This window comes from Streptomyces sp. G7(2002) (assembly GCF_028870195.1).
GTDB classification, from domain to species: Bacteria; Actinomycetota; Actinomycetes; order Streptomycetales; family Streptomycetaceae; genus Streptomyces; species Streptomyces nigrescens.
In genome coordinates this window covers 8,015,904-8,073,574 of the sequence record NZ_CP102609.1, presented here as the reverse complement: position 1 = coordinate 8,073,574, position 57,671 = coordinate 8,015,904, and the positions used below count along the sequence as shown (strand labels likewise).

47 protein-coding genes and 1 tRNA gene (2 of these 48 cut by a window edge) are annotated in these 57,671 nt (G+C 71.1%); 14 read left to right on the top strand and 34 right to left on the bottom strand.

Annotated elements, in window-relative coordinates:
• The 17 genes from NUT86_RS34620 to NUT86_RS34540 form a co-directional block, all read right to left on the bottom strand.
• Window positions 1–231 carry the 5' portion of a serpin family protein gene (locus NUT86_RS34620; RefSeq protein WP_266443906.1) on the bottom strand. Its footprint begins 939 nt before the window's first position, so only the first 231 of its 1,170 coding nucleotides appear in the window; it begins with the start codon at window positions 229–231; its stop codon lies off the left edge, out of view.
• Window positions 232–250: 19 nt separating this feature from the next.
• The gene (locus tag NUT86_RS34615) at window positions 251–1,633 is read right to left on the bottom strand and encodes an aspartate aminotransferase family protein (protein ID WP_274739278.1); all 1,383 of its coding nucleotides are present in this window, start codon (window positions 1,631–1,633) and stop codon (window positions 251–253) included.
• Window positions 1,630–3,537: a 1-deoxy-D-xylulose-5-phosphate synthase gene (gene dxs / locus NUT86_RS34610; RefSeq protein ID WP_274739276.1), complete on the bottom strand. Its 1,908-nt coding sequence runs from the start codon at window positions 3,535–3,537 to the stop codon at window positions 1,630–1,632. The genes NUT86_RS34615 and dxs overlap by 4 nt, the downstream gene beginning before the upstream one ends.
• A gap of 130 nt (window positions 3,538–3,667) precedes the next feature.
• Window positions 3,668–4,693 carry an adenosyl-hopene transferase HpnH gene (hpnH, locus tag NUT86_RS34605; RefSeq protein ID WP_018088379.1) on the bottom strand — a complete coding sequence of 342 codons (1,026 nt, stop codon included), beginning with the start codon at window positions 4,691–4,693 and terminating at the stop codon, window positions 3,668–3,670.
• Between the two features lie 5 nt (window positions 4,694–4,698).
• Window positions 4,699–5,370, bottom strand: coding sequence for a phosphorylase family protein (locus NUT86_RS34600; protein WP_274739274.1), 672 nt, complete (start codon window positions 5,368–5,370; stop codon window positions 4,699–4,701).
• Window positions 5,370–7,421, bottom strand: a complete 2,052-nt coding sequence (shc, locus tag NUT86_RS34595; protein WP_274739272.1) for a squalene--hopene cyclase — start codon at window positions 7,419–7,421, stop codon at window positions 5,370–5,372. The genes NUT86_RS34600 and shc overlap by 1 nt, the downstream gene beginning before the upstream one ends.
• A gap of 107 nt (window positions 7,422–7,528) precedes the next feature.
• The gene (locus NUT86_RS34590) at window positions 7,529–8,650 is read right to left on the bottom strand and encodes a polyprenyl synthetase family protein (RefSeq protein WP_051104050.1); all 1,122 of its coding nucleotides are present in this window, start codon (window positions 8,648–8,650) and stop codon (window positions 7,529–7,531) included.
• Complete coding sequence (gene hpnE / locus NUT86_RS34585) at window positions 8,647–10,104, bottom strand: hydroxysqualene dehydroxylase HpnE (RefSeq protein WP_274739271.1); 1,458 nt, start codon at window positions 10,102–10,104, stop codon at window positions 8,647–8,649. Before hpnE ends, NUT86_RS34590 begins: the two co-directional genes overlap by 4 nt.
• A 100-nt stretch (window positions 10,105–10,204) precedes the next feature.
• Complete coding sequence (hpnD, locus tag NUT86_RS34580; protein WP_371874784.1) at window positions 10,205–11,158, bottom strand: presqualene diphosphate synthase HpnD; 954 nt, start codon at window positions 11,156–11,158, stop codon at window positions 10,205–10,207.
• Entirely contained in the window at window positions 11,155–12,021 is an 867-nt protein-coding gene (hpnC, locus tag NUT86_RS34575) for a squalene synthase HpnC (RefSeq protein WP_159488870.1), read from the bottom strand. Before hpnC ends, hpnD begins: the two co-directional genes overlap by 4 nt.
• Before the next feature lie 449 nt (window positions 12,022–12,470).
• Window positions 12,471–13,274 (bottom strand): ABC transporter ATP-binding protein, encoded by an 804-nt coding sequence (locus NUT86_RS34570; RefSeq protein ID WP_093645507.1) that lies wholly within the window; start codon window positions 13,272–13,274, stop codon window positions 12,471–12,473.
• Window positions 13,267–14,196, bottom strand: a complete 930-nt coding sequence (locus tag NUT86_RS34565; RefSeq protein ID WP_159485014.1) for an ABC transporter permease — start codon at window positions 14,194–14,196, stop codon at window positions 13,267–13,269. Before NUT86_RS34565 ends, NUT86_RS34570 begins: the two co-directional genes overlap by 8 nt.
• A gap of 78 nt (window positions 14,197–14,274) precedes the next feature.
• Window positions 14,275–15,147: a glycosyltransferase family 2 protein gene (locus tag NUT86_RS34560; protein WP_018090625.1), complete on the bottom strand. Its 873-nt coding sequence runs from the start codon at window positions 15,145–15,147 to the stop codon at window positions 14,275–14,277.
• A gap of 14 nt (window positions 15,148–15,161) precedes the next feature.
• The gene (locus NUT86_RS34555; protein ID WP_051104169.1) at window positions 15,162–15,941 is read right to left on the bottom strand and encodes a CDP-alcohol phosphatidyltransferase family protein; all 780 of its coding nucleotides are present in this window, start codon (window positions 15,939–15,941) and stop codon (window positions 15,162–15,164) included.
• Complete coding sequence (locus tag NUT86_RS34550; protein WP_018090623.1) at window positions 15,919–16,980, bottom strand: iron-containing alcohol dehydrogenase family protein; 1,062 nt, start codon at window positions 16,978–16,980, stop codon at window positions 15,919–15,921. Before NUT86_RS34550 ends, NUT86_RS34555 begins: the two co-directional genes overlap by 23 nt.
• Window positions 16,968–17,705, bottom strand: a complete 738-nt coding sequence (locus NUT86_RS34545; protein ID WP_018090622.1) for a phosphocholine cytidylyltransferase family protein — start codon at window positions 17,703–17,705, stop codon at window positions 16,968–16,970. The genes NUT86_RS34550 and NUT86_RS34545 overlap by 13 nt, the downstream gene beginning before the upstream one ends.
• The gene (locus NUT86_RS34540) at window positions 17,702–19,507 is read right to left on the bottom strand and encodes a DUF5941 domain-containing protein (RefSeq protein WP_159488872.1); all 1,806 of its coding nucleotides are present in this window, start codon (window positions 19,505–19,507) and stop codon (window positions 17,702–17,704) included. The genes NUT86_RS34545 and NUT86_RS34540 overlap by 4 nt, the downstream gene beginning before the upstream one ends.
• 547 nt (window positions 19,508–20,054) lie before the next feature.
• Between NUT86_RS34540 and idi the strand changes: the two genes are divergently transcribed.
• Window positions 20,055–20,666: an isopentenyl-diphosphate Delta-isomerase gene (idi, locus tag NUT86_RS34535; RefSeq protein ID WP_018090620.1), complete on the top strand. Its 612-nt coding sequence runs from the start codon at window positions 20,055–20,057 to the stop codon at window positions 20,664–20,666.
• Here idi and NUT86_RS34530 read toward each other — a convergent pair.
• The 3 genes from NUT86_RS34530 to NUT86_RS34520 all read right to left on the bottom strand — a co-directional run bounded on the left by NUT86_RS34530 (window position 20,641) and on the right by NUT86_RS34520 (window position 23,170).
• Window positions 20,641–21,132: an ATP-binding protein gene (locus NUT86_RS34530; RefSeq protein ID WP_274739266.1), complete on the bottom strand. Its 492-nt coding sequence runs from the start codon at window positions 21,130–21,132 to the stop codon at window positions 20,641–20,643. The two genes, idi and NUT86_RS34530, sit on opposite strands and share 26 nt — an antisense overlap.
• Window positions 21,133–21,366: 234 nt before the next feature.
• Window positions 21,367–21,440, bottom strand: a tRNA-Met gene (locus NUT86_RS34525).
• Window positions 21,441–21,526: 86 nt separating this feature from the next.
• Window positions 21,527–23,170 (bottom strand): ABC-F family ATP-binding cassette domain-containing protein, encoded by a 1,644-nt coding sequence (locus NUT86_RS34520; RefSeq protein ID WP_109894468.1) that lies wholly within the window; start codon window positions 23,168–23,170, stop codon window positions 21,527–21,529.
• A gap of 54 nt (window positions 23,171–23,224) precedes the next feature.
• On the opposite strand from NUT86_RS34520, the gene NUT86_RS34515 reads away from it, so the two are divergent.
• Window positions 23,225–23,995, top strand: a complete 771-nt coding sequence (locus tag NUT86_RS34515) for an enoyl-CoA hydratase/isomerase family protein (protein ID WP_018090617.1) — start codon at window positions 23,225–23,227, stop codon at window positions 23,993–23,995.
• Between the two features lie 36 nt (window positions 23,996–24,031).
• On the opposite strand, the gene NUT86_RS34510 is transcribed toward NUT86_RS34515, so the two are convergent.
• A complete protein-coding gene (locus tag NUT86_RS34510) occupies window positions 24,032–24,676 on the bottom strand; it encodes a DJ-1/PfpI family protein (RefSeq protein ID WP_018090616.1) in 645 nt (214 codons plus the stop codon).
• 62 nt (window positions 24,677–24,738) lie between these two features.
• Complete coding sequence (locus tag NUT86_RS34505; protein WP_274739263.1) at window positions 24,739–25,710, bottom strand: GlxA family transcriptional regulator; 972 nt, start codon at window positions 25,708–25,710, stop codon at window positions 24,739–24,741.
• Window positions 25,711–25,853: 143 nt separating this feature from the next.
• Between NUT86_RS34505 and NUT86_RS34500 the strand changes: the two genes are divergently transcribed.
• From NUT86_RS34500 to NUT86_RS34480, 5 genes are all read left to right on the top strand, one after another.
• Window positions 25,854–26,723: an SCO6745 family protein gene (locus NUT86_RS34500; protein WP_274739261.1), complete on the top strand. Its 870-nt coding sequence runs from the start codon at window positions 25,854–25,856 to the stop codon at window positions 26,721–26,723.
• A gap of 244 nt (window positions 26,724–26,967) precedes the next feature.
• Complete coding sequence (locus NUT86_RS34495) at window positions 26,968–29,409, top strand: Tex family protein (protein ID WP_274739260.1); 2,442 nt, start codon at window positions 26,968–26,970, stop codon at window positions 29,407–29,409.
• A gap of 144 nt (window positions 29,410–29,553) precedes the next feature.
• Entirely contained in the window at window positions 29,554–30,960 is a 1,407-nt protein-coding gene (locus NUT86_RS34490) for a vWA domain-containing protein (protein WP_274739258.1), read from the top strand.
• Window positions 30,957–32,855 (top strand): ATP-binding protein, encoded by a 1,899-nt coding sequence (locus NUT86_RS34485; protein WP_274739256.1) that lies wholly within the window; start codon window positions 30,957–30,959, stop codon window positions 32,853–32,855. Before NUT86_RS34490 ends, NUT86_RS34485 begins: the two co-directional genes overlap by 4 nt.
• A gap of 387 nt (window positions 32,856–33,242) precedes the next feature.
• Window positions 33,243–34,499 (top strand): Cmx/CmrA family chloramphenicol efflux MFS transporter, encoded by a 1,257-nt coding sequence (locus tag NUT86_RS34480; RefSeq protein WP_274739255.1) that lies wholly within the window; start codon window positions 33,243–33,245, stop codon window positions 34,497–34,499.
• A gap of 104 nt (window positions 34,500–34,603) precedes the next feature.
• Here NUT86_RS34480 and NUT86_RS34475 read toward each other — a convergent pair whose 3' ends face one another.
• Together NUT86_RS34475 and NUT86_RS34470 are read right to left on the bottom strand one after the other, a co-directional pair.
• Window positions 34,604–34,993 (bottom strand): DUF2267 domain-containing protein, encoded by a 390-nt coding sequence (locus NUT86_RS34475; protein WP_018090609.1) that lies wholly within the window; start codon window positions 34,991–34,993, stop codon window positions 34,604–34,606.
• Between the two features lie 86 nt (window positions 34,994–35,079).
• Complete coding sequence (locus tag NUT86_RS34470) at window positions 35,080–35,514, bottom strand: Hsp20/alpha crystallin family protein (RefSeq protein WP_159485031.1); 435 nt, start codon at window positions 35,512–35,514, stop codon at window positions 35,080–35,082.
• Window positions 35,515–35,686: 172 nt separating this feature from the next.
• Between NUT86_RS34470 and NUT86_RS34465 the strand changes: the two genes are divergently transcribed.
• Entirely contained in the window at window positions 35,687–36,355 is a 669-nt protein-coding gene (locus tag NUT86_RS34465) for a type III effector protein (RefSeq protein ID WP_159485033.1), read from the top strand.
• Between the two features lie 101 nt (window positions 36,356–36,456).
• Here NUT86_RS34465 and NUT86_RS34460 read toward each other — a convergent pair whose 3' ends face one another.
• Together NUT86_RS34460 and NUT86_RS34455 are read right to left on the bottom strand one after the other, a co-directional pair.
• Window positions 36,457–38,460, bottom strand: a complete 2,004-nt coding sequence (locus tag NUT86_RS34460; RefSeq protein WP_159485035.1) for an FUSC family protein — start codon at window positions 38,458–38,460, stop codon at window positions 36,457–36,459.
• Window positions 38,461–38,707: 247 nt separating this feature from the next.
• A complete protein-coding gene (locus NUT86_RS34455) occupies window positions 38,708–39,271 on the bottom strand; it encodes a TrmH family RNA methyltransferase (protein WP_274739253.1) in 564 nt (187 codons plus the stop codon).
• 233 nt (window positions 39,272–39,504) lie between these two features.
• Between NUT86_RS34455 and NUT86_RS34450 the strand changes: the two genes are divergently transcribed.
• Together NUT86_RS34450 and NUT86_RS34445 are read left to right on the top strand one after the other, a co-directional pair.
• On the top strand, window positions 39,505–40,545 hold the full coding sequence (locus NUT86_RS34450) for an FAD-dependent oxidoreductase (RefSeq protein ID WP_274739251.1): 1,041 nt from the start codon (window positions 39,505–39,507) through the stop codon (window positions 40,543–40,545).
• Window positions 40,546–40,827: 282 nt separating this feature from the next.
• Window positions 40,828–41,721: a D-alanyl-D-alanine carboxypeptidase family protein gene (locus NUT86_RS34445; RefSeq protein ID WP_159485039.1), complete on the top strand. Its 894-nt coding sequence runs from the start codon at window positions 40,828–40,830 to the stop codon at window positions 41,719–41,721.
• 122 nt (window positions 41,722–41,843) lie between these two features.
• Here NUT86_RS34445 and NUT86_RS34440 read toward each other — a convergent pair whose 3' ends face one another.
• From NUT86_RS34440 to NUT86_RS34430, 3 genes are all read right to left on the bottom strand, one after another.
• A complete protein-coding gene (locus tag NUT86_RS34440) occupies window positions 41,844–43,547 on the bottom strand; it encodes a BCCT family transporter (RefSeq protein WP_274739249.1) in 1,704 nt (567 codons plus the stop codon).
• A 78-nt stretch (window positions 43,548–43,625) separates the two neighbouring features.
• Window positions 43,626–44,969: a M14 family metallopeptidase gene (locus NUT86_RS34435; RefSeq protein ID WP_274739247.1), complete on the bottom strand. Its 1,344-nt coding sequence runs from the start codon at window positions 44,967–44,969 to the stop codon at window positions 43,626–43,628.
• 91 nt (window positions 44,970–45,060) lie between these two features.
• Complete coding sequence (locus tag NUT86_RS34430; RefSeq protein WP_274740724.1) at window positions 45,061–46,977, bottom strand: Xaa-Pro dipeptidyl-peptidase; 1,917 nt, start codon at window positions 46,975–46,977, stop codon at window positions 45,061–45,063.
• Window positions 46,978–47,331: 354 nt separating this feature from the next.
• Here NUT86_RS34430 and NUT86_RS34425 point away from each other — a divergent pair, with 354 nt between their 5' ends.
• Window positions 47,332–48,819, top strand: a complete 1,488-nt coding sequence (locus NUT86_RS34425; protein ID WP_148590030.1) for a M1 family metallopeptidase — start codon at window positions 47,332–47,334, stop codon at window positions 48,817–48,819.
• Between the two features lie 66 nt (window positions 48,820–48,885).
• Here the strand turns inward: NUT86_RS34425 and NUT86_RS34420 are convergent, their stop codons facing one another.
• Entirely contained in the window at window positions 48,886–49,737 is an 852-nt protein-coding gene (locus tag NUT86_RS34420) for an oxygenase MpaB family protein (protein ID WP_266443966.1), read from the bottom strand.
• A 536-nt stretch (window positions 49,738–50,273) separates the two neighbouring features.
• Here NUT86_RS34420 and NUT86_RS34415 point away from each other — a divergent pair.
• Entirely contained in the window at window positions 50,274–50,492 is a 219-nt protein-coding gene (locus NUT86_RS34415; protein WP_109894438.1) for a hypothetical protein, read from the top strand.
• A gap of 34 nt (window positions 50,493–50,526) precedes the next feature.
• Window positions 50,527–52,203, top strand: coding sequence for a DUF6895 family protein (locus NUT86_RS34410; RefSeq protein WP_274739245.1), 1,677 nt, complete (start codon window positions 50,527–50,529; stop codon window positions 52,201–52,203).
• Window positions 52,204–52,375: 172 nt separating this feature from the next.
• Here NUT86_RS34410 and NUT86_RS34405 read toward each other — a convergent pair whose 3' ends face one another.
• From NUT86_RS34405 to NUT86_RS34390, 4 genes are all read right to left on the bottom strand, one after another.
• Window positions 52,376–53,026 carry a response regulator transcription factor gene (locus NUT86_RS34405; RefSeq protein WP_159485047.1) on the bottom strand — a complete coding sequence of 217 codons (651 nt, stop codon included), beginning with the start codon at window positions 53,024–53,026 and terminating at the stop codon, window positions 52,376–52,378.
• Window positions 52,990–54,264 carry a sensor histidine kinase gene (locus NUT86_RS34400; protein WP_274739243.1) on the bottom strand — a complete coding sequence of 425 codons (1,275 nt, stop codon included), beginning with the start codon at window positions 54,262–54,264 and terminating at the stop codon, window positions 52,990–52,992. The genes NUT86_RS34405 and NUT86_RS34400 overlap by 37 nt, the downstream gene beginning before the upstream one ends.
• Window positions 54,254–55,045 carry a CPBP family intramembrane glutamic endopeptidase gene (locus NUT86_RS34395; protein ID WP_274739241.1) on the bottom strand — a complete coding sequence of 264 codons (792 nt, stop codon included), beginning with the start codon at window positions 55,043–55,045 and terminating at the stop codon, window positions 54,254–54,256. Before NUT86_RS34395 ends, NUT86_RS34400 begins: the two co-directional genes overlap by 11 nt.
• Before the next feature lie 330 nt (window positions 55,046–55,375).
• Entirely contained in the window at window positions 55,376–56,836 is a 1,461-nt protein-coding gene (locus tag NUT86_RS34390; RefSeq protein WP_051104164.1) for an amino acid permease, read from the bottom strand.
• A gap of 568 nt (window positions 56,837–57,404) precedes the next feature.
• Between NUT86_RS34390 and NUT86_RS34385 the strand changes: the two genes are divergently transcribed.
• Window positions 57,405–57,671 carry the 5' portion of a MerR family transcriptional regulator gene (locus NUT86_RS34385; RefSeq protein ID WP_078518671.1) on the top strand. It continues 492 nt past the right edge of the window, so the window shows 267 of its 759 coding nt (coding positions 1–267); its start codon is at window positions 57,405–57,407; its stop codon lies beyond the right edge, outside the window.

Below are 57,671 nucleotides of genomic sequence, written 5' to 3'. Positions count from 1 at the left end.
CGCCGCCAGCGCGGCCAGCAGCTCACGGCCTTCGCGTACGGCGTGCGCGGCGTCGGTGCCGAGCGCTTCGGCCAGCTCCTTGCGGGCAGGGCCGTCGGCCGGACCGGCGAGCAGGGCCAGCAGCGGCCAGACACCGGCCGCCGTCAGGACGGAGTTCCGCTCCGCCACCGCCTCGCGCGCCCAGCGCGCTGTCATGTCGTTGACGGCCCGCGCCGTCGCCTCGGCCACCATGGCCTTCCCCCCAGCGTCATCAGCGGTTGGCGACCGCCTGCTTGACCAGCGTCCGCCCGAAGTCCCACATCAGGCCGCCGCCCCCGTGGGCGTCGTCCATGACGGCCGTGAACGCCTCGACGAAACGGTCCACTTCCCGCTCGCCGATGATCAGCGGCGGAATCAGCTTAATGACCTCCAGATGGTCACCGGAAACCTGGGTCAGGATGCGGTGGCGCTGCAGCAGCGGCACCACGACCATCTGCGCGAACAGCCCCTTGCGGGCCGTCTGCAGCATCGTCCAACGGCTCCGCAGACCGAGGGACTTGGGGCGGCCGAACTCGATGCCGATCATCAGGCCGCGGCCCCGTACGTCGTGCAGCAGCTCGTACCTGGGGATGAGCTCCGCCAGCCGGGAGCGCAGCAGCTCACCGGTGCGCCGGGCGCCGGCCACGAGCTGCTCGTCCTCCAGCACCGAGAGCACCGCCAGACCGGCGGCCATCGCCTGGGCGTTGGCGCCGAAACTGGCGGAGTGCACCAGCACCCGGTCCATGGACGAGTAGACCTTCTTGAAGATCCAGTCCTTGCCGAGGGTCGCCCCGACCGGCACATATCCGCCGGACAGCGCCTTGGCCACACACACCAGATCCGGTTCGACACCGTCCTCGTGCTGATAGGCGAAGAAGTCGCCGGTACGGCCGAGGCCGGTCTGCACCTCATCGGCGATCAGCAGGGCCTTGTGCCGGTGCAGCAGCTCCTGGGCGGCGCGCAGAAAACCGGGCGGTGCCGGGTGTACGCCCTTGCCCTGGATGGGCTCGACCACGAATCCGGCCACATCGCCGCACTTCAACTCCCGTTCCAATGCGGCCAGATCACCGAGTTCGATGGCCGTGTCCGGGAGCAGCGGGGCGAAGCCGTCCCGGAAGCCGTCCTCGCCGTTGACGGAGAGCGAGCCGGTGGTCAGGCCGTGGAAAGCATGGGTGCAGTAGAGGATGCGGGGCCGGCCGGTGGCGTAGCGGGCGAACTTCAGGGCGGTCTCGACGGCCTCGGTGCCGCTGTTGCCGAAGAAGACCCGGTCGAGATGGGGCGTGTGGGACAGCAGCTTCTCGGCGAGCAGACCGGGCAGCGGCTGGCAGTCGAAGCGGGTGAGATCGGCCAGTTGGGCGTCCAGGACGTCGTGCAGCGCCTGCCGGACGACGGGGTGGTGCCGGCCGAGGCCCATCACCCCGAAGCCCGCGAGCATGTCCAGGTAGTCCTGGCCGTCGGCGTCCCAGAAGTAGGCGCCCTCGGCCCGCTCGTAGACCTTGTCGAAGCCAATGGTGTGCAGCATCCGCGGCAGTTGGTGGTTGAGATGGCGGGTGTGCAGGGCGTAGCGCTCGCCACCGCGTTCGGCGAGCAGCTCGGTCAGGTCAAATCCGGTCACGTCTGCTTCTCCTTACGGGCCATCGCACCGCTGATCCGGCCGGCGATCCCGGCCGGGGTGAGGCCGAGGTCGGCCAGCAGCTCACCACGCCTGGCGTGTGCCGGAAACTGCTCGGGGATGCCGAAGGTGCGCAGCGGCACGTCCACATCGGCGTCCCGCAGCGCCTGGCCGACCGCCCAGCCGATGCCCCCGTTGACGCTGTTGTCCTCGACGACGGCCACCATGGCGTGCTCGGCGGCGAGTTGCGGGATGACGGCGTCGACCGGCTTGACCCACCGCGGGTCGACGACGGTGGTGTGCACCCCGCGCGCCGTGAGCAGCCCGGCGGCCCGCAGACAGACCGGGGCCATCACCCCGACGGCGACCAGCAGGACGTCAGGGCGCGGCGCCCGGTGGAGCACATCGACACCACCGATCCGGTCCACGGCAGGGACCGGGCCGGCCACCGGCTCCTCCGGGAAGCGGAGGACGGTCGGTGCGTCGGCGATGTCCAGCGCCTCGCGCAGCTGGGCGCGGAGCTGGCCGGTGTCGCGCGGGGCGGCGATCCGCAGGCCCGGTACGACGCCGAGCACCGACAGATCCCACATGCCGTGGTGCGAGGCCCCGTCGGCGCCGGTGATACCGGCCCGGTCCAGGACGAAGGTCACCCCGCACCGGTGCAGCGCGACATCCATCAGGACCTGGTCGAAGGCGCGGTTGAGGAGGGTGGCGCGGACGGCGACGACCGGGTGCAGACCCCCGGTGGCCAGTCCCGCCGCCGACACGGCGGCATGCTGTTCGGCGCTGCCCACGTCCCACACCCGGTCGGGATACGCCTCGGCGAACTTTCCGAGCCCGACCGGCTCCGGCATCGCCGCAGTGAGCGCGACGACGTCCTCCCGCTCGGCACCGATGCGCACCATCTCGTCGCCGAAGACCGACGTCCAGGAGGGGGCACCGGGCGGGGGAACCGGCGCGCAGACCTGGGGGCTCCTCCCGGCGCCGGCCGGGGAAGGGTCCATCACACCGACGGTGTGGAGGTGGTCCGCCTCGCCCTCCGGGGCGGGCTGCCGGCCGCGGCCCTTCTCGGTGAGGCAGTGCACCAGCACCGGCCCGTGGAAGCCCGCCGCGCTGCGCAGCGCGGACTGGACGGCCGCGAGGTCATGGCCGTCGACCGGTCCGACGTACTTCAGCCCCAGGTCCTCGAACATGCCCTGGGGCGCGAAGGTTTCCTTGAAGCCCTTCTTCGCACCGTGCAGCGACTCGTAGAGCGGCTGTCCGACGACCGGGGTGCGCTGCAGCACGTCCTTGCCCCAGGCCAGGAACTTCTCGTAGCCGTCGGTGGTGCGCAGGGTGGCGAGGTGGGTGGCGAGCCCGCCGAGGGCGGGGGCGTCGGAGCGTTCGTTGTCGTTGACGACGATGATCAGTGGGCGGTCCTTGGCGGCGGCGATGTTGTTGAGCGCCTCCCAGGCCATCCCGCCGGTCAGCGCGCCGTCACCGATGACGGCCACCACATGGCCGTCCTGGCCGCGCAGCTGATGGGCCTTGGCCAGGCCGTCGGCCCAGCCCAGCACCGTCGAGGCATGGCTGTTCTCGATGACGTCGTGCACGGACTCGGCGCGCGACGGATAGCCGGACAGCCCGCCCCTGGCCCGGAGCTTGGAGAAGTCCTGACGTCCGGTCAGCAGTTTGTGCACATACGACTGGTGGCCGGTGTCCCACAGGATGCGGTCGGCGGGCGAGTCGAAGACGCGGTGCAGGGCGATGGTCAGCTCGACCACGCCCAGGTTGGGCTCCAGGTGACCGCCGGTGCGGGGCACGGCCCGTACGAGGAAGTGCCGGATCTCCGCGGCGAGTTCGGCCAGCTGCTCCTCGGGGAGCGCCTTGAGGTCCTGTGGCTCCCGGATGTGCTCCAGCATCGTCATGTCCGGTCCCCCTCTCCTGGTTCAGCGGACGGTGACCGGTCCGGTCCGGCTCCTGCGTCGTAGGACACAGGAGCCGGGCCGGACCGGGGCGCCGGGGAGCCGTGGCGACGGGCTCCCCTTGCTCAACGGGTCATCCGCGGTTTCCCGCGACGGTGTCCCTCGCCGCCCTGAGGGACTCCTTCAGCGAGCCCATGGTGGCGAGGACGGCGGTCGGCTCGTAGCCGCAGTGCGCCATGCAGTTGGCGCAGCGCGGGTCCTTGCCGCGGCCGTACTTCTCCCAGTCGGTCTCGTCGATGAGCTCCCGGTACGTCGGGACGTACCCGTCGCTCATCAGGTAGCAGGGGCGCTGCCAGCCGAAGAGCGAGTAGTTGGGGATCGCCCAGGCCGTGCACGGGAAGTCCGCCTTGCCCTCCAGGAAGTCCAGGAAGAGCGGGCTGTGGTTGAGCCGCCAGCGACGCCGGTTGCCGCCGGCGAAGGCCTTCTTGAACAGTTCCCGGGTCTGTTCGACGCCGAGGAAATGCTCCTGGTCGGGGGCCTTCTCGTAGGCGTAGGCGGGCGACAGCATCATCTCGTCGACCTGCAGATCGTCATTGAGGAAATTGAGGACCTCGATGATGGTCTGCGGGGTGTCGGTGTTGAAGAAGGTGGAGTTGGTGGTGACCCGGAATCCGCGCCGCTTGGCTTCCTTGATCGCCTCCACCGCCTCGTCGAAAACACCTTCCTTGGCGACGGATTCATCATGGCGTTCCCGCATGCCGTCGATGTGCACCGCGAAGGCGAAATACCGGGAGGGGGTGAACTTCTCCAGCTTCTTGCGCAACAGCATCGCGTTGGTGCACAGGAAGACATACTTCCGCTTCGCCACCAACTGCCGCACGATCTCGTCGATCTGCGGGTGCATCAAGGGCTCGCCACCGGCGATGGAGACCATCGGAGCGCCCGACTCCAGCACCGCCCCGACCGCCTGCGCCACCGGCATGCGCTGCTTGAGCACACCCGCCGGATGCTGGATCTTCCCGCAGCCCTCGCATTTCAGATTGCAGGCGAAGAGCGGTTCCAGCTCGACAATGAGCGGGAACTTCTCCCGCCGCCGGATCACCTTCTGTTCAAAGAGATAGGTACCGACCCGGATGGACTGACGGAGCGGCATGGCCATCTGGCTCACCTCCAGGGGAGCAGCAAAGAACGGTGCCATTCGTGGAAAACGGGTACCACGGAGCGCAGCACCCGGAAGGCCGATATTCCACCGCGGACGGTGCCGATGCGTACGAGCTCATGTTCTGGAGCGTCCACGACCACCCGGACGGCCGCAACCGGACGGCCGCCGGCGCGCTGCGCGGCACGGAGAGTGGCGGCGGACTCCATGTCCACCGCGACCGCACCGGCGGCATGCAGCTCGGCCCGCTCCGCACCGCGTACGACATGGTCGGAGCCGCACAGCAGTCCGCTGTGCACGGTCAGACCGCGCTCCCGCAGGGCCCGGAGCAGCGGGCCGTTGTCACGGCAGGGCGTTTCCGGCGCGGCGGCCTGGTGGCCGCGGGTGGCCTCGGCGACGACCACGTCCCCCGGGCGCATCCCGGGGGCGAGGCCGGCACAGAAGCCACTGGCGACCACCGGGGAACGTTCGGTGACCGACCCCTCACTCAGCGCTTCGGTGAGGGCGCGTTCGGCCGCATGGGGGCCCATGCCGGTGCGGAGCGTGACCACCCGCGGGCCGGTTCCGCCCGCCGCCGCTCCCCCGCGTCCCCGGCCGCGCAGCGCGAACCGCTCGATGCCGAGCGCACAGGCGATCAGCAGCGGCGGTTCCGCATCCGTCGGGGGCCGTCCCGGCATCAGGCCCCCACCGGGGCCCCGGCCGGTCCCCCGTTGAGGTAGCGGCCCAGGGCCGTCAGCGGGAAGACCTGGCGGTACAGGTGATAGTTGATGGAGAAGTCCCAGGGGAAGCCCGTGCCGGTGAAGTACGGCTCATCCCAGGACCCGTCCTCGCGCTGGGTCGCGGTCAGCCAGTGCACACCGCGCCGCACCGCCTCGCTGCCCCGCTCCCCGGCCGCGAGCAGCGCCATCAGTGCCCAGGCGGTCTGCGAGGCGGTCGAGGCGCCGCGCCCCGCCCACTTCTCCTTGTCCTGGTAGGACCGCTGGTCCTCGCCCCAGCCGCCGTCGTCGTTCTGCACCCGCTCCAGCCAGCGCACGGCCCTGCGGACCGCGGGGTGCGAGGCGGGGACACCGGCCGCGGCGAGCGCGGGGAGCACCGAGCCCGTGCCGTAGAGGTAGTTGGTGCCCCAGCGGCCGAACCAGGCGCCGCCGGCCTCCTGCTCGGCCAACAGCCAGGCGATACCGCGGCGGGTACGCGGGTCATGGGTGCGGCCGACGTCGGCCAGCATCTCGACGACATGGGCGGTGACATCGGCCGACGGCGGGTCGATGACCTCCCCGAAGTCACAGAACGGCAGCCGGTTGGGGAACGGGCTGGTGTTGTCGACGTCGAAGGCGCCCCAGGCCCCGTTCTTGGACTGCATCCCGAGGTTCCACCGCACCGCGCGGCGTACCGCGGCCTCGACCCGCAGCGGATCGGGGTGCCGGACCCGGCGCAGCGCCAGCACCACCTCCGCGGTGTCGTCGATGTCCGGGTAGTTGTCGTTCTCGAACTCGAAACCCCAGCCCCCGGACGGGAGTTGGGGCCTTTTGACGCTCCAGTCGCCGGGCCGGTCGATCTGCTCGGCGAGCATCCACTCGGCGGCCTTGACCAGCTGCGGGTGGTCGGCGGGCAGTCCGGCGTCGGCCAGCGCGATGGTCGCCAGACAGGTGTCCCAGACCGGGGACTGGCAGGCCTCGATCATCCGTGTGGGGGCACCTCCCGGGCCGTCAGGCCCAGGGGGGCCGTCCTCGCGCCAGACGGCGAACCGGTCGAGGGAGGCCAGACCGGTGCGCAGCACGGGGTGGTCGAGGTCGTAGCCGCAGAGGTGCAGGGCGATGATGGAGTAGACTGCGGGGGGCTGGATACCGCCCCAACAGCCGTCGTTCTCCTGCCGTTCGATGATCCAGCGGGCGGCGGAGCGCATCGCGGCGGCGCGCAGCTTGCGGAAGGCGACCTTGTGGTAGAGGTGCAGCGCCTTGTCGAGACGCTGGAACACCCCGTCCCAGCTGGTGGCGGGGGCGAGCGGCCGCGGCGGGTTGGGGCGGCGCGGATCGGTGTGCAGCTCGTCGAGGGCGAACGGCGCCGGGCGGACCGGGCGCTTGGCCGAGACGATGGTCAGCGGCACGATGGTCTGCCGCGCCCAGCACCCGAAGTCGTAGATGTTGAGCGGGAACCACTTGGGGAAGTAGAGGAGTTCCGGCGGCAGTTCGGGCAGGTCGTCCCACTTCCACCAGCCGAAGAGCGCCAGCCAGATGCGGGTGAAGACCCGGGCCGCGGCGATCCCGCCCTGCCCGCGGACCCAGGCGGCGGCCTGGACCATGTGCGGTGCGTCCGGGGCGTCACCGGCGAGCCGCAGGGCGACATAGGCCTCGATGGTGGCGGAGAGTTCGCCGGGCCCGCCGTAGAAGGTGGCCCAGGTGCCGTCCGCGCACTGCTCCTTGCGGATGTGGCGGGCGGCGGCCTCGGTGAGCTCCGGGTCCTGGATACCGAGGAATTGACGGAGCAGCAGGTCTTCGGCGTCCATCGTGACGTTGGTCTCGAGGTCGCCCTTCCACCAACCGGCGGGGTCCTGGACGGACAGCAGATAGTCGGTGGCGCGTGCGGTCGCGCGGCGGGCGGCGTCCACCGTGTCCTGCCGTACGGCGGTTCGCGTGGCCGCGGGTGGTGCGGTGTTCTCAGCGGTGGCATCGCTGGCCGAGGGGGCCCGGGGCGGCAGCGCCCCGGTGCTTCCGTCGGTCGTCGCTGTCATGGCTTCCCCTTCTGCAGTGAACTGTGAAAAGCGTGCTCAGGGATTCCGTCGGCCGGCGCCCGGCTGGCACCGGCCGGCGACTGCGAACTATTCGGTGTCGATACTGCTCATCTCTGTCGTACGACGACGAAGTCCGCGAGCGCGACGAGCTGTGCGCGGACCTGCTCCGGCATGTGGATCTCGTCCAGTGCGGCGATGGCGGTGGCGTGCTGGCGGCGGGCCTCCTGAGAGGTCCACTCGCGGCCGCCGGCCTCCTCGATGAGGGCCGCGCGGGAGGCGAACTCTTCCTCGGTGAAGTCGGCAATCTCGGTCTCGCTCTTCTTCGCGTCGGCCGCCAGGATCTGGGCGAGACGCTCGGAGGCCGGACCACCGGCCGCCAGCGCGGCGACGACCGGGAGCGACTTCTTGCGCTGACGCAGATCGCTCCAGGTCTTCTTGCCGGTGGCCTCCGGGTCGCCCCAGATGCCGAGCAGGTCGTCCACGGCCTGGAAGGCGAGGCCGAGGTGGTAGCCGTACTTCTCCAGGGTGTCCGCGGTGCGGTCGTCGGCGCCGCCCAGGACCGCGCCGATGGAGACGGCACAGGCCAGCAGCGCGCCGGTCTTGTTGCCCTCCATCTCCAGGCACTCCTCGACGGTGACCCGCTCGCGGTGCTCGTAGGAGATGTCCTGGGCCTGACCGTCGATCAGCTTACGGGTGGCCAGGGTGAGCCGGCGGGTGGCGCGGCCGGCGTCGACCGTACCGAGCTCCAGCAGTATTTCGTTGGCGAGGGCGAACAGCGCGTCGCCGACGAGGATGGCCTGCGCGGGGCCGTGCACCTTCCAGACGGTGTCGCGGTGCCTGCGCTGCTCGTCGCCGTCCATGAGGTCGTCGTGCAGCAGCGAGAAGTTGTGCACCAGCTCGACGGCGACCGCGCCGGGGATACCGACCTCGGGGGCCGCGCCGGCGGCCTCGGCCGACAGCAGCGCGAGCGCCGGCCGTACCGCCTTGCCGCTGTCCCCCGTGGTGGGGTGGCCCTCGGCGTCGATCCAGCCGAAGTGGTAGGCGGCGACGGTGTCCATGGGAGGAGCGAGCCGGTCCACGGCGGCACGCAGCACGGGGGTGGCGAGTGTCCGCCCGCGCTCCAGCAGCGCGGTGACGCCCTCGGTGTCGATAGCTGGGGAAGCCGGATTCACGGTTTCTCCTCTGTTTCCGACGCTCGTGCTCGTGCGAGCGCTCGTACTCGTAGTCATGCCGCCTCCTGAGGCAACTGGCCCTGGGGGAAGCCGAGTTCGTTGAGTGCCTCGCGAGCGGCGGCAGTGCCGCTGCGAACAGCGCTTTCCATGGTCGCGGGCCACCCGGTGGCGGTCCACGCACCGGCCAGGAACAGGCCGGGAGCTTGGGTGCGGGCGGCGGGGCGGAGCCTGCCGACGCCCGGGGCGGGCGCAAAGGTCGCGGTGCGCTCGCGGGTGACGAAGAAGTCGCGGATCCTGGCGCCGCGGGCGGCGGGCAGCAGCCGCTCCAGCTCGGGCAGGTAGCGGGCGCGGAGCTTGGCGACCGGCTGGTCGATCTCCTCCTGCGCGGCGGACTGCGAGACCGCCAGATACTGGCAGCGCTCGTTCCCGGCCACGCGGGTCAGCCCGGAGGCCTCGGTGCGGTCGAAGACCCACTGGACCGGCGAGCCGACCGCGGCGAAGAAGGGGCGGCGCAGCACCTTGCGGTCGTAGACGACATGGAGGTTGAGGATCGGGGCGGTGCCGATGTCCAGCAGCCGGTCCTTGCCGTCCAGCGCCCCGTCGGGCAGCAGGCCGTGCGCCTCGCGCTGCGGTACGGCGAGGACGACGGTGTCCGCGGTGAGCTGCTCGGTGCCGTGCGGGCCGTTCTCCACCGACACCTGCCAGCCGTCGTCCCGGCGGGTGACCGATCCGGCGCGGGTGCGCAGGGCGATGCGCACACCGGCCTTCTCCAGGGCCGTGCGGGCGAGGGTGTCGTGGACGTCGCCGAGCGGGACGCGGGACCAGCCGATGTCGGCGGCGCCGGGGGCGGACAGCAGCCCGGTCTTGAAGACCTTGGCGGCCAGGCCCATCGAGGCGTCACCGGCACGGGCGTTGAGGGTCGCGATGCCGACCAGGTCCCACAGCGCCTCGATCGCGCGGGCCGACTGGCCGTACCGGCGCAGCCAGCTGCCGAAGTCCAGACCGTCCAGCGCGGGGTCGGCCGGGTCGAGGCCCTTGAGCGCGAGGGTGGCCCGCACGACCCCGGCCCGCTCGGCGGGGGAGAGATGCGGGTACCCGGCGAGGCTCCGGGCGAGGTGCAGCGGGACGGGCAGCGCGGTGCGGCGCAGCCGGCCGAGCCGCATCCGGTCGGCGTCCAGGACCGGGACGTCCATCCGCTCCTGGAGGGGCACCAGATCCGTGGCGCCGATCCGCTCCAGCAGCCCGCTGTAGGCGGTGCAGCAGCGCAGGAAGACATGCTGGCCGTTGTCGACGCTCAGCTCACCGGCGGCGCTGTCGCGGCGGAACGAGAAGACCAGTCCGCCGAGGCGGGGCCGGCCCTCGACCAGGGTGACCCGCAGCCCCGCGTCGGCCAGTGCGAGCGCCGCGGTCGTGCCCGCGAGACCGCCCCCGATGACCACCGCAGCCGCCCCTTCGGGACGGCCGGGCGGCAGGTCACGGCGCCGGCCTGGCCGGGTGACTCCCGATGTCATGTGATCTCCCCCTGTACTCCTGTTACGGACGCAGCCGCCCGGGGGAGGGTTGCCCGCCGCGCTGACGCGGGATCACCGCTGTCGTTCGCCGCCCGGCACATCATCCGCGCCTCCGGACGGCCTGCCGGCGGCCGATCGCCCGCGCGTCGAGCCCGGACAGTCCGCGCACCGCGACAAAGGCCTTCTCCCGGCCGGGCAGGGAGACCCGGCCGCGCAGCACCGCCTCGGGGTCGGCGGCGATCCGCGTCAGCAGCCGGTGGTAGATGCCGGCCATCGCGGCCACACAGGCGCCGCTGCGCCGGTCGAGCATCGGCAGCAACTGGAAGCCCTCGGCGAACAGCGCGCGGGCCCGCTTCACCTCGAAGTGCACCAGGCCGGTGAAGTCCGAGCCGGGCGGCGGTACGGGACGCCCGAAGCCGGCCGCGCAGCCGAACTTGGCGAGGTCCTCGGCGGGCAGATAGGTACGCCCGTTGCCTGCGTCCTCGCGAACGTCCCTGAGAATGTTGGTCAGTTGGAGCGCGAGGCCGAGGGTGTCGGCGTACTCGGAGGCGCGCTCGGCGTCCGGCGCACCCGGGACCGTGCCGAACACGCCCAGGGAGAGCCGGCCGATGGCACCGGCGACGCAGCGGCAGTAGACCTTCAGCTCGTCCCAGGTCTCATAGGTCTCGCCGCGCACGTCCATGAGCACGCCGTCAATCAGCTCGTCGAGACCCTCCAGCGGCAGCGGGAAGCGGCGGGCGGCGTCGGACAGCGCGACGGCGACCGGGTCGGTGTCGTCCTCGTCGATCCGGCCGTCCTTGACGCGGGCCAGCAGCGCCCGGGTGTCCTCCAGGCGCCCCTGCTTGGCGGCGGGCTCCAGGGTGCCGTCGCCGATGTCGTCGATCCGGCGGGAGAAGGCGTAGAGCGCCGACATGGCCTGCCGCTTGTCGGTCGGCAGCAGCCGGATGCCATAGGCGAAGTTGCGTGCCTGCTGCCCGGTGATGGCCTCGCAGTAGCGATACGCAGCGAGCACCGGCGCGGACGCGTGTGCAGTTGCCTCCACGGTCCGACTCACCCCTCTCTTCGCAATGTCGCCCTTACCTCGCGCAGCAGGCTGAGCTTGGTCGGCTTGGGCGGTCCAGGGAGTACGTCGTGATCGGCGGCCGCGACCGCCTGGAGTGCAGCGCGTCCGCCGGCCACGAATCCGGCCAGCAGCAGCTTGAGTCTGCCGTGGACGCTACCCACCAGCGGGGTGCCTTCATTCAGCAGCTCACGGGCGCGTTCCGCTTCGTACGCGATCAATGCGCGCACCGATGCGCCCCCGCTCGGCGCGGCCAGATCGGCCTCGGTGACACCAAAGCGTTTCAGGTCCTCGGCAGGGAGGTAGATGCGGTCCCGCCCGAGGTCCTCGGCCACGTCCTGGACGTGTTCGACGATCTGCAGGGCGGTGCAGACCGCGTCCGAGCGACGGATGCGTTCGGGGCTCGCGGTGCCGGTGATGCCGAGGACGAGCCGGCCGACGGGATTGGCGGACAGCTCGCAGTAGGCGACGAGGTCGTCATAGGTGCCATAGCGGCTCACCCGCTGGTCCTGCCGGTTGGCCTCGATCAGCCTGAGGAACGGCTCGGGGGTCAGCGCGCAGCGGCGGACGGTCGGGCCGAGCCGGCGCAGCAGCGGATGCCGGGGGCCGGGGGCCCGGTCGCTGAAGACACGGTGGAGGTCCGCCTCCAGAGCGTCCAGCAAAGCCGGCCGGTCTTCGCCTTGCGCACGGTCCAGTCCGAGGAGTACGGCATCGCCGCCCCCGGGTGCGAGATCGCCGTCACCGATGTCGTCGACGAGCCGGGCGAAGCCGTAGACGGCCATCAGATCGGTCCGCCAGGCGCGGGGCAGGAAGAACGGTGCGACCGGGAAATTCTCGTGTGCGGCCTGATCGAGCACGGTGCGCGTCTGCTCCCGCCCGTCACCCGCCGCCCCCCTTCGGAGGAAGGCGCGACGCGCCTGCTCGTTGTCTCGGCTCACCGGGGGCTGCCCGGCGCATTTCGGTGCCGGAGCGAACCAGTAGCCATTGCCGTCACGTCTCCCGTTCTACACCGCCAAGCTAAAACATCCTATTTCGGACACGCCGCAGCAGGCGACGCGCCCGATCGAGCCCACATCGCCCGCCTGGGTGAGCATTGCCCGACATATACCACTTGTGCTGTTCGGCACCCGTACAGCTTACGTCGTACGTCTCACCCACGTCCGAGCGGGTCCCGAAGCATGAGACAACGCTCCGTTCAACGTCCTTTAAGTCCGAACTGTTCCCGGGACTGCCGGAGTTGACCCGTTCTTCACGCTCGAAGGCCTCCACGAGGCGGACTCGCGGAGGCCTTCGAGTGCGGAGCGGACTACTTGCCCGTCTCCTTTTCGTACGCCTTGATGACTTCGTCCGTCGGGCCGTCCATCAGCAGCTCACCGCGCTCCAGCCACAGGACGCGGTCGCAGGTGTCCCGGATCGACTTGTTGTTGTGGCTGACGAGGAAGACCGTGCCGGCTTCCTTGCGCAGTTCGCGGATGCGGGCCTCGGAGCGCTTCTGGAAGCTACGGTCACCGGTGGCCAGCGCCTCGTCGATCATCAGCACATCGTGGTCCTTGGCCGCGGCGATGGAGAACCGCAGCCGGGCCGCCATACCGGAGGAGTAGGTGCGCATCGGCAGCGAGATGAAGTCGCCCTTCTCGTTGATGCCGGAGAAGTCGACGATGCCGTCGTAGCGCTCACGGACCTGCTCGCGGCTCATCCCCATCGCCAGACCGCCGAGGATCACGTTCCGCTCACCGGTCAGATCGTTCATCAGGGCCGCGTTGACACCCAGCAGCGAGGGCTGACCGTGCGTGTAGACCTTGCCGCGCTCCGCGGGCAGCAGCCCGGCGACCGCCTTGAGCAGCGTCGACTTGCCCGAGCCGTTGGAACCGATCAGACCGATCGACTCACCCCGGTAAGCGGTGAAGGAGACACCCTTGACCGCATGCACCTCACGCACCCCGGAGGAGGGCTTGCGGCGCACGATGCGGTTCAGCGCCGCGGTGGCACTGCCCTTGCCCGCGCCCGTGCCGTAGACCCGGTAGACGATGTGCAGATCGTCCGCGATCACCGTCGGGATCCGCGCCTCGGCCGCCTCGGTCGGCTGGACGCCGTTGTTCTGCTCAGCCACGTCCGTACCGCTCCTCAGCCTTCCAGAAGTACACAAAGCCCACGACGCCCATCAGCAGCGCCCAGCCCCCGGCGTACGCCCACACATGCGGGGGCAGCTTGTTCGCGGTGAAGCTGTCGATCAGCGCGAAGCGCATCAGGTCGATGTAGACGGCCGCCGGGTTGGCGTTGAGCAGCCACTCCACAAACGCGGGGACATGCTTGTCCTTGAGGATCAGGTCGATGCTGAACATCACGCCGGACGCATACATCCACGTCCGCATGATGAACGGCATCAGCTGCGCCAGGTCCGGGGTCTTGGAACCCAGCCGGGCCATCACCATCGCCAGACCGGTGTTGAACATGAACTGCAGCGCCAGCGCCGGGATGACCAGCAGCCACGACCAGGTCGGCAGCTGCCCGAAGCCCAGCAGGATGACCAGCAGCACACCCATCGAGAACACCAGCTGCTGCAGCTGCATCAGGCAGAACGAGATCGGCAGGCAGGCCCGCGGGAAGTGCAGCGCCCGCACCAGGCCCAGGTTGCCCGAGATCGACTTCGTACCCGCCATCACCGAACTCTGGGTGAAGGTGAAGATGAAGACACCGGTCACCAGGAACGGGACGAAGTCCGGGACGCCGTTCCGGGTACCGATCAGCAGACCGAAGATCAAGTAGTAGACGAGCGCGTTCAGCAGTGGCGTCGCCACCTGCCACACCTGGCCCAGCTTGGCCTGGCTGTACTGCGCCGTCATCTTGGCGCTGGCAAAAGCGGAGATGAAGTGCCGCCGGTCCCACAGCTGCCGGACGTACGCCGGAAGACCGGGACGGGCCCCGCTCTGCGAGAGCCCGTACTTCTGGGCCCGCTGGGCAGGAGTGAGCCCTTCGTCGGAAGATGGCGGGGCACTCATGGCGACCGCACTGTCGTGCGTGGTCTCGCTCACAGTTGACACTTTCGTCCTCAAGGTGCGCTGCCGGGGCAACGCCCCGGTTCGCGCCTGATGCTCTCAGATACGAGCTTGTCAGATGACGGGAGGGCGGCCCAGTCGGGTCAGTCGCCAAACGGTAGCCCACTTCATGGGGCGCCTGGGGCCGCACGGCGTGACCCAGCCCTCCTTGAAGCCGCCCAGCCAGGCCCGCAGTGCCGGTCGCGACGGCCGGCGGGCGAGGGTGAGCAGGAGCCAGACACCGAGATAGACCGGAACCAGCGGGGCGGGCAGGTTGCGGCGGGCCAGCCACACACGGTTACGGGCCACCATCCGGTGGTAGACCGCATGCCGGGCCGGTGCCGTCGTCGGGTGGAAGAGGACCATGTCCGACCGGTAGTCGATCTGCCAGCCCGCGTCCAGTGCCCGCCAGGCCAGGTCGGTCTCCTCGTGGGCGTAGAAGAAGTCGTCGGGCAGCCCGCCGACCTCCTCGAAGACATGCGTACGGACCGCGTTCGCACCACCGAGGAAGGTGGTGACCCGCGACGACCGCATCGGGTCCGAGGCACGCAGCCGCGGGACGTGCCGGCGCTGGGTCTCGCCGGTGTCCGGGTCCGCGATCCGGAAGCTGATGATGCCCAGCTCGGGGTCGGCGGCGAAGGCCTCGCGGCACAGCTCGGCGGTGTCCTCCCTGGCCAGGAGCCCGTCGTCGTCGAGGAAGAGCAGACCGTCGACGTCACTGCCACCGGGGCCGAAGGCCTCGATGCCGACATTGCGGCCGGCCGGGATGCCGACGTTCTCCGGCAGCTCGACGGTCCGTACGCCGTCGGGGAGCTCGGGCAGCGGCGAACCGTTGCCGACCACGACGATCTCGATCGGGTCGCCGTTCTGCTTGGCGACCGAGTCCAGCAGCGCGCGCAGCTCCTCGGGGCGGTTGCCCATGGTCAGGACAACCGCACCGAGTCGCATTCGGGACGCCCCCGTCACTTGAGCCTGCTTGAGGCGAGGATGGACACGAGGTGGAGCAGGGTCTGGACGAGCGCGATGCCGGCGAGCACTGCGACGCCGAGACGGGAGAAGAACAGGTCGCCCCGGATGGTGTCCAGGACCGCCAGAACCAGGATCAGCAGGGACGCCTCGATACCGAGGATGAGCCGGTGGAACTTCAGCGCCCCGGCCGCCTTACGGGCCAGCGCCATTCCGGAGGACCGCGGCTCGGACGCCGCCTCCTTGACCGGCGGCAGCCCGCCCTGGTGCCGGGCCACGCCGACGAGGTCGGTCTCGGCCTTGATCAGGATGGCGCCGAGGGCGGCGAGGGTGCCGAGGAAGGCCCACAGCCAGTCGATCCTGCCGGAGCCCCACAGGTCGGCGGCGCGCAGGCCGAAGCCGACCAGGACCGCGGCGTCGCACAGGTAGGCGCCGACCCGGTCCAGGTACACACCGCCGAGCGAGAACTGCTTCTTCCAGCGGGCGACCTCACCGTCGACACAGTCGAGCAGCAGGTACAGCTGGACCATCAGCACGCCGAGCACGGCGCCCGCGATCCCCGGCACCAGCAGTGCCGGGGCGGCGAGGACGCCGAAGACGGTCATCAGGTAGGTCAGCTGGTTGGGCGTGACCTTCGTGTTCACCAGGTGCCGGTCGATGCGCAAGGAGATCTCGCGCATGTAGAGGCGACCGCCCCAGTGCTCACCGCTGCGCCGGTCCTTGACACCCTCGGGGTGCACGACCGGGCGGAGTTCAGCTACTGACGGCTTGTGCATAGTCGGCGTAAGCGTCCCTGATCTGGTCGGTGGACAGGTCGAGGTGCTCCAGGATGGTGTAGCGCCCCGGGCGGGTCTTGGGCGCGTACTCGACGGCCTGGACGAACTCCTCGTCGGTGAAGCCGATCTCGCCCGGCGTGACCGGCAGACCGTGCCGGCGCAGCACCTCGACCATCAGGTCCCGGGTCTCCTTGTCCCCGCGCAGATGCGTGGCGAAGGCGGCGCCGAGGCCGCACTGCTCGCCGTGGCTCGCCGCGCGCTTGGGGAAGAGGATGTCGAGCGCATGGTTGATCTCGTGGCAGGCGCCGGACGCCGGGCGGCTGTCGCCGGCCACCGACATCGAGATGCCGGTGAGGACCAGACCCTCGGCGAGCACCTGGAGGAAGGAGTCGTCGCCGACGCCGCCCGGGTGCCGGAGCACGGCCTCGCCGGCCTGGCGCGCCATGGCGGCGGCCAGTCCGTCGATCGTCTCTCCGGTCTCACGGTGGGCGAGCTCCCAGTCCGCGACCGCGGAGATGTTGGAGATCGCATCGCCGATGCCGGAGCGGACGAACCGGACCGGGGCCTCACGGATGATGTCGAGGTCGATCACCACGGCGATCGGGTTCGGCACACCGTAGGAGCCGCGGCCCGCGTCGTTGTCCAGAGTGGCGACCGGCGAGCACAGACCGTCGTGCGACAGGTTCGTCGCGACGGCGACCAGCGGCAGGCCGATCCGCGCGGCGGCGAACTTGGCACAGTCGATGATCTTGCCGCCGCCCAGGCCCACGACCGCGTCGTAGTGCCCCTTCTTCATGGCGTCGGCAAGCTTGATCGCGTCGTCCAGGGTGCCGCCGCCGACCTCGTACCACTCGGCGCCGGGCAGCGCGGGGGCCAGCCGCTCGCGCAGCCGCGCCCCCGAGCCGCCGCTGATCGCGATGGCGAGCTTGCCGGACGCGGAGATGCGCTGATCGGCCAGCAGGCCCGCCAGGTCGTCCAGGGCGCCGGCGTTGATGTCAACGACGACCGGGGACGGGATGAGGCGGGTCAGTACTGGCATGCGATGTCACGGCCCTTCGCCAGGTCGTCGTGGTTGTCGATCTCGACCCACTTGACGTCGCCGATCGGGGCCACGTCCACCTTGAAGCCGCGGTTGACGAGCTCCTGGTAGCCGTCCTCGTAGTAGAGGTCGGGGTCCCGCTCGAAGGTGGTCTTCAGGGCGTCGGCCAGCTCCTCGGCCGCCGAACCCTCGATGAGGGTGACGCCGATGTACTCACCGGTCGCCTCGGCCGGGTCCATCAGCTTGGTGATCTTCTGGACGCCCTTGGCGGGGTCCACGATGACCTTCATCTCCTCGTCGGCGAGCTGCTTGACGGTGTCCAGCGCGAGGATGATCTTCTGGCCGTTGCCGCGGGCGGCGAGCAGGGTCTTCTCGACGGAGACCGGGTGCACGGTGTCGCCGTTGGCGAGGATCACATCGTGCTTGATGGCGTCACGGCCGCACCACAGGGAGTAGGCGTTGTTCCACTCCTCGGCCTTGTCGTTGTCGATGAGGGTGAGCTTGAGGCCGTACTTCTGCTCCAGGGCCTCCTTGCGCTCGTAGACGGCTTCCTTGCGGTAGCCGACGATGATCGCGACCTCGGTCAGGCCGATCTCGGCGAAGTTACCGAGGGTCAGGTCGAGGATGGTCGTGTCCCCGTCGACCGGCACCAGAGCCTTGGGCAGGGTGTCGGTGTAGGGGCGCAGACGCCGTCCGGCGCCGGCAGCCAGCACGAGGCCGATCATGCGGGTTCTCCTTCATCGTGTACGGCGGGTGCTTGGGAGGACACCCAGAAGCGGATGCTCTCGATGAGCACCAGCAGCGCCAGGGCCACAGCAAGGGCCGTCAGCGCGATTGTGAAACCTGAGGGGGACAGCGCGGCGGCGAGGACGGTGATCACGAGGATCCGTCCCTCATGTCCGCCGGTCGCCCGGACCAGCCACCGCGGCGGGGCTCCGGTGCCGCCACGGATGCGGTAGACCGTGTCGTAGTGATGGTAGGCGACCGCCGCGACCAGCCCGTACGCCGCGGGCAGCGCTCCGGGGACGTCCGCGCGGGCGGCCAGCACCAGGATGGTGACGTACTCACCGGCCCGGAAGAAGGGCGGAACCAGCCAGTCGAGGGCGCCCTTGAGCGGCCGGGACACGGCCGCGCCGGCCAGCAGCGCGGAGCAGAAGGCGACGCCGACGGTGAGCCAGGACGTGGGGTCGTCCTCGGCGAGCACCCAGACCAGCAGCACGGCGGCTGAGAGAAATGCCATGACGGGTGCCAGGAAGGACCCGGTCCGGCCGCGGCCCCGGGCGCCGCGGGCGATCAGCTCGGCGAGCGGCCCGGAGTCGGCGAGGTCGGCCAGTGCCTGGGCGGCGCGGTCGGTGCGCCGGGCCCGGCGGGTCAGCGAGCGCAGCACCCGGCCGGCGGTGGTGTAGCAGGCGGCCAGCGCACAGCCGATGAGCAGGGCGTAGAAGACGATGCGCGGGGTGGTCAGCGCGGTGAGCACCGCGATCATGGCCCAGCGTTCACCGATCGGCAGCACGATCATCCGGCGCACCCAGACCGTCCAGCCGACGCTGTCGAGCTTGCCGGAGAGGGCGGCGGTGGGGCTGGTGTTGGCCGTGGCGTCGTGGTTCGCCTCGTTGAAGGAGAAGTCGACGACATGGCGGCAGGTCATCAGGACCATCGCGCCGAGCGCCAGCGCCCAGACGTCGTCCCCGCCACGGGCCGCGCCCAGGGCGAGGCCCGCGTAGTACGCGTACTCCTTGGCCCGGTCGAAGGTGGCGTCGAGCCAGGCGCCCATCGTCGAGTACTGCAGGGAGTAGCGGGCGAGCTGCCCGTCGGTGCAGTCCAGGACGAAGGAGAACAGCAGCAGGAAGCCGGCGGCGACGAAGCCGCCACGGGTTCCGGTGGCCGCGCAGCCGGCCGCGATCAGCGCGGTGAGCAGCGACGCGGTGGTGACCTGGTTGGGGGTGAGCCCGCGCCGCGCGCACCAGCGGGCGAGGTAGCGGGAGTACGGGCTGATGGCGTAGGTCGTGAAGAAGCCGTCGCGGGACTTCACGGCGGTGCGCAGCCGTACGGCCTCGTCGTCGACGGCCGCGACGGCCTCCCGTGCGTCCTCGCGCTGCGCCGGGGTGAGCGCGACGGTGGCGACCAGGCTGCCCAGCTCGACGCGGTGCAGACCGGCCTCGTCACGGTCCAGGGACTCGGTGAGGGTGTCGGTGAGGACGTCCGTGAGGTGGGCGGTGCCGGCGCCGACCGGGATCCTGCCGACCGCGCGGGCGAGCGCGGCGCGGGCCGCGGGCTGCGCGGTGAGCGCGCCGGGCACGGCCGCGGCCGGGAAGCGGGGGTCGGTCAGCGCCAGCCGCAGGGCGTGCAGATGGCCGACGAAGCGGGGGTCGACGACGGCGATCCGCTCCTGGGCGGGCACCGCGTTGATCAGCTCGGCGGCGGCCGCGGGATCGTTCGCCGTACGGACGTCAAAACCCAGCGTGCGCAGGTCGGCTTCGAGCGGCGACCCGGCGACCGGCGGACCGGTGAGGATGGCGGTCGACAGACGAACTCACTCCTTGGATGCTGACAAGGCAGCGCCGGTCGGTCCGCATTCGATACGAACTACCCGGGCAGCGGGCGTGGCACACCTCGCCCCTGGGAGGGCCGGGTGGCACGTCGGCAGAGGCTATCGGATCGCCGGATGCGGCCGTTCACCGCGCATTCACCGCACGATCGAGTGACCGACGGCTGCGCCTGCCGCGATCATCATGGTGGATCGGGCGGTGCATGAACAACTGGCCGGGGAGCCCGGGACCCGATCCGGTGCCGGTTATGAGAGGGCTGGTCACGGGGCGGGCGGGTTGTGCCGGTGCCGGTGTGGTGAGAGCCATCCCAGGTCCGGGGGCGGTCGCCGTCCACCGGTTCCGGCACCGCGCCGCGCGGCACCCGCCGCGTCGGGGACGGAGCGCGCGACGGCGGGTGTGGACCATCTCACGGCGGGCGCGCTCGCTGACCGGCGCGCTGGCATGTGGCGCCGCGCACCCACTGTGCCGGTGATGCGGACCCGGCTAGGGCAGACTTGGCGTCGAAGACCGACGACAAGGATGGGCATGCCGATCACACCTGCCAACGGACAGACCGCCGGGGACCCGGCGGTGAGCACACCGGGCGGCACCGCCGAACCGATCATGCTGGAGCTGGTCGACGAGGACGGTACGACGATCGGCACCGCGGAGAAGCTCGCGGCCCACCAGCCCCCCGGGCAGTTGCACCGGGCCTTCTCGGTCTTCCTCTTCGACGAGAAGGGCCGGCTGCTGCTGCAGCGCCGGGCGCTGGGGAAGTACCACTCCCCCGGTGTGTGGTCCAACACCTGCTGCGGACATCCGTACCCCGGCGAGGCGCCGTTCGCGGCCGCCGCCCGCCGGACCGCGGAGGAGCTGGGCCTGGCGCCCTCGCTGCTGGCCGAGGCCGGCACGGTCCGCTACAACCACCCCGACCCGGCGTCCGGCCTCGTCGAGCAGGAGTACAACCACCTGTTCGTCGGGCTGGTGCGGGCCGAGCCGGCGCCCGACCCCGAGGAGATCGGCGAGACGGCCTTCGTGACGCCGGAGGAGCTGGCCGAGCGGCATGCCGAGGCACCGTTCTCCGCATGGTTCATGACCGTGCTGGATGCGGCGCGGCCGGCGGTGCGCGAGCTCACAGGAGGAGCGGCGGGCTGGTAACCGGCGGGGTGAGCGGCAGCTCGGCCCAGATGGCCTTGCCGCCGTTCCCCGTGTGCTCCACCCCGCATTTGCCGCCCACCTCCGCGGTGAGCGTTTTGACCAGCCACAGTCCGCGGCCGCCGAGATCACCCTGATCCGCCTCCAGTGCCTTGGGGCGGTAGGGGTGGTCGTCCTCGACCGCGACCCGTAGCCAGTTCGCCCCGAGGGTGAGCTGTACGGCGATCTGGGGCGAGAGCAGGGCGGCGTGCCGGACGGCGTTGGTGACGAGTTCGGAGACGATGAGCAGCAGGCCGTCCATGATCGCGGCGGCGACGGGCACACACTGTTCGGCGAGCAGATCCCGGACCGCGTGCCGTGCCTGCGGCACCGAGGCTTCCAGTGCCGGGGCGGTGAACCGCCAGACACCTTCGTACGCGAGCGGGGAGGTCAGCTCTTCGGGGGGTTCTGCAGGGGGTCCGGAAGGCATCCTCACAGGAAGAGTGTTGGGAATGCATTGGTCCGGACCGGCCTGCTGAACATAAGTCAGCACCTATCGACGACTTATGGCCGATTCCGAGTGGTTGGCGCGGCCCGGAGACCGGACCTGTTCCCTTTGTGCCGCGTTCGCGGGCTGCCGCGCAGGGACCGCCGTACGGTCCGCGGGGCCACGAAGAACAGCAGGCCCGGTGCCTGAGCACCGGACCTGCTGTTCTGTCTTCAGTAGCGGGGACAGGATTTGAACCTGCGACCTCTGGGTTATGAGCCCAGCGAGCTACCGAGCTGCTCCACCCCGCGTCGGTGAACACCACAGTACGGGTCGGCGGCCCCAGGGCCAAATCGATAATCACGACGGGTGCCGCGGGCCGCCGGTCCCGGTGTCCTCACACCGCCCGGTCGGTGATCCGTCCGCCGTCGACCTCGATACGGCGGGTGGTGTGCACCGCGTCGAGCATCCGGCGGTCGTGTGTGACCAGCAGCAGGGTGCCCGGATAGGAGGCGAGCGCGGACTCCAGCTGTTCGATGGCGGGCAGGTCGAGATGGTTGGTCGGCTCGTCCAGGACGAGGAGGTTGACCCCGCGGCCCTGGAGGAGGGCCAGAGCGGCCCGGGTCCGCTCCCCCGGCGAAAGCGTGCGCGCCGGGCGCAGCACATGCGACGCCTTCAGCCCGAACTTCGCGAGCAGGGTGCGCACATCGGCGGGCGACAGATCCGGTACGGAGGCCCGGAAGGCGTCCATCAGCGGATCGTCGCCGAAGAACAGCCCGCGTGCCTGGTCGACCTCGCCGACCACCACCCCGGGGCCGAGCGACGCCTGCCCGGCGTCCAGCGGGAGCCGGCCGAGGAGGGCGGCGAGCAGAGTGGACTTGCCGGAGCCGTTGGGGCCGGTGATGGCGACCCGGTCCGCCCAGTCGATCTGCAGGTCCACCGGGCCGAAGCGGAAGTCGCCGCGCCGCAAGCCGGCACCGCGCAGCGTGGCCACGACCGCGCCGGCCCGGGGCGCGGCGGCGATCTCCATCCGCAGCTCCCACTCCTTGCGCGGCTCCTCGACGACATCGAGACGCTCGATCAGGCGCTGGGTCTGCTTGGCCTTGGCGGCCTGCTTCTCGGTGGCCTCCACCCGGGCCTTGCGGCCGATCTTGTCGTTGTCCGGGGCCTTGCGGCGGGCGTTCTTGACGCCCTTCTCCATCCAGTTGCGCTGGGTGTGCGCGCGGGTCTCCAGAGCGGCCTTGGTGTCGGCGTATTCCTCGTACTGCTCCCGCGCATGGCGCCGGGCCCGCTCGCGCTCCTCCAGGTAGGAGGTGTAGCCGCCGCCGTAGGTGTTGACCTGCTGCTGGGCCAGGTCGAGTTCGACGACGCGGGTGACCGTGCGGGTCAGGAACTCGCGGTCGTGGCTGACCAGGACGGTGCCCGCGCGCAGCCCGGTGACGAAGGATTCCAGCCGGCCGAGGCCGTCCAGGTCGAGGTCGTTGGTCGGCTCGTCCAGCAGGAAGATGTCGTAGCGGGACAGCAGCAGGGAGGCGAGCGAGGCGCGGGCGGCCTGGCCGCCTGAGAGCGTGGTCATCGGCTGGTCGAGGCCGATGGTCAGGCCGAGCTGGGCCGCGGTCTCCTCGGCGCGCTCGTCGAGGTCGGCGGCGCCCAGTGACAGCCAGCGCTCCAGCGCGGTGGCGTAGGCGTCGTCCGCGCCGGGCTGCTCCTCGACCAGCGCCTGGGTGGCGGTGTCCAGGGCGAGCTGGGCGTCGGTGACGCCGGTACGACGGGCGAGGAAGGCCCGTACGGTCTCTCCGGGACGGCGGTCGGGCTCCTGGGGGAGATGGCCGACGGTGGCGGTGGGCGGGCCGAGGGCGAGGGTGCCCTCCTCCGGGGTGTCCAGGCCGGCCAGCAGGCGCAGCAGCGTGGACTTGCCCGCCCCGTTGGCGCCGACGAGGCCGATCACATCCCCGGGGGCGACGACCAGATCGAGGCCGGAGAACAGGACGCGCTCGCCGTGGCCGGCGGCGAGGTCTTTGGCGACGAGAGTTGCTGACATCAGACCGCCGATCGTATCCGGCCGGGTCCCGGCGGTCGCTCTAATATCCGGGGCATGGAACCCGGTCTGAAGACGCATGTCAGCGACGGCACAGCGACCGTCACCATCAGCAATACCGGCAAGCGGAATGCGATGACGGTGCAGATGTGGCGGGATCTGCCGCCGCTGCTGGAGCGGCTGGCGGGCGATCGCGCCGTCCGGTCGCTGGTGCTGACCGGCGAGGGCGGGACCTTCTGCGCGGGCGCCGACATCGGGGCGCTGCGCGAGGGGGCCGCCGAGTCGCAGGGCCTGGCGGTGGCGGCCGAGGAGGCGCTGGCGGCGTTCCCCGGGCCGACGCTGGCGGCGATACGCGGCTACTGCGTGGGGGGCGGCGCCCAGTTGGCGGCCGCCTGTGATCTGCGGTTCGCGGAGGAGGGCGCGCTGTTCGGGGTGACACCGGCCAAGCTCGCGGTGGCCTATCCGGCGTCCGCGACCCGGCGGCTGGTCCGGCTGGTAGGGCTCTCCGCCGCCAAGTACCTGTTGTTCTCCGGGGAGTTGATCGACTGTGCGCGGGCGCTGCGGACCGGCCTGGTGGACGAGGTGCTGGCCGAGGGCGCGCTGGGCAAGCGGGTGGCGGAGTTCTCCGCCGTTCTCGCGAGCCGGTCGCTGCTGACCCAGACCGCGGCGAAGGAACTGGCCAACGGGACCTGGGACGTACCGCCTGCCGAGGCCGAGGAGCGCGGCGCGTACTGGGCCGCTCAGGCGCGCGCGAGCGGCGACACCGCGGAGGGTGCCGCCGCCTTCCTGGAGCGCAGGGCGCCGCGCTTCACCTGGCCCACGGGCTGAGGCCGCGGGCCAGGGGTGGCGGCGGCCGGCCCGCCCCTACTCCTCGCCCGTCAGCACGAAGCGGCTGAGCCCCCGCAGCGCCGCGACGACCTCGGCCGGGGCCTTGTCCGGGGAGCCCGCGTCGTAGGGCGGCCGGGGGTCGTACTCGATGCCGAGCTGGATCGTCTGCGCCGCGGTGTCCCCGGCGATCCGGCCGGCCAGCGTCAGTCCCATGTCGATACCGGCCGAGACGCCGGCCGCCGTGACGTACTTGCCGTCGAAGACGACCCGCTCCCCGGTCGGCTCGGCGCCGAGGCCGGGCAGCTGGTCCAGTGCCAGCCAGTGGGACGTCGCCCGGCGCCCCTTGAGGAGACCGGCGGCGCCGAGGATCAGCGAGCCGGTGCACACCGAGGTGGTCCAGGTGGTGTGGGCGTCCACGGCGCGGATCCACTCCTGCAGCGGGCCGTCCGTCATGTGCGCGAGCTGCCCCGGGCCGCCGGGCACGACGAGGATGTCCGGCGCGGTGACCTCGGCGAGCGTGGCGTCGGCGACCAGCCCGAGCGACCCGAGGTCGCTGCGGTACGGGCCGGTGCGCTCGCCGACGAACACCGCCTCCGCTCCCGGCAGCCGGCTGAGGGTGTCGTAGGGGCCGATGGCGTCCAGCGTGGTGAAGCGGTCGTAGAGAAGGATCGCGAGCTGCATGTCCGGATTCCTGTCGTCGGTGGGTGGTGCCGGCGCCGTGGGTACGTGGCGGCCGGCGCGGTTCAGGCGGTGGGTACGGGTGGGCCGGCGGGCTGGAAGCGGCGGCGGTATTCGGCCGGGGAGGCGCCCAGGACGCGGAGGAAGGCGCGGCGCATCGCCTCGGGGGTGCCGTAGCCGCAGCGGCGCGCCACCTGCTCGATGCCGTCGACGGTGTCCTCCAGGCGCCGGCGGGCGGCCTCCAGCCGGACCCGGTCGACATAGCGACCCGGTGTCATGCCGGTCTCCTCTCGGAACGCCCGGGCGAAGTGCCGCGGGGAGAGCCTCGCGCGCTCGGCGAGGGCGTCGACGGAGAGGTCCGCCTCCGGGTGCTCGGTGATCCACTGCTGGACGTCGCGCAGCGGCCGGCGCTGTGCGGTCTGGGCGGCGAGCTGGGCACTGAACTGGGTCTGGTTGCCCGGCCGCCGCAGAAAGACGACCAGGTGCCGGGCGATGGTCAGCGCGAGGTCCCGGCCGAGGTCCTCCTCCACCAGGGCCAGCGCCAGGTCGATACCGGCCGTCACGCCCGCGGAGGTGGCCAGGTCGCCGTCCCGTACGTAGATCGGCTCGGGTTCGACCCGGACCGCGGGGAAGCGCTCGGCGAGGGTGCCGCAGAGCATCCAGTGTGTGGTCGCCCGGCGGCCGTCCAGCAGCCCGGCCTCGGCCAGCAGCAGCGCTCCGCTGCACACCGAGACCTTCCGGCGGGCGCGGGGGGCGTGGTCGCGCAGCCAGTCGATCAGCCGGGGGTCGGGGGTACGGGTGCCCTGGCCGCCGGGGACCAGCAGGGTGTGCGGCGCCGCGGCGGCGGTGAGGGCGAGGTCGGGAACGAGCGTCAGCCCGCTGGTCGTGCGGACCGGGGCGCCGTCAAGACTGGCGGTGCGGATCCGGTAGGCGCCCGGCATCGCCTGGGCCGCACCGTTGAAGACGTCGACCGGTCCGCAGACATCAAGGGCCTGCACACCGTCGAAGAGAACGACGAGCACATCGCGCTGTTCCATACCGTCCATCCTGGCCAGCGGGGGTGATGGCGGCAATGACGGAAAACCCACCTTTCCTGCCATCGAAAGACGGTGGCGTCCGGACGGCCGACGTCCGGGGCCCCTGGAATCAGCCCATACCGACGGGTCGGTACCCTGCCTCCATGACCTCTTCCAGTGCACTGCCCGAGAAGGCCGGCCGCACCTGCCACAACGTCGTCAACCCCTTCCACTCCACGCACTACTTCGCGCCGGAGCTGTCCGAGGAGATGGCGAAGCTCGGCCTCGACAACCGCAGCGCCGCCTACTTCGCCTGTCGTGGCGCGGCCATGGGCGCCGTGGGCCCCGGCACCATCACGGCCACCTTCTACAACTTCAAGCACGAGCTCATCGCCCAGCACGTCCCGCACGTCTGGACGGTCACCACGCCGCAGGACGTGCTGGACGCCCGGCTGCGTGCCACGGACGCCACGCTGCGCCGGCTCCTCGGCCCCGAGGCCGTCGAGTCGCCGGAGATGGCGGAGGCGGCGGAGCTGGCGCTGCGCGCCGCCGAGGCCTGCACCCGCCGGGCCCGGCCGCTGTACGCCGCGCACGCCGATCTGCCGGTGCCAGAGGCCCCGCACCTGGCCTACTGGCACGCGGCGACGCTGCTGCGCGAACACCGCGGCGACGGCCACCTGATAGCGCTGCTGGACGCCGAACTGGACGGGCTGGAGGCGCTGGTCACCCACACCGCCAGCGGCCGGGGCATGAGCCACAAGGGCGTCCTGGCGACCCGTGGCTGGTCGGAGGAGGACTGGCAGGACGCGCAGGAGCGGCTGCGCTCGCGCGGGCTCCTGGACGAAGCGGGCGAGCTGACCGAGGCCGGAATCCTGCTGCGCAAGGAGCTGGAGCGGAAGACCGACCGGCTGGACCGGGCCCCGTACGAGCACCTGGGCGCCGAGGGCGTGGCCCGGCTCACCGAGCTGGCGACCGGCTTCACCACCGCCGCCATGAACGCCGGGGCGTTCCCCGCGGCGCTGTTCGGCAAGTGATCCGGCGCGTGGTGACGCCTTCCGGTGCGCGGGACTCCCCCGGGGAGTGACGCACCGCGGGCGCCGGGGTGTGCGTAGACGGTCGCGCGCCCCGGCGCCAGGGGTGTCCGCCGCGCCCCTCCCGGCTTCCGGGCGGACGAGGGCACTTCAGGGACACCCCGGCGGCTGGGCGGCGCGACAGCCCGGCCCGCCACCCGGCACAATGCAGGCTCAAGCAAGCGCTGGAAGGCGGGTCTGGATCAACGTGACGGCATCCACTGAGCCCATCGGGGCCCTCGGGACCATCGAAGCGAGGATCGCCGGGGAGCTCGGCGTCAAGGAGCGGCAGGTGAAGGCCGCGGTCGAACTGCTCGACGGGGGCTCGACCGTCCCGTTCATCGCGCGCTACCGCAAGGAAGCCACCGAGATGCTCGACGATGCGCAGCTGCGCTCGCTCGAGGAACGGCTGCGCTATCTGCGGGAGCTGGAGGAGCGGCGGGGTGCGATCCTGGAGTCCGTACGGTCCCAGGGCAAGCTGGACGCCGCCTTGGAGGCGCAGATCCGCGGCGCCGAATCCAAGGCGCGGCTGGAGGACATCTACCTCCCGTTCAAGCCCAAGCGGCGTACCAAGGCACAGATCGCGCGGGAGGCGGGCCTGGAGCCGCTCGCCGACGGGCTGCTGAGCGATCCGTCGGTGGAACCGGCCGCGGCGGCCGCGGCGTTCGTGGACGACGGCAAGGGCGTCGCCGATCCGGCCGCCGCCCTGGAGGGCGCGCGGGCCATCCTGACCGAGCGGTTCGGCGAGGACGCGGATCTGATCGGTGAGCTGCGCGAACGGATGTGGTCGCGCGGGCGGGTGGCGGCGAAGGTGCGCGAGGGCAAGGAGGAGGACGGCGCGAAGTTCGCCGACTACTTCGACTTCGCCGAGCCGTTCACCGAGCTTCCCTCGCACCGGGTGCTGGCGATGTTCCGCGGCGAGAAGGAGGAGATCCTCGATCTCACCCTGGAGCCGGAGGACCCGTCGGCGGCCACCGGGGGTCCGAGCTCCTACGAGCAGTCCATCGCGCACCGCTTCGGCATCGCCGACCGGGGCCGCCCGGCCGACAAGTGGCTGCAGGACACCGTCCGCTGGGCCTGGCGCACCCGCGTCCAGGTGCACCTCGGGATCGATCTGCGGCTGCGGCTGCGGCAGGCCGCCGAGGACGAGGCGGTACGGGTCTTCGCGTCGAATCTGCGCGATCTGCTGCTGGCGGCGCCCGCCGGTACGCGCGCCACGATGGGCCTGGACCCCGGTTTCCGTACGGGCGTGAAGGTCGCCGTCGTGGAGGCGACCGGCAAGGTGGCCGCCACGGAGACCATCTACCCCCATGTGCCGCAGCAGAAGTGGGACGCCTCGCTGGCCACGCTGGCGAAGCTGGCCCGCGAGCACGACGTCGAGCTGATCGCGATCGGCAACGGCACCGCGTCCCGCGAGACCGACAAGCTGGCGGCCGATCTGATCGCCGCCCAGCCGGAGCTGAAGCTGACGAAGGTGATGGTGTCCGAGGCCGGTGCCTCGGTCTACTCCGCCTCCGCGTTCGCCTCGCAGGAGCTGCCCGACATGGATGTGTCGCTGCGTGGCGCGGTGTCCATCGCCCGCCGGCTGCAGGACCCGCTGGCCGAGCTGGTCAAGATCGACCCGAAGTCGATCGGTGTGGGCCAGTACCAGCACGATCTGTCCGAGGTGAAGCTGTCGCGTTCGCTGGACGCGGTGGTCGAGGACTGTGTGAACGGTGTCGGGGTGGACGTCAACACCGCGTCGGCGCCGCTGCTTTCGCGGGTCTCCGGCATCGGCTCCGGCCTCGCCGAGAACATCGTGGCGCACCGGGACAGCAACGGCCCGTTCCGCTCCCGCAAGGCCCTCAAGGACGTGGCGCGGCTCGGCCCGAAGGCGTACGAGCAGTGCGCGGGCTTCCTGCGGATCCGGGGCGGCGACGACCCTCTGGACGCCTCCAGCGTGCACCCCGAGGCGTATCCGGTGGTGCGCCGGATGGTGAAGTCGGCGGGTACCGAGGTCGGTTCGCTGATCGGCAACACGACGGTGCTGCGCTCCCTGAAGGCCGCGGAATTCGTCGATGACTCCTTCGGTCTGCCGACGGTGAGCGACATCCTGCAGGAGCTGGAGAAGCCGGGCCGCGACCCGCGCCCGGTCTTCAAGACCGCGACCTTCAAGGAGGGCGTGGAGAAGATCGGTGATCTGCAGCCGGGGATGCTCCTGGAAGGCGTGGTGACCAATGTCGCCGCCTTCGGGGCGTTCGTGGATGTGGGCGTCCATCAGGACGGTCTGGTCCATGTCTCGGCGATGTCGAAGAGCTTCGTCAAGGACCCGCGGGACGTGGTGAAGCCGGGCGACATCGTGCGGGTCAAGGTGCTCGATGTCGACATTCCACGGAAGCGGATCTCGCTGACGCTGCGGCTGGACGACGAGCACGGCAAGGGCGCGTCGGCGGGCGGCGGTGAGCGGCGCGGTGGCGGCGAGCGCCGGGGCGGCAACGGCGGCGGAGCGCGCGAGGGCGGCCGGGGCGGCGCGCCGCGGCAGCGGCAGGGCGGCGGCGGTCCGCGCGGCGGGGACCGCCGGGGCGGCCGCGACGCCGGGCCGGCCAACGACGCGATGGCGGACGCCCTGCGGCGGGCCGGACTCCTGGGCAAGGACCGCGGCGGCCGCTGAGTCAGGTGCCGGCGATCCGGCGGCAGCGGGACCGCTCCCGCTGCCGCCGGATCGCGGCCGTCACGCGCCTCGTTCGCCTCCCGCCATGATCCGTTGTCAGTGCCTCCTGATACGAAAGGAGGCAGCGGAGAACGGGGGCGGGACATGGCGTACGACACGACAACGGCGGGGCACCGGCCGGTGGTCGACCTGACCGACCGGCGGGCGCTGGAGCGCTGGCGGCCGGCGGAGCCGGAAGTGGTCGCGGAGGCACGGCGGCTGAAGGAAGCCGCGCTGCTGGATTTCGGGCTGACGGATTCCGTGGTGGCGTCCTGGATCTATGCGAAGTGCCACCAGCAGATCCCGACGACGGCCGTGCCGACCGCGGCCGTCGTGGCCTCCGGGGACGGCAGCTGTCCGCTGCTCTACAACCCCGACTTCTTCGTCCGACTGGGCCTGGAGGGCGTGAAGTTCGTCCTCTTCCACGAGGCGCGGCATCTGGTGCACCGCCATCTGTTCGCCGACCCCGAGCTGCGCGAGGACCCGGTGTTCACCCTCGCCGCCGAGGTCGCCATCAACCATGTCGCGCTGGTACGGCTCGGCCGCAAGGAGCTGCCGCAGCTCGACGGCCGGCCCACGGGGGTCGACCCGCGCGAGATCCATCGGGACTATGCCGCCGATCTGACGGCCCAGGGGCTCGAACCGCTTGGCTACGACGCCTTCGTCGAGACCGACATGACCGTGTTCTCCGAGCTCAAGCGCATGCGGCAGCCTCCCGTCCCCGCGGTGCCCTGTGTGCATCTGACGGACCCGGAGACGGCGGACGGCGATCAGCAGACCCTCGACGAGACGGTGTCCTCCGCGCTGGTCAACACCCTGCTGGCGGCGCGGCGCGGACACCCGGGCGCGGAGCGGGAGCTGCTCGATCTGATGGACCGTACGGACGGCACCTCGGAGCATGCGAGCCGGGTGTGGGGGCGGCTGGGCGCGGGGGCGCTGCGCGGCGCGACCCCGCGTACGGGGAAGGTCGACTGGTGGCAGCGCTGGCTGGTCGATGTCCTCGCGTCCAAGCTGCGGGAGGGCGAGCGGCTGGTCTATCCGAAGAAGCGCGGCGCGCTGCTGGCCGCGCTGGGCCACGATCCGATGCTGTCGCGGCGCGGCCCGGTCCGGGAGAAGAACCTCGTGATCGCGTACGACACCTCGGGGTCGATGCCCGACTCGGTGGTCAGCTGGTTGACGGAGCTGGTGGGCGCGATCGACGGGGTGGCCGCCCACTGGCTGTCGTTCGACGGCGTGGTGATGCCGTTCCGCCCCGGTGAGCGGGTGTACGGCGGCGGGGGCACGAGCTTCCAGGCGGTGGCCGACTACGTCGAGGGCCGCACAGCGGTCGACGGCCGCAGCTTCGAGGAGATACCGGACGCCGTGGTGATGCTCACCGACGGCCATGCCCCGCACATCACCCCCGCCGAGCCGGACAAATGGATCTGGCTGATCACGTCGGGCGGAGACGACTGGCCCGACCACCACACCCCGCCGATGGCCTGCCACCGTGTGACGACAGGAGACCGATGAGCACGACCACGCCGACCGCGGCGCCCATGATGGCCGCGGCGACCGCGCAGACCCCGCCGGCCCGTCCCGCGGGATGGCGGCCCAGCGCCACCTACCCCGAGCCCCCGGAGGGCTGGACGGGTGTGTCCCGGCTGGAGTCCTTCGTCGACGCGATGATCGACATGGGCCAGACCGGCCAGATCTTCGGCGAGCACGGCATCGGCAAGACGGCCACCTTCTTCTCCCATCTGCCCAAGGCGTACCCCGATGCCGAGCTGGTCTTCGTGCCGGCCGCCAATCTCACCCCGGACGATCTGCTCGCCAACGCGCCGGTGCGCGACGCCGGAACCGGCGAACTGGTGCTGCGGCAGCTGGTGATGAGCCAGCTGCGGCCCGGCAAGCCGTTCGTGCTGCTGATCGACGACTCGCTGCAGGCGGGTGCGACGATCCAGTCGCAGCTGATGCAGATCGCCTGCAACTGGACGCTGGGCGAGTACGACCTGCGGGAGCTGGGCTGCATCGGCGTCTTCCTGACGGACAATGAATCGCTGGCGGAAACGGCGGCCCGGCGCAGCGATCTGGCCGTCCTGGACCGCATGGTGACGATCCGGATCACCGCCAATGACACGTCCTGGCGGCACCAGCTCGCGGCGAAGTACCACGACTGGAATCTGCGCGAGATCTTCACCCTCTGGGCCACCCTCGCCCCGGCCTTGCGTGAGCTGCTCTCCCCGCGCACCCTCGACCACATCCTCGCCAATGCCCGGGAGGGCTTCCCGCTGCGCTGGGGACTGCCGCTGGTCAATGGCGAACGGCTGCGGCTGGCCGAGCAGAAGGACAACGGCAAGCCGGGCAAGGACCGTACGACCGAGGTGCTGGACCGGATCGCGGCGGCGGTGGGCGCCGCCAATCCCGCCACGATCCCCGATCCGGTGCGCGCCGTGGTGCGTGCGGCGCTGCGCAACCGCTGGTCGGTGCTGTTGCAGGGGCCGCCCGGGTGCGGCAAGACGGAGCTGGTCCGCGAGACCGTCCGTGCGGGCCTCGACGGGCGCGAGCCGCTGTATTTCTCGATGCCGGTGACCAATGTCGAGGACCTCTGCGCACCGATCCCGACCACCGACGGCTCACTGGACAATCTCCTGTCCGGGTCGTTCCTGGGTCCGGAGCCGAAGGCCATCGTCTGGGACGAGTACAACCGCCCCAAGGACAAGGCGGCGTTCGCCAAGCTGATGGAGATCACTCAGGAGTGGTCGCTGGCCGGGCGCCGGATCGAGAATCTGCGGGCGCAGATCGCGGTGCAGAACCCCCCGTACCACCTCGGCCGCAAGCTCCTGGTCGCCCGGAACAACATCGCGCAGGCGACCCGCTTCACCGCCTCGCTGACCCTCGAACCAAGCGACATCCCGGCCAACGAGTGGCTGATCGCGAAGTACGGTGCCGTCGCCGAGACGGTTCTGGAGTGGTGGAAGCACGACATCGACGAGGACGGCCGGGCCTGGATCACCAAGCGCACCATCGAGCGGCTGATCAAGCTCCACCAGCGCGGGCTGCCGCTGGAGATGGGCACGGTCTATCTCGGCGACGGCGAATACGCTCCGGTGCCGCTGACCGCCCTCCTCGACCGGCTCAGCAACCGCCCCGTCACCGGTCTGCGGGAGCTGGCCCAGGAGGTCGACTCCTGGGAGGCGCGGCTGCGGACGGCGGCAAGCGCGTCCAGCGAGGGCTCGAACGACAGCGATCTGGTCCACCAGGCCCTGGCCAACGCGGAGTTGTCCCAGCTGAAGCAGCATCAAGCAGAGGTGGCCCGGCTGGTCGCCCTGCTCCCGCCGAAGCTGCGTTCCACCTATCTGGTGGGCGCATCGAGCGAGGCCCAGCGGTTCTGGATCGAGGTCTTCGCACTGATACCCCGCGGCTGAGGGGGGAGCGAGGCAGTCGGCGGTGCGGCCGCCGACTGCCTGCCGCCGAATTGCGTGGACGGGGCCGGCCGCCTCGATTAGCCTGCCCGCATGTCCAGTCCCGAGGCGTCAAGACGCTAGCCACCGGTCGTCCGGTGGCTCCTTGTGCTGTCTCGCGGTCGCGCCGTCCCGTTGTCGGTCGCCACCCGGCACACTTCCCTGCCACCGGATCGCCGTAGTACGGGCTGATTCCCACCTGATCGTGCGTCACCTCTCTGACGCCCCAGGTGTTCTCGCGCGGTAGCCACGCGTGCCCAGCCGGACGGTCTCTTCCTTCACCTCGTCACGGGTACCGCTGTGCCTGCCACCGCGCCTTGCCGATCCATTCTGTGGTTGCGGAGTGTTGCTGTGCCCTTCGTTCTCTATCTGCTCGGCCTTGCGGTCTTCGCCCAAGGCACCTCCGAGTTCATGCTGTCCGGCCTCCTTCCGGACATCGCCCGTGATCTCCATATCCCGATCGCCGCTGCCGGCGCGCTGACCTCGGCCTTCGCCGTGGGGATGGTGATCGGCGCGCCGCTGATGGCGCTGCTGAGCCTGCGCTGGTCCCGGCGTCGCGCACTGCTGACCTTCCTGGTCACGTTCCTGCTCGTCCATGTCCTCGGGGCGGTCACTCCCCACTACGGGGTCCTGCTGGCCACCCGGGTCGTCGCGGCGCTGGCCAACGCCGGGTTCCTGGCGGTGGCGCTGGCGACCGCGACCTCGATGGCCGCCCCCGACGCCAAGGGCCGCGCCACCTCGGTCCTGCTCGGGGGCACCACCATGGCGTGTGTCGCGGGCGTGCCCGCCGGTGCGCTGCTCGGTGAACTGTGGGGCTGGCGCTCGGCGTTCTGGGCGGTGGCCCTGGTCTCGGTACCCGCCGTCCTCGCGATCCTGTGGTCGGTACCGGCCGACCCCGCCCCGCGGTCCGTCGAGGGCGGTCCCCGCGCACGCACGGAACTGCGCGCCCTGCGCAGCCCCCGGCTCGTGGTGCTGCTGCTCCTCGGCGCCCTGGTGAACGGCGCGACCTTCTGCACCCTCACCTATCTCGCACCGCTGGTCACCGAGGTCACCGGTTTTGAGGAGGGCTGGGTGCCCGCCCTTCTGGCGCTCTTCGGCCTGGGGGCGTTCGCCGGGGTCAGCACCGGCGGCCGCCTGGCCGACACCCGGCCCGTCCGCCTCCTGGTGATCGGCGGACCGGCCCTGCTCGCCGGCTGGATCACGAGTGCGCTCACCGCCGGGAATCCCGTGGCCACCCTGGTGCTCCTCTTCGTCCAGGGGGCGCTGTCGTTCGCCGTCGGCTCCACCCTCGTCTCGCAGGTCCTCTACGCGGCGACCGGGGCACCGGCCCTGGGCGGCGGATTCGCGACGGCGGCGCTCAACGTGGGCGCGGCGCTCGGCCCATGGTGCGGCGGCGCCGCGCTCACCGCAGGCCTCGGCTACCGCGCACCGCTGTGGGTGAGCGCCCTCCTGACGGCACTCGCCCTCGCCTTGGCGGGCCTGGCCCGCACGACGCGCCCCGGGCCGGTCACCGCTCCGCGACGTACGGCCCGGCCCAAAGTCCGTACGGACTCCGCGGCCTGCTCCGGAGCAGCGGGCGAACCGGCGGACGGCCGACGGGTTCGGTGAGCCGCCGGTGTCCCCTTCCGCGACGGCCCGGTGAGGCGGAGCGGCGGGGACGTGCCCTGAAACAAGGGCCGCCTCCCCGTCGGCGGGGAGGCGGCCCCGGGTGGTCATGCCGACCGGGGGTGGCCGAAAAGGAGGTCGAAACCCGGGGGCAGTTGGAGCAGGACGCGCTGCATGAGGTCCTCGCCGGCGGCGTCGGCGACGACGCTGAGCACCGCGCCGACATCCCACTTGGCGGTCTCCTCGGTGGCGCCCTCGATCCAGGCCGCCGTGGCGCGGACGAACCGTTCGGGGTCCAGCGGCTCGGCGGCCTGGAGCGGGTTGAGCAGGATCAGGGCGAAGGTCTCCGGCAAATCGGCGGCCAGCTCGGCCCGTTCCTCGCCGACCAGATGCGCCCCCAGCAGTGCCAGGACGACGCGGGCCGCCCGTTCCGCTTCTTGTGGTGAGTCGTACTCGCCACGCTCCTGGACCTGTGCCAGGAACGCCTCCCAACGCATGGGCGCCACAGCTGCCTCCTTCTCGTCGGAGCGCGGAGGGCGGGACCGGCGGGGAGATCACATTCCCGCCCTCCGCGCGGTCCCGCTCAGCCGCGGATCTGCTTCTTCGCAGTGTCCCCGCCAATGGCGATCTTGCGGGGCTTGGCACGCTCGGCGATCGGGATCCGCAGGGTCAGGACACCCGCGTCGTAGTCAGCCTTGATGTGCTCCGTGTCCAGCGTGTCGGCCAGCATCAGCTGGCGGGAAAAGACACCCAATGGCCGCTCGGAGAGCTCCATCTGTGCGCTGTCGGCCTTGGCGAACGGCCGGCGCTCGGCCTTGACGGTCAGCATGTTCCGCTCGACGTCGATGTCGATCGCGTCCGTGGAGACCCCGGGGAGGTCCAGGGCGATCACATACTCGTCGCCCTCGCGGAATGCGTCCATCGGCATCGGGGAGGGCCTCGACCAGGTGCCGGACGTGCCCATGAGCTGCTGGGTGAGCCGGTCGAGCTCGCGGAACGGGTCAGTGCGCATCAACATCGCGAAACACCTCCAGTTGGTTCAGGCACTACTGCCTGGCCAATGCGCTTCACCTGTCTCCCGTTGTAACATGTCATCCAAACGATGACAAGCAAGATGTCATCCAACGGCTGACACGCCTTCGAGGCATCCGGCCGCCCCACGCTGACAACCTCTGACGAAGGGAGATCCCGTGTCCGCAGCCGACCGGCCCCAGGACCCCACTCCCGCTTCCTTCCTCGCCTCCGTGGCCGCGCTGGATTCGATCCACGAAGCCCTGCGTGCCGCCCACGGCACGGGAACCGGCGAGCCGCCCGCCCCGGACGCGACCGGTCCCGAGCAGGCGCTGGCCGCGCTTCTCCTGCTGCGCGAGGTGCGCCTCCAACTCGCCGGCTGGGAGCCCGGCCTGATCGAAGCGGCCCGCGACGCGGGCGCGAGCTGGGCCGACCTCGCCGAACCCCTCGGCGTCACCAGCCGTCAGGCCGCCGAACGCCGCTATCTGCGGCTGCGCCCCGGCGCCGCCGGCACCACCGGCGAGCAGCGGGTGAAGGCCACCCGCGACCGCCGCGCCGCCGACCGCTCCGTCACCGCCTGGGCCCGGCTCCACGCCGCCGATCTGCGCAGGCTCGCCGGTCAGATCACCGCGCTCACCGACCTGCCCGTCGGCGCCCACCCCTCGATCAGCCGCCTGAGCCACGCCCTGGGCGACAACGACGCCGCCCAGCTCGTCGGCCCGCTGACCGACACCCGTCCGCACCTGGAGCACGGCCACCCCGACCTCGCCGCCCGCATCGACGGCATCACCCACCACGCCGACCAACTGCGCCGGGACAGCGACGACCAGCGCCGGACCACCGGCTGACACCGGGCGGACGGCGCGGCACTCACCGCAGGCTCCGGGACCGGACCGCGCGCCGCGCCGCCTTCCGGCATGGGGCGGCTCGCGCCCCCGCGCCCCTCGGCTCAGCCCGTCCCCGCGTACCCCCGGATCCGCTCCAGTTCCACGGCCACATCCGTGAGCGTGGCGCAGTCCGGAACCGGCGGGAGGTCCGGGCCGGACAGACCGCGCCCGGGCGGCCGGTCCGGGTCCTCCAGGGCGTCGGCCATCGCCGACAGCGCCTGGCACAGCGCCTCGGCCTCGGCCCTGCCCGGGCGGTGCGCGCCATGGTCGAGGCGTACCGCACAGGCGGTCGCGGCGTCCACGATGCGTTCGGCCGCGGTGACGACGGTCAGCCAGTCGGGGTTGCGGTCGCGGGCGGCGAGGAGTTCGGCCGCGGCGGTCTCCGCCGCCGCCCTGGCCTCCCCCAGCGCCCGGTAGGCGGTGCGGCGCAGCGCCAGCCGCCGGGTGGGGTCCGCGCCCGGTTCCGACTCCAGTACGTACCGCAGGAACTGCTCGGTGCAGCGCAGCGCCGAGGTGACGCGGTGCCCGACCCGGCGCCGCGGGTCGGCGAGCCGCGGCAGATGTCCGACGACAAGGACGATGCCGCAGGCGATGGAGGTGTCCACGATCCGCTCGGCGGCGGCCTGCGGATCGCCGCTGACATGCACGAACGACAGCACCATGAGGGTGATCGCGACGGTCTGCAGGGCGAAGTGACGGGTGGCGAACGGCAGCAGCGCCCCGCCCGCGCCCGCCATCAGCGCGGGCCACCACGAACCGGTCAGCAGCAGGCCCGCCCCGGCGAAGACCAGCACACCCGCGACGGTCCCGGCGAAGCGGTTGACCGTACGGGAGAACAGCGGCCCCAGGTCCGGCTTGACGAGGAAGGTGACGGTCGCCGGGAGCCAGTACCAGTGGTCGGCGCGGAGCAGCAGGGCCACGGCGGCGCTCGCGGCGATGCAGACGGCGACGCGCAGGCCGTAGTCCCGCCCGGCGGGCCCGAACAGGCCGCGCCCGCGCCGTGTCCGCCCGCCGACGGCACCCAGTGCCCCGCGGACCACGGCCACGGGCCGGGCCGCCCAGACGGGATGGCCGGACGGTGCCGGCTCCGCCCGCGGCGGCGCCTCGGGCTCCCGCCGGGCGAACGCGACCGCGGCGTCCAGCAAGGCCTGGTCGAAGGCACCGCGCGCGGCCGTGCTGGTCTCCGGGGCGGACAGCCGGCCCGGCGGCCGCCCGGTGCGCAGCGCGTCGGCGAACCTACGGGGGCTCTCCGCCACCCGGGACGGCAACGGGCGGGCCTCCCACAGCAGCGCCACGCTGGCCTCGCACAGCGCGGTGGCGGCGGCGAACCGCTCGGTGAGCAGACGTTCTTCCGTACGGGCGGGCCCGCGCAGCAGCCGGCTCGTGAGGCGGCGCAGCCTCAGGGCCTCGTCGGCGCGGTCCAGGGCGGCGGTGAGCCGGCGTCTGGCGGGCTCGGCACCGGGCCCGCCGACCGCGCTCAGGGCGTCGGCGAGCGCGTCGAAGACCGTGGCGACCGCGGCCCGCTCGCCGCTGAGCGCCCCGCCCGCCGGACGGGGCGAGCGCAGGACGAGCCGCAGCAGAAGCAGCCAGAGGCAGCCCGCCAGGACATAGAGGGCCTTCGCCCAGGGCGCGCCGGGCAGCGGCATCCCGGCGCCCAGGATGGTGGTGGCCAGCATCTGCATCCCGGCGTTGGAGCGCACCGGCCCGGCCACGCTGCCCGCACCGGAGACGAAGCCGACGGCGAACAGCGCCGGGACGATCCACCAGCCCGCGTCGGCCGCCCGCAGCGAGGCACCGATCAGCATGCCGAGCGCCGAGGCGAGGGCGGGCAGTCCGATATGGACGATGCCGGTGCGCCGGGTGCCGGGGCGGTCGTTGACCCCGGCCAGCATCGAGCCGAGTCCGGCCAGGACGCCGGGGGCCGGGTGGCCGGTCGCGATGCCCGCGCCCAGCAGCGGCCCCGCACACAGCGCACCGCGGGCAACGGCCGCCCAGGGTACGGGCAGCCGCTGCCAGTGGAAGGGGTGAGCGAGCCAGGCGGGCACGGCGCGCGGCGCGCGGAGCATGGGCCTCCTCAGACGACGGCGTACGGACGGGCGGCGAGCGGGATCCGAGGGGCGTCATCGGCCGACGGTGCTGCTACCAGCCTAAGGTCCGGAAGGGGCCACACCACTGCCGCGGGGTTACCACAAGATCACGAACGAATGGCGGGCAGCCGGCCCGGCTCCGCACCCCACGCCCTTGCCCGCTCCGCCCGTCGGGTGGACGCCGCCCGGCACCGGCAACACTCCGTCCCGTCAACCGGCCCCCGGCTCACCACAACCCGGCAAGCCGGTACAGCACCAGTGACCCCGCCACCGCCACATTCAGGCTGGCGCCGGTGCCGACCATCGGGATCTCCACCACCTCGTCCAGCAGATCCAGCGCCTCGGGCGGAATCCCGTACCGCTCGTGCCCGAGGACCATCACCGTCGGCTCGCGCGCGGCCGGCAGGTCCGCCAGCCGTACCGCCTCGTCGGCGAGTTCCACCCCCACCACACGCAGCCCCCGTTCGCGCTGCCGCTCCAGCCGGCCCAGCGGATCACCGGTCCAGTGCACACAGGCGGGTCTGCGGAGCGTATTGCCGCGCTCCAGCGCCTCGGGCACCCAGGAGAACCGCGGCACGGTCAGACAGGCGCCGACCGCATCGCAGGTGCGCAGCAGGGTGCCGAGGTTGGCCCCGTGCAACGGCCACAGCGGTGCGGCGTAGAGATGGTCCCAGCACGCGTGGGCCCGCGGACGGCGGGCGCGGCGGAGTTCACCGGGGGTACGGGTACGGAAGGCGGGCGCGGCCGGCGGCACGGGGGCGGGACCCCGGCGCCGCGCACGGCCGCTCATCGCACGGCGGAGGCGGCCCTCCGGAAACTCTTGGTGGCAGTGAGGAACTGCGGCAGCATCTGCATCATCCAGGGCGCTTGGCGGCGCGCCCGGGCCATCGTCGTCCGGACCGTCACCCGGCCCGGTTCTGTTCCGAAGCCGCCCCGGTCCGGGCGCGGCCGCACCAGGCCAGGGCGCCGCTCCCCCGGGGTCCTCCCCTTTTCCGCGCCCGCCCCACCGGTTAGCGTCCCGGCATGACGAGCAATACGGAGAGCCTGGACATACGGGTGGTCGGCGGTGGCGTGATCGGGCTGACGTCGGCGATCGCACTGGCCGAGGACGGGCACCGGGTACGGGTACTGAGCCGGGACGCGGCCGGCGACACGACCTCGGCGGTGGCGGGCGGGCTCTGCTGGCCGTACCGCATCCAGCCGTACGAGCGGGCGGTGGAGTGGTCCGTACGCTCCTTCCAGGTGCTGGCCGCACTCGCGGGGCGGCCGGAGGAGACGGGCGCCCGGATGGTGACGGGCACGATGACGGCCACGACGGGCGGCGGCCGGGGCGCCTCCGGGAAGGCGGGCGACGGCGCCGAGGACGGTCTGGCCGCCTGGTACGACGCGGTGCCCGGGTTGCGGCGGGCAAGGGCGGAGGAGCTCCCGGAGGGCCATGCGTCGGGGTGGCGGGCCCGTACTCCCCTGGTGGACATGCCCGCCCATCTCCGTTATCTGGAACGGCGGTTGACGGCCGCGGGCGGGGCCGTGGAGCGGTGCGAGGTCACCTCGCTGGAGGAGGCCGGAGCGGCGGCGGACATGGTCGTCAACTGCTCGGGACTCGGTGCGCGCGCTCTCGTCCCCGATCCGGAAGTCCATCCGGTCCAGGGGCAGTTGGTGATCGTGGAGAACCCCGGCATCGAGGAGTGGTACGTGTCCGCCGACGCCGGGGCGAGCGACACCACGTATCTGCTGCCGCAGCCGTACGGCCTGGTGCTCGGCGGTACGGCACAGGAGAACGCCTGGTCCCGGGAGCCCGATCCGGCGGTGGCGGAGGCCATCGTGGCCCGCTGTGCGCGGCGCTTCCCGGAGCTTGCGCGGGCCCGGGTCCTGGCGCACAAGGTGGGGCTGCGCCCGGCCCGCCCGGCGGTGCGGCTGGCGGCGGAGCGGCTGTCCGGCGGTGTGCCGTGCGTCCACAACTACGGGCACGGCGGTGGGGGCGTGACCGTGGCGTGGGGGTGCGCGGACGAGGTGCTGCGGATGGTGCGGGCGGTCCAGGAGGAGCGCGGACCGGTGCGCGGGTAACTACGGAGGTGCCGCCTCCGCCGCGGCGTGGCCTTCCCCGGCCACGAATTCGCCGCGTATCCGTATCTCCGTCCGCTCCTGACCGTTCTCTCCGTAGTCACCTGTGTGTCCACCCGGGGGAATGCACCGATGCCAGGCCTGAAACCCGCCCGATCGTCCAGCGGTGTGCGAACGAGCGGAATTTGCCGCCCGGAGCGCGCATCCATTCGCCCGTCTCAGGCGTCTCATGAGCAAGCGCCATTCCTATATGGCCGCACTGCAGGGGTATTTGGAGTATCCACTTTGAAAAACGGCATTAAGGGCATTCATCGCGTATCCGCGGTCGCTGTCACCGCGGGAGCCGTCCTGACGGCCGGGGCGTTCACCGCTCCGGCGCAGGCCGCTACGCTCAAGACCCCCACGATCGCCGCCAAGGGCGGCTACGTGATGAACAACGGCACGGGGAAGTCCCTCTTCACCAAGGCCGCGGACACCCGGCGCTCCACCGGCTCCACCACCAAGATCATGACGGCACGGGTGGTGCTGGCGCAGCCGAACCTCAACCTTGATTCCAAGGTGACGGTCCAGAAGGCGTACAGCGACTACATCGTCGACAACGACTGGGCCTCGTCGGCCCGGCTGATCGTCGGCGACAAGGTCACCGTCCGCCAGCTGCTGTACGGGCTGATGCTCCCGTCCGGCTGCGACGCGGCGTACGCGCTGGCCGACAAGTTCGGCAGCGGCTCCACCCGGGACGCGCGGGTCAAGTCGTTCATCGGCAAGATGAACTCCACGGCCAAGTCGCTCGGCCTGACGAACACGCACTTCGACTCGTTCGACGGCATCGGGAAGGGCGCGAACTACTCGACTCCGCGCGACCTGACCAAGCTCGCCTCGAACGCGATGAAGTACTCCACGTTCCGTACGGTCGTGAAGACGAAGTCGACCAAGCAGAAGGTCACGACGAAGAGCGGTGGCTACCGCTACATGTCGTGGACCAACACCAACGCGCTGCTCGGCAGCTACTCGGGCACCCTCGGCGTCAAGACGGGCTCCGGCCCGGAGGCCAAGTACTGCCTGGTCTTCGCCGCCACCCGGGGCGGCAAGACGGTCATCGGCACGGTTCTCGCCTCCTCTTCGGTGGAGAACCGCACCGCTGACGCGAAGAAGCTGATGGACTACAGCTTCAAGAAGTAACCCGATCCGGAACAGGCGTGGGGCCTGCTCGCGACCTTCCGGCCGCGAGCAGGCCCCTTCGTCATCGTGCGGCGCCGGTCCGGCAACGCACCCGGTCCGCACGGCGACGCACCGGAATCGGGCTAGCCGCCGCTTTTGACTCCGGCACCGCTGTCCTCGCCGGTACCGTCACCGTCACCGTTGCCGGTGCCGCCGGGTCCGATCTGGAACTCGAAGTCACCGTCGTACTGCTCATGGCCCGCGATCACGGCCAGCTCGACGGCTTCCTCGCCCTTCTGGCCACGCACGATCAGCGGATCGCTGCGCAGATCGCGCATCAGCGCCCAGCACATGGCGATCATCACGACCATGAAGGGCACCGCGACCAGAATCGTCAGATTCTGCAGTCCGGTCAGGGCATCACCCGATCCGCCACCGATCAGCAGCATGATCGCGGCAACCGCACCGGTCACCACTCCCCAGAAGATCACCACAAGCCGGGTCGGCTCGAAGGTGCCCTTCTGCGAGAGCGTGCCCATGACGATGGACGCGGCATCGGCACCGGACACGAAGAAGATGCCGACCAGGATCATGACCAGAACGCTGGTCACCGTGGCGAGCGGGTACTGGTGCAGCACATCGAAGAGCTGGCCTTCGGGGGTGCTCGACCCGCTGAGCTGCTTGGACTCCTGCAGCTTCATGGCCGAGCCGCCGAACACCGCGAACCACACCAGGCTGACCACGCTCGGCACGAGGATGACCCCGCCGATGAACTGCCGGATCGTCCGGCCGCGGCTGATCCGGGCGATGAACATGCCCACGAAGGGCGTCCAGGAGATCCACCACGCCCAGTAGAAGACGGTCCAGCTGCGCAGCCAGCCGCCCACATCGTCGCCGCTGCCGGCTTCCGTACGTCCCGCCAGCTGCGGCAGTTCGCCGATGAACGAGCCGAGGGAGGTCGGCAGCAGATTGAGGATGAGAATCGTCGGTCCGACGACGAACACGAAGACCGCCAGAATCAGCGCCAGCACCATATTGATGTTGGACAGCATCTGGACGCCCTTGGCGATGCCGGAGACCGCGGACAGGATGAAGGCAATGGTCAGCACGGTGATGACGCCGACCAGCAGGGTGGTGCTGACGCTGTCCATCCAGCCCAGCACCTTGATGCCGCTGCCGATCTGCAGCGCACCGAGACCCAGCGAGGCCGCGGAGCCGAAGAGGGTGGCGAAGATGGCCAGGATGTCGATGACCCGGCCGCCCCAGCCGTTCGCCCGCCGGGAGCCGATCAGTGGCGTGAACACCGCGCTTATCGTCTGCCGCCTCCCCCGCCGGAAGCAACTGTAAGCAATCGCCAGACCCACCACCGCGTAGATCGCCCACGGGTGCAGCGTCCAGTGGAACAGCGTCGTGGCCATCGCCGTGTCCATCGCCTGGGCGGCATCCTGCGGATCGGTGCCCGGCGGCGGGGTGGTGAAGTGCCCCAGCGGCTCACTGACGCCGTAGAACATCAGGCCGATGCCCATGCCCGCGCTGAACATCATCGCGACCCAGGACACGGTGCGGAATTCGGGCTCCTCGCCCTCCTTGCCCAGCGTGATCCGCCCGTATTTGCTCACCGCAAGCCAGATCGCGAAGATCACGAATGCGGAGGCGGAGAGGACGAACGCCCAGCCGAGATTGTCGATCACCCAGTTCAGCATCGAGGTCGATGCATTCTTGAGGGATTCGGTGGAGGACGCTCCCCAGCCGATGAAGGCGAGGGTGAGCAGCGCGGTCACACCGAAGACCACACGGTCGGTCTGCGGGGGCCCGTTCTCCTGAGGGCCGTCGGGGAGATCCGTCACGGATGACGTGCCACCCCCATCTCCGGACTTTCTGTCTGTGTCCGACACGTGTCAACCTTTCAATGGGCCATATTTTCCTTACCCGTTACCCCCTACCACACGACGGCAGACGTTGAGGGGCGTCGCGACCGTAAGGTGATAACCGGCCCTCTGGTCCAACAGCAGCGGAATGAGCTTCCTCAGCGGCTGGCGCAGCGGCACGACGACGCCGTCACGGTCCCGACGCCACACCACTCCGTGCCGCACCAGTTCTTCTCTGACCTGGGCAAACTGTCTCTCTTCGAGGCGATAGGCGCAAGGCGGATGGGCCAGGATCTGTGCGTCGGTGGCCGGTTCGTTATCCGCGCCGCCGAGGTAGACCGGACCGTGATCGTTATAGCCCGCGAGCCGGGCGGCGGTGGTGGCCGCCTCGATCCGTGACCGGTGCCGGTCGAAGAAGGTGAAGGCGCCGTCCAAGGCGGCCAGCTGGGAGTCCACCCGGCGTCGGTTGTTGAACGCGGGGTCGGCCTTCTCGGCCTCGGTGAGCGCATCGACCCGGGTCTCGACGAGCAGTCCGACCGAGCCCTTGACACCCGCGGTGTTGCGCAGGATCCGCTCCTGGCCGTCGCCGGCGACCTGCTTGACGGGATCACCGGTCTCCGGGTCGGTCCAGATGCCGTAGACACCGGTGGAGAAGCCCGCCCGGTGGACGGCGGGCCGCACGAAGTCCTGGGAGAGCGCGCCCGCTTCGCGGTGCACCCCGCCCGAGGTGTTGAGGTTGCGCGGCCACAGCGACAGTACGTCCTTCATGTAGTACGGGACCGTGGGGCCGTACTCGTGCAGGTCGTAGACGGTGTCGGGGCGGTAGTCGCGGATGACCTCGGCCATCGCACGGCCCTCGGCGGTCTGGAGGGCGATGTGGTCACGGTTGATGTCCGTACCGTCGGCGTTGCCCCGGGTGTCCGCGGCCCGGCCGTCGGGGTTGGCGGTCGGTACGACCAGCACGCTGGTGCGTTCCAGGAAGCGCCGGGTGGCCGCGTCCTTGGCGTAGGCGAGATCGCGGACGGTGGTCAGACAGGCCTCGCGCCCGGAGGGCTCGTCCCCGTGCTGGGAGCAGATCAGCAGGACGGAGTTGCCGCGGCGGACCTCCGCCGGGCGGTCGGGGGCGGGGGCGCCGATCCGGACGAGCTGCACCGGGCGGCCCTGGCCGGTGGTGCCGATCCGGTCGATCCGTACGCGCACCGAGCCCCGGTCGACGGCCCGGAGGAAATCCTGTTCCTCGGCCTGGCCGGTCCAGCGGGCGCCATGGCTGGTCTCGAATCCCGTACGGGGAGCGGGGGTTGCGGTCGGGGCGGTGGGAGCGGCCGGCGGGGTCGCGCCGAGGGTGGCCGTCAGCCCGATGGTCAGCGGCACCACGGCGAGGCGGTGGGGGCGGGGTATCACGAGGAGGAGCCTCCCTTGGGTGAGCGGTGGAGGTGGCGTGGGGGTGGTGCCGGCCGGGTGGGGCCGCCCGCGGTGGGGCGGCCCCGGGCGGTCATCCCACGGCCGGCAGCCGGCTGATCGAGGGCGGCGGGGCGATGCCGTCCAGCGGCGCCGCGGCGTCCGGATGCCCCGGTGCGCCCGCGGTGGCCCGTGCGAAGGCCGGGGCGCCGCCGGTCAGCGGCAGTTCGGCCCAGGTGCGGGACAGGTCGAGGGTGAGCTTCGGCGTGGACGCGGGCGGGTCGATCAGACCGGCGTCGGTGCCGGCCACGATGAGCGCGAGCCGGTGCCCGGCGGGCACGACGTGATCGCTCGCGGCCAGGTCCAGGGTGAGGGTGTAGGGCTTGCCGGGGGTGAGCGGGCGGCCCTTGTGCGCGTCGGCGTAGTTGCCGAGGTCGGCCCAGCCGCGGCTGAAGACGGTGTGGGCGACCTTCTGCGTGTCGGCGGCGGTCTCCTTGAAGCAGCCGGTGTCGCCCGTGGTTCCGGCGCCCCAGCAGGTGCGCCTGTCGAGGGTGGTGATGCCCTCGCCGTCGGCCGCGTAGTTGCGGATGGTGTCGGGGCCGAGGTCGACCAGGACGGCGGAGAGATGGGCGGTCGAGGTGCTCGGGGTGACGGTCACGGTCACCGTGCCGGAGCCGGACAGCCGCAGCGGCGCGCGCAGCGGCCCGGTGCGGAACCCGGCCTTGGCGGCGGTCGGGGCATCGATCCGGGCCGCCCAGTCGGCCTCGCTCAGCTTCGGGTCGTCGGTGAAGGTCTCGGTCGCGCCGTGCGGCGCCTTACGGGTCCCCAGGACGCCGACACCGGGCGCGGTGCCGCCGCGCGGCCGCAGTGTGGTGGGCGTGGTGCCGGGAGCGGGCCACTTCGGGTCGGTGGACCATGTGCCGGGCGCGCGCTCGATATCGGCCATCGGGGTGCGTTCGATGCCGTTGTCGTAGCCCAGCAAATAGTGGTCGAACCAGTGGTGGAGGGTCTTGACCCACGCGCCCCGCCGGAAGTCGAAGGGGTCGACATGCCCGGTCTGGGAGAGCCAGATCTTGCGCTCGACGCCGTGCCGGGCGAGCGCGTCCCACCACTGCCCGGCGTGCCGGGTCCGGACGTTGAGGTCCTGCATGCCGTGCACCATGAGGACGCTGGCGCGGACCTTGCCCGCGTTACGGACGTAGTCGCGCTCGCTCCACAGACCGGTCCAGTCGCCGGTACGGGGCGCGCCGTCGGCGAGCTTCTTCTGCACGGCGGCGCAGCGCTTGCGCGCCTCGGGGCTGTCGACCGCGTCGGCGAGGGAGTCGGGGCCCGAGTCGTAGAGCGGGGCGCCCTTGGCGAAGTAGTAGTCGTACCAGGAGGAGATACCGGCGATCGGGACGATGGTCTTCAGCCCCTTGACGCCGGTGGCCGCGACACCGTTGGCGATGGTGGCGTCCCAGCTCTTGCCGATCATTCCGGTGCTGCCGTTGGACCAGCCGGCCGTCACGGGCTTTCCTCCCGTACGAGCGGTGTAGGCGCGCCCCCTGCCGCCGAGCCAGTCGACTACGGCCCTGGCGGACCGGATGTCGGAGCGGCCGCCGACGTCGACGCAGCCGTCCGAGCGGTTGGTGCCCGCGAGGTCGACCAGGACCGTCGCATAGCCGCGCGGCACGAAGTAGTTGTCGTAGAAGAGCGGGAAGCCGACCGGCCGGCCCCGGTCGTCGTAGGTCTTCTTCTGGCTCTCGTTACCGCGCCCGCAGCAGGAGTAGTAAGGACTGGCGTCCATGATCACGGGGATCCGCCGGCCCTGTTGGGCGGGTTCGGCGGGCCGCACGATGTCGACGGCGACGCGGTCGGTTCTCCCGTCCGCGTCGCCGTCCAGCCGTGTGTCCACCCAGACCGATTCGCGTATCGCGCGGTCGTAGGAGTAGACGGGTCTGCTCTCGCCGGGCGCCGCGTGCGCGGATGCCGGCCCGATCAGGGCGGACAGCAGGGCGGCGACGGCTGCCATCGCGAGCACTGTGAAGGGGATGCGGGGGATCCGCGCAGGATTCGTCACGGGCGGACGGTAGCGCGGCTCAACTCCCCTGCGTAAGAGCGTGTCCGGGCACGGTGGCCCCGCCGGGGGCCGAAAACAGGTCCATGGGTCGCTTTTCGCCTCGCGGCCGGCCCGGGATCTCCTGCCGCGATCGCCGTGTCGTCCGCCGCGGACCGTGGCGGAAGGGTCCTGCGCAGCACGGCGGACCGGAGGGACGGATGGTGGTTCATGTCGGTCATGTGTCAGATCGGGCCATGTACATGACGCCGACCCGGCGCAGTACATAGGGTCTGAACAGAGCCATCCCCCCTACGAGTTGGAGGACTCGTGCGTCACAGACTCCTCGTCCCCGGCGCGGCCGCCCTCAGCCTGCTGCTGGCGGTACCGGCCTCCGCGGCCGACTTCACACCGGGCGCTCCGGGTGTGGGCGACACCTACTACCCCGAGAGCGGAAACGGCGGATACGACGTTTCCCACTACGACCTGCGGCTCAAGTACCAGCCGAAGACGGACCTGCTGGAGGGCACGGCCACCCTGCTGGCCACCACCACCCAGGACCTCTCCCGCTTCAACCTGGACTTCGGCCTCAAGGTCAGCGAGATCCGGATCAACGGCAAGAAGGCCTCCTTCGCCACCTCCGGCAAGCACGAGCTGGAGGTCACTCCGGCCACGCCGCTGGAGAAGGGCAAGCAGATCAGCGTCGTGGTCCGCTACGCGGGCAAGCCCTCCGAGGTGAAGATAGACGGCTACAGCGCCTGGGCCCGTACGCCGGACGGCGGTGTCGTGGCGCAGGAACCGGATGCCGCCGTGTGGTGGTTCCCGAGCAACGACCACCCCACCGACAAGGCCACCTACGACATCTCGGTGGCGGTCCCGGACGGCACCCAGGCACTGAGCAACGGTGTGCTGGCCTCACAGTCCTCCAAGCTGGGCTGGACGCGCTACAACTGGCGCTCGGACAAGCCGCAGGCGACGTATCTGACGACGCTGGCCGTCGGCAAGTTCGACATCACCACCGACAAGACGGCGAACGGCCTGCCGGTCATCAACGCCGTGAGCAAGGACCTCGGTTCGCACGAGGGCTCGGCGAAGGCGAGCATCGAGCGCACCACCGAGATCACCGAGTGGCTGGAGAGCGTCTTCGGCCCCTACCCGTTCAACGCGGTCGGCGGCTACGTCCCGAACGTCCCGGCCGGGTACGCGCTGGAGACCCAGACCCGCCCGTTCTACGGCAAGAAGGTCTTCGACCGCGGCACGAACGTCTCGGTCGTGGTGCATGAGCTGGCCCACCAGTGGTACGGCGACAACGTCTCGCTCAAGGACTGGAAGGACATCTGGATCAACGAGGGCTTCGCCGCCTACAGCCAGTGGCTGTGGTCGGAGAAGGAGGGCGAGGGCACCGCCCAGGAACTGGCGGACTGGGTCTACTCCCAGCACCCCGCCGATGACCCGTTCTGGACCGTCAAGCCGGGCAACCCGGGCGCGGAGAACCAGTTCGACGGCGCCGTCTACGACCGTGGCGCGCTGACCCTCCAGGCGCTCCGCAACAAGGTCGGCGACAAGGCCTTCTTCGGCATCCTCAAGTCCTGGCAGACGGAGAACAAGTACGGCAACGCCTCGGTGGCCGACTTCGTGAAGTTCGCCGAGAAGAAGTCCGGCAAGGAGCTGGCCGGCTTCTTCGACACCTGGCTCTTCCAGCCGTCCAAGCCCACGGCGGGCGCGGCCAAGAAGGCCCTCGGCGCCCGGCAGGCTCCGGTCGCCGAGCCCAAGTCGTGGAAGCAGATCGCGGCCACGCACGACACGCACGGGCACTGAGCCGGTGGACGCGCGCTGAACGGGACGGAGCCGGGACACCCCCGGCTCCGTACGCGCGCCGCGTCGTCACCCGCGCGCCGCCTGCCGGGCCCGGCGCGCGATCGGCATGAACCGCAGCCGCTCCGGGAGCACCGGCACCACGGCGCGGACCACCCGCCCGAGGCGTCGCAGCCTGCGCTCCTGAGCGTCCGTCCACTCCAGGCCGATGGCCTGCCGGGCGTCCGGCGGCATCAGCCCGATCGTGAGGAAGCGCCGGACGCGGGCGAACCGGGGGCGCAGCCACGGCCAGGACAGCCGCAGGAGCAGCCGCAGCCATCGCGGGCCGCGGTCGGGAGCCGGCAGCGGCGGGTCGGTCGCCAGCAACTCCTTGACCACGACGGTCTCTTCGAGCTCGTTGTCGAGGACCTTCTGGTAGTAGGGCCAGAACTCCTCGATGGTCTGCGGCATATCGCGGTCATGGATCCCCAGGACCCGGCCGACCTGGAGCCACTCCGCGTACAGCGCTCGTTCCTGCGCCTCGGTGAAGGGGCGCCCGAGATACTGCTGCGCGTGCCGGAAGACGGGGTAGCCCGTGGCGTGCACCCAGGCGTAGTAGGCGGGGGTGAGCGCATGGTAGGAGCGGCCGTGCGCGTCGGTCCCCTGGATGGTCCGGTGCAGCGCTCGCAGCCGCCGCCCCTCCGCGGCCGCGGCCTCCCCTCCGTACACCCACAGCTGCAACGAGGCCAGCGACCGCTCGCCGCGCCCCCAGGGGTCCGTACGGAAGACGGAGTGGTCGTCCACACCGGCGCCCACCGCCGGGTGGGCGACCTGCATGGCCAGCGCGGGCGGCAGGGTCAGCAGCATGCGGATGTCCCCGGCCAGCGACCAGAGCACACCTCCGACCGGCGGGGGGTTTGGGTCATTTTTTACCGCATTCATGGTATTAATCATCATACGGTGACTCTCCGCGATCGACGGACCGGGGTCCCCCACACGACGCGTGAGCACCGGGGACCACTACGGGTGAGTCGACTCCTCAACGCCTCTGCGGCATTGCCCCACTGAGCCCGGAGGATACCCAAAGCGACTGCGCGGGCACGCGAGTTGCACGCGAGCGGGTGCAAGGGGTCCGGCGCCACGGACGGACACCGTCGACGGGCAGCGGCGAACGAGCACCGACGGCGGCTCGCTCGTCACCCGATACGCCCCGCGTGACGGCTTCTCGTCTTCCGGCCCGCCAGGCGGGCGGCGAAGTGTACGTCGCCACTCGACACCCGGCTGTGCGACATCACCACACCAAAACCACCTTGACCCCATAGCCGACATTCACCTTCAAGAGTGGTTTTGCCGCGAGATAAACCCCTGAGCTGGGGCGATCAAATCCTCACTTTTCCCACCAGGCGCGGATAGTGACATGGACGTTACGGAACGCGACACTCGCACTGTCCTTCCGAACCACCCAAAAGGAGCAACTCATGTCCTGTCCCCCGCCCTGTCCGCCACCGGTCGATGCCCGTAAGGCCCTCGACTTTCTGCGGACCAGCGGACTCGTCGACCTCACCGTTCCGCTCGAGCGAGTCGTCAACCAGGTCAGCCAACTCGACGATGTGGCCGGCTACGTACTCGCCTGGGAGCGGTACGTGCTCGTAGTCGCCAACCAGGTCGCGGAAGACGACTCCGCCGCGGGCAACTGAGCCATTGACCACGCCGATCGCCGGGAGGCATTTCATGAACACGACGCAGCCCGGTGACGGATCGTCACAAAGGCGCGCGGTGGAGACCCGGGCAGTCGCCTGGCTCGCTGCGCGCCGCACTCTGATCGACCCGGCCGAAGCGGCCCCGGGCCGGGTGCTGTTCGCCCGCAAGGCCCTCATCGAAACCGCATTCCTCGTGGGACTGCGGGCACGCCTCGACCCGGAAGCCCTGGACGGCGACTACGCCGCCCTCCTCGATCAGGTCGAGGAGATCGCGGCCCGCCCCTCCTACCGGGAACTGATCGCCCGGGACGAAGCCGCCCTCCTGCTGTACGCGGGAACCTATGCGGCGCTCCGGCTCTGCGGCCGTGAGGACCCGGAGTTCCGGCAACTGATCACTCAGGCCGCGGCCGGAGGATATGCGGCGGCCTTCGAGCGGATTCCGTACCGGCAGCTCGATCTGCTGCACACCCTGGAGCTGTGCGATGTCCCGCACACGCTGCCCGCCGTGGACGATGTCCTGCCGTTCACCCTGCTCTGCAACCGCCCGAATGTCGTCAAGCTCACCGACCGCGACATCTACGCCCTCACCCACACGCTCTTCTACGCCACGGATTTCGGTCTCCGCGAGCCCCGCTGGCCACGGGACTTCGATCCGGACACGGTGGTGGAGCTGCTCGAAGCGCTCCTCGTCCTCACCCTCGGCCAGCAGAATGCCGACCTGGTCGGGGAACTTCTGTGCTGTCTGCTGTGCCTCGGGGTGCGGGACTCCGAGGAAGGCCGCCGGGCATGGGAGTTCCTCACGGCGGTGCAAGAGGCCGACGGGCGGGTCAACGGGCCGCCCGGGGTGGTCCACCCCGGACTCGCCGACGGCGACGAGGCGTACCGGCACTGGGCCACCGGCTATCACACCACCATCGTCGCGGCCCTGGCCGCGCTGCTGGACCGCAGTCCCAGGGTGGTGCGGAGGCCTCGGCCGGCCGCGCCGAAGCCCCGCCAGGCCGTGGAGCAGCCGCTGCGGCGGGCAGTGGTGTGGCTGGCGGACACGAGCCGGCGCCACGCCCCGGCCGCGTCGCTGCCCGCCGCGGCGGCCGTCGCGCATGCGGCCGGGGCCCTGGGGGAACCCGAGCTCGCCCGCCCCCTGCTCCTCGATTTCTCCGAACGTCTCGCGGACGCCGACGCGGAGGTGTGGCAGGGACACGGGATGGAGGTCGTCGGTGAGTTCGCGAACGGTCTGCGGACCCACGGAATCACCTGCGCCTCGCTCGACCTGTTCCTCAAGTCCACCGCCGCCGCCGTCGAACTCCTGGACCGGGTGCCGCCGCAGGCAGCGCACAACGTGCAGCGCCTCGTCGGTCTGGGGCTGCTCACCCCGCAGCGTGCGACCGCCCTGACCGGTGGGGCCGAGGCTCCGCACCCGGCGCCGGAGACGGCCGTCACCGAGCTGCCCGGTGCCTGGAAGGACTATCACCTGGGACACATCGCCGGATTCGTCCGGGACTCGGCCCGCGCCGGGCAGGCCCAGCACCGCATCACCCGCGACGCCATCTCCTTTCTCCTCGCCCAGCAGAGCTCCTGCGGCGCGTTCGGCCGCCCGGCCCACGACGATCCGTCACACCGCGAACGGACGCTGATGTCCTGGACCCAGAGCACCGTCACCGCCCTGGCCGCCGTGCACACGGCCCGCGGCGCGGTCCTCACGGACACCTGAGGACGCTGTCTCGTCACACCACGGCGGCCGGTCGGTCAGGGGCGGCGGGTCCCTGCTGTGCGGACCACCCCTACTCCTTCGGCACCCGTGCCCCCTGGAGGCCAGGCCTTGGTTGCCGCACACCGGCGAGGGCCCGTCGGCGGCAGCCTGCCGGGCTCCGCGCGAAAGCGCCTCAGCGCTTGAGATAGGCCAGGACGGCCAGCACCCTGCGGTTGTCGTCCGCCGACGGGTCGATCCGGAGCTTGGTGAAGATGCTCGCGGTGTGCTTGGCGACGGCGCTCTCGCTGATGTGCAGGCCGCCGGCGATGGCGGCGTTGGACCTGCCCTCGGCCATCAGCTCCAGGACGTCCCGCTCGCGCGGTGTCAGGGTGCCGATCCTGCCCCGGGCGTCGCTGCGCAACAGCAGCTTGGAGATGACCTGAGGGTCCATCACTGTGCCGCCGGCAGCCACCCGGCGGACCGCGTCGATGAACTGCTCGGTGTGGGTGACCCGGTCCTTGAGCAGATATCCGACGGCGCCCTCGCCCCCGGCCAGCAGCTCGTGCGCGTACAGCTGCTCGACGTACTGGGAGAGGATGAGGACGGGCAGTCCGGGCCGGCGGCGACGGGCTTCGAGTGCGGCCTGCAGGCCCTCGTCGGTGAAGGTCGGCGGCAGCCGCACATCGACCACGGCGGCATCCGGCGCCGAGTCCCCCTCTGCGAGGAGCGCGCGCAGCAGAGAGGGGCCGTTGTCGACCGCGACCACCTCGCAGCCGTGTTCCTGGAGCGTGCGTATCAGCCCGTCTCTCAGGAGGAAGAGGTCTTCGGCGAGGACAACGCGCACGGAATCTCCATTGTCACGGTGGTCGGTCCGCCCTGCGGACTGTGCAGGTCGAGGGTGCCGTCGAAGGTATCCAATCGCTGTCGCACACCGGCCAGTCCGGTGCCCCGTGCGGGGTCGGCGCCGCCGTGACCGTCGTCGGTGACGGTGGCGCGCAGCGAGCCGTTCTCGTAGGTCAGGGCGACGCGGACCTCGCGGGCCCCGGAGTGCTTCGCCGCGTTCGCCAGCGCCTCGCTCACCGCGAAGTAGGCGGCGGACTCGACCGGTGCCGGGAGCTTGCCCGGCAGCCGGGTCTCGACGTGGACGTCGAGGAAGCTGTCGAGCGCCAGCGACCGGACGGCGTCGCCCAGGCCCCGGTCGGCGAGGACCGGCGGATGGATGCCGTGCACCAGCTCGCGCAGGTCCTGCAAGGCCCCTTCGGACGTGCGACGGACGTCCAGCAGGAGCTCGCGCGCCGCCGCCGGGTCCGTCTCCATGAGGCGGGTGGCACGGTCCAGCGTCATCCCCAGGGCGACCAGCCGCGCCTGTGCCCCGTCGTGCAGGTCCCGCTCGATGCGCCGCAGTTCGGCGGCCTGAGCGTCCAGGGCCCTGGCACGGGTGTCGGTGAGCCGCTCGACCCGTTGGGCGAGCCGGCTGCTGCGCGGCGCGGAAAGCAGCGGCCGGCTCACCCGGGTGTGCAGCCGGAGCACGGCGGGGGCGGCCAGCAGCCCGACGGCCACGAAGGCGAGGCCCAGCACCAGCGCGCCACACATGGTCGCGGTGCTGTGCACGGGGATGAACGCGTACCAGTTGCCGTCGTTGATGAGACGCCAGATGAACGGCTGCACCAGCGCGCCGAACGCCCCGTACTCGATCAGGGCGAGGGGTACGGCGACGAGGAGCCCGCCGATCACCGGCTCCAGCCAGGCCCACGCCAGGTCGCGCCAGAACCCCTCGTCAGCGATGATCGCGCCCGACCTCTTGCGGGCGTTGAGGGCACGGTCCACGGGCAACGGCTCGGGTGGGCCAATACGGACACCCGTCCACCGTTCGGCGCGTGAACGGGAGCGATCGGACAGTACGCGCAGCGCCCGTGCGGCGGGTGGCAGCAGCCGGAAGCCCACGCCCACGGGCACCAGCAACAGGGCGAGTACCACCAACGAGCCCATCGCCGACACCGCGAGGGCGTGCAGGCTCGCCAACTGGCACCGGCCGACGGCGACACAGGCGCGGGAGGCGCCCGTACGTGGATTATCGAACATCGTCCATGACCGGGGGGATCTTAGCCGGTGCCGACGACCCCGCCGACCGCTGCCTGCCCACGCTCCGCCACGTCCACACTCCCGCCGCTGCCAGGCACGAGGCGCCGAACAGCACCATGGGGAGCACCGCGCCGGACTCTTCGTCCATGAACAGCAGCATGCCGAGGTTGATCAGAGCGTGAAAGCCCCCTGCGAGCAGGAGCCTGGAAGCCCGCACCCCTTCAAGGGCCCACCCCATCACCACCGACATGGACACGGCCGCCGTGATGAACGCCCCCGCGTACACAGGGTGTCTCGCGAAAACCTGGACGTGCCAGACACCCCACGCCACCCCCACCGTGACCGACGCCGCAAGGGGACCGAGGCGGGTGCGCAGCAGCGGCTGCAGGAAGCAACGCCACCCGATCTCCTCGCCGCACGCGCCGATCAGCTGCGCCACGGCGATCAGCAGGAACGGGGCACCCGGGCGCGCAGAGTGCGCGTCCCCGGTGAGTACCGCATACGCAAGGACGCTCAGCGCGATGATCACAGGCGCCGTGACGAGCAGGAGCACCCCCCGACCCCTGCGGTCCGGCTCCGGGCCGGCGAGCACTTCCCGTACCCGCCCCGGCCACAGCAGCGCGGCAAGCCCCACCCCGAGTGCGGGTCCGAACTGTGTCAGCTGGATGACCTCACCGGGTATCCGGGTCGCGGGCTGGAGCGCACCCAGCACCCCGGCCGCCAGAAAGGCAACGGTGAGGAACAAGGCCATCGCCTTGATGTCGACAGGTTCTCTTCGCATGGCACCGACGATGCCGTCCGGTGGGTCCGCCGCCATTGCGTCTGGATGCCGTGCAGGGGTGTACCCAGATACACCCCTGGCCGGCTTCGGCGGTGGCCATCCGATCGCTACCCGCTGATCGGCGGTTGAGCGGTGGGTGGACCGGGGCGGGGGTGGGGGACGGCGGACGGCGGGTTCAGTGGTCGTTGACCTTCACCGGTATCCCGCACCGGGCACGGGCGGCCCGGGGCCCGCCGCCCGCGCCCGGATCCGCCGACGCGAAAGGGCGGTCGCGAAGGCCCTCCGGCCTCCGCGACCGCCCTTGATGACGCAGGCGTCGCTGGTGCGTGACTACTTGGACAGCTCGCGTTCCGCGGCGATCCGGCTGACCCGGCCGCGCACCGCGAACCAGCCGCCGACCAGCGCGATGGCGAGGACCGGGATCAGCATCACGGTCTGACGGCCGACACCGTCGTCGAACCACATCAGGACGATGACACCGAGCAGGAAGGCGATGGTGGCGATATCGGTGACCGGTGTGCCGGGGAGCCGGAAGCGCGGGCGGTCGACCAGGCCTTCCTTCGACCGGCGCACGAACACCATGTGGCAGACCATGATCGTGCACCAGGTGCTGATGATGCCCAGCGCCGCGATGTTCAGCACGATCTCGAACGCCTCGCCCGGCATGACGTAGTTGAGCCCGACACCCAGCACACACACCGCGGAGGTGAGCATGATGCCGCCGTACGGCACCTGGTTGCGGTTCATCAGGCCGGCGAACTTGGGCGCGGAGCCCGCCATCGACATGGAGCGCAGAATTCGGCCGGTCGAGTAGAGGCCGGAGTTCAGGCTGGACATCGCCGCGGTCAGCACCACGAGGTTCATCACATCGCCCGCCGCCGGCACACCGACGTTGGACAGCACCGTGACGAAGGGGCTCTCGCCGCCGACGTACTTGTTCCACGGCAGCAGCATCGCCAGCAGGATCACCGAGCCGACGTAGAAGACGCCCACTCGCCACATGATGGAGTTGACGGCCTTGGGCACGACCTTCTCCGGCTGGTCGGTCTCACCGGCGGTCACACCGACCAGCTCGACCGCGGAGTAGGCGAAGACCACGCCCTGGAGGACGATCACGACGGGCAGCAGACCGGTCGGGAAGAGCCCGCCGTGGTCGGTGAGCAGATCCAGCCCTGGTGTGTGGCCGCCGACCGGGTGCTGGGTGGCCAGCAGGAAGATGCCGATGAACATGAAGATCACCAGCGCCGCGACCTTGATGATCGCGAACCAGAACTCCAGCTCACCGAAGATCTTCACCGAGATCAGGTTCACGGTCAGCACGACCGCGAGCGCGATGAGCGCCATGACCCACTGCGGGATATCGGTGAACAGGCTCCAGTAGTGGGTGTAGAGGGCGATCGCGGTGATGTCGGCGATACCGGTCGTCGACCAGTTGACGACATACATCCAGCCGGCGACGTAGGCGCCCTTCTCCCCCAGGAACTCACGGGCGTAGGAGACGAACGAACCGGACGACGGACGGTGCAGCACCAGCTCGCCCAGGGCACGGACGACGAAGAAGGCGAAGAGACCGCAGACCGCGTAGGCGATGGCCAGCGCGGGTCCGGCGGAGTGCAGTCGGCCACCGGCGCCCAGGAAGAGGCCGGTACCGATCGCTCCACCGATGGCGATCATGTTCACATGCCGGCCCTTGAGGCCCTTGCTATAGCCCGCGTCGCCCGCATCTTGCTGCGTGCCACGCCCCCCGTCAGGTGACCCGTGGGCTGTCTCGGTGACGGTTTCTGTGCTCACTGGTGGTGCATCTCGCTTTCGGGCAGGCGCTGAAGCCATGGCCTAGAAGTCCGCGGATCGCGCGGACGGCCGACGGCACACCTTCCCTGAAGAGTGCTCCCCCGTCTGTGGGCAAGATCACAGCGTGTACAGGCCATCCAAGATTTGTCCGTATTTGCAGTGAATTTCCCGGCACTGCAATTTCAAGGAGGGCGTCAGTTCACCCGATTCCGGACTCTATTCCTCGCCCGGCAAGGGGAAATTCTTGACCTGTTCGGACCGGTTGAGATTTTTGTTTGCCTCAGCGACAACCCACTCCACCTCTGCCCGCGCGTCGGAATGTCCGGTCTGCTCCGCGTCCAGGACCAGCAGCGCGATCAGATACGGCCGGCCGGAAGTCGCCCGGACCGTTCGTCGTACACACCCCGGTCGTCCCGGTCAGCCCTCAGGCATTCATGATCACGATGCCCGGCCCGGCACCGGCCGCCAGGCTTCCTCGAACGCGGCGGGGCCGTACTGCTCGGCGACCCGGTGACGGACCTGGTCCAGGAGGTTTCACACGAGTGGTGAGACAGCAATACTGTTGAACATGATGGAGCCCGCCACCGACCTGACGGTCGACGAACTGGCCGCCCGCGCCGGCGTCACGGTCCGCACGATCCGCTTCTACAGCACACGCGGTCTGCTACCGCCGCCGGAGATCGGTCCCCGCCGGGTCGGCCGCTACGGACCGGACCACCTCTCGCGGCTCGCCCTTATCGAGGAGCTCCAGCACCAGGGACTGACGCTGTCCGCGATCGAACGCTATCTGGAGCAGCTGCCGCCCGATCTGAGCGCCCAGGATCTGGCCATCCAC

Bases quoted from the DNA above. Each gene is read 5' to 3' on its own strand.
- dxs (WP_274739276.1), bottom strand. From the start codon at position 3,537: ATGACGATGCTGGAGCACATCCGGGAGCCACAGGACCTCAAGGCGCTC.
- hpnH (WP_018088379.1), bottom strand. From the start codon at position 4,693: ATGGCCATGCCGCTCCGTCAGTCCATCCGGGTCGGTACCTATCTCTTT.
- NUT86_RS34600 (WP_274739274.1), bottom strand. From the start codon at position 5,370: ATGCCGGGACGGCCCCCGACGGATGCGGAACCGCCGCTGCTGATCGCC.
- shc (WP_274739272.1), bottom strand. From the start codon at position 7,421: ATGACAGCGACGACCGACGGAAGCACCGGGGCGCTGCCGCCCCGGGCC.
- NUT86_RS34590 (WP_051104050.1), bottom strand. From the start codon at position 8,650: ATGACTACGAGTACGAGCGCTCGCACGAGCACGAGCGTCGGAAACAGA.
- hpnE (WP_274739271.1), bottom strand. From the start codon at position 10,104: ATGACATCGGGAGTCACCCGGCCAGGCCGGCGCCGTGACCTGCCGCCC.
- NUT86_RS34560 (WP_018090625.1), bottom strand. From the start codon at position 15,147: ATGCGACTCGGTGCGGTTGTCCTGACCATGGGCAACCGCCCCGAGGAG.
- NUT86_RS34555 (WP_051104169.1), bottom strand. From the start codon at position 15,941: ATGCACAAGCCGTCAGTAGCTGAACTCCGCCCGGTCGTGCACCCCGAG.
- NUT86_RS34550 (WP_018090623.1), bottom strand. From the start codon at position 16,980: ATGCCAGTACTGACCCGCCTCATCCCGTCCCCGGTCGTCGTTGACATC.
- NUT86_RS34545 (WP_018090622.1), bottom strand. From the start codon at position 17,705: ATGATCGGCCTCGTGCTGGCTGCCGGCGCCGGACGGCGTCTGCGCCCC.
- idi (WP_018090620.1), top strand. From the start codon at position 20,055: ATGCCGATCACACCTGCCAACGGACAGACCGCCGGGGACCCGGCGGTG.
- NUT86_RS34530 (WP_274739266.1), bottom strand. From the start codon at position 21,132: ATGCCTTCCGGACCCCCTGCAGAACCCCCCGAAGAGCTGACCTCCCCG.
- NUT86_RS34520 (WP_109894468.1), bottom strand. From the start codon at position 23,170: ATGTCAGCAACTCTCGTCGCCAAAGACCTCGCCGCCGGCCACGGCGAG.
- NUT86_RS34515 (WP_018090617.1), top strand. From the start codon at position 23,225: ATGGAACCCGGTCTGAAGACGCATGTCAGCGACGGCACAGCGACCGTC.
- NUT86_RS34510 (WP_018090616.1), bottom strand. From the start codon at position 24,676: ATGCAGCTCGCGATCCTTCTCTACGACCGCTTCACCACGCTGGACGCC.
- NUT86_RS34505 (WP_274739263.1), bottom strand. From the start codon at position 25,710: ATGGAACAGCGCGATGTGCTCGTCGTTCTCTTCGACGGTGTGCAGGCC.
- NUT86_RS34500 (WP_274739261.1), top strand. From the start codon at position 25,854: ATGACCTCTTCCAGTGCACTGCCCGAGAAGGCCGGCCGCACCTGCCAC.
- NUT86_RS34490 (WP_274739258.1), top strand. From the start codon at position 29,554: ATGGCGTACGACACGACAACGGCGGGGCACCGGCCGGTGGTCGACCTG.
- NUT86_RS34485 (WP_274739256.1), top strand. From the start codon at position 30,957: ATGAGCACGACCACGCCGACCGCGGCGCCCATGATGGCCGCGGCGACC.
- NUT86_RS34475 (WP_018090609.1), bottom strand. From the start codon at position 34,993: ATGCGTTGGGAGGCGTTCCTGGCACAGGTCCAGGAGCGTGGCGAGTAC.
- NUT86_RS34470 (WP_159485031.1), bottom strand. From the start codon at position 35,514: ATGTTGATGCGCACTGACCCGTTCCGCGAGCTCGACCGGCTCACCCAG.
- NUT86_RS34460 (WP_159485035.1), bottom strand. From the start codon at position 38,460: ATGCTCCGCGCGCCGCGCGCCGTGCCCGCCTGGCTCGCTCACCCCTTC.
- NUT86_RS34455 (WP_274739253.1), bottom strand. From the start codon at position 39,271: ATGAGCGGCCGTGCGCGGCGCCGGGGTCCCGCCCCCGTGCCGCCGGCC.
- NUT86_RS34450 (WP_274739251.1), top strand. From the start codon at position 39,505: ATGACGAGCAATACGGAGAGCCTGGACATACGGGTGGTCGGCGGTGGC.
- NUT86_RS34430 (WP_274740724.1), bottom strand. From the start codon at position 46,977: ATGGCAGCCGTCGCCGCCCTGCTGTCCGCCCTGATCGGGCCGGCATCC.
- NUT86_RS34420 (WP_266443966.1), bottom strand. From the start codon at position 49,737: ATGAATGCGGTAAAAAATGACCCAAACCCCCCGCCGGTCGGAGGTGTG.
- NUT86_RS34415 (WP_109894438.1), top strand. From the start codon at position 50,274: ATGTCCTGTCCCCCGCCCTGTCCGCCACCGGTCGATGCCCGTAAGGCC.
- NUT86_RS34410 (WP_274739245.1), top strand. From the start codon at position 50,527: ATGAACACGACGCAGCCCGGTGACGGATCGTCACAAAGGCGCGCGGTG.
- NUT86_RS34400 (WP_274739243.1), bottom strand. From the start codon at position 54,264: ATGTTCGATAATCCACGTACGGGCGCCTCCCGCGCCTGTGTCGCCGTC.
- NUT86_RS34395 (WP_274739241.1), bottom strand. From the start codon at position 55,045: ATGCGAAGAGAACCTGTCGACATCAAGGCGATGGCCTTGTTCCTCACC.